Source organism: Prevotella sp. P5-92 (assembly GCF_002251245.1).
Classification (GTDB): Bacteria; Bacteroidota; Bacteroidia; order Bacteroidales; family Bacteroidaceae; genus Prevotella.
Map to the genome: position 1 here is coordinate 1 of NZ_NPJG01000054.1, position 57,671 is coordinate 57,671.

Here is a 57,671-nt window from a genome sequence, read left to right on the forward strand (position 1 = left end):
ATTGCTTGAGAAAATTGCGAGTCTCTTTGATTCCACACTGGATGACCTGCTTGAGAGGGCTATGGCAGATGAAGAAACAAGGCAAGACTTGGAACGCATTCTCAGATGTGATCAAGATTTCAAAAAGCAACCTATGGATTAACGCTTTTTAAGCAGAAAGAGCGAAATACCTAAAGGCTAATTGTTTAATATCTATTTTTAAAAGAGTCAATCCCCACTACAGCTGCTTCTGTGGGTGTGGGAAACTTTAGTTATTGAATTTCAACTCTATGACAAGGGCAGGCTTGCTGACATTGCGACCATTGGTAAACTGTCCACAAAAGAGGACGTTCATGCCTGCGGGACAATGATCTGTCACCTGTCCTTGCCTGTAATATATAACTTTGCATCACCCCAAAAAATGGTAAAGTTGGAATATGGCATAGTTGATGTGCTACTAATATTTTAATAACAATTAATACTTCTATTGGCAAAAAGTTGCTAAAAGTACTTGGATTTATTGGAAAAAAGTTGTAACTTTGCAGTCGAAACGATGGAAAAAAGTTGCAAACATGCTTAAAAGAAAGATAATAGACAGACTCGAAAAGTGGTATCTGTCAGGACATTACAAAGCTCCACTGGTGTTCGGCGCAAGACAAGTAGGCAAAACAACCGCCAGGCATAATCTACCTCCCATTGTATATGGCATCATTGATATATTATATACCTTTGCACCCACATAATCCAAACATATAAAGATATGACTGACTTGAGGATGGAGTTCACCTCATACTCGATGCCGTTAATCTCTTCTCGCTTCCATCCACGCAGTTGCCTCCGCAGAAATAGACACTTGCCAGCGAACCAGTAATCTCGCGCTTTGATAGCCGTATGACGTACACCTCAGACCCAGCACTTTGTCGATAACTGGACCCACAAAACAGAAAAGAAGCTCTCTCACATGAAATATTCCTCCAAAAGGAGTGATTTTCTCAGATTTTATTTGTACCTTTGACACGTCATTTATGATTGTGCTTGTTGTTAAACTAAAATACTGTGGAATTTAGGTCTATGAAGAAAATTGCGTGTTTATTTTTGGTATGTGTGTCTGCTGTTATGGCAGTTGCACAGGGGTATCGGAATGATTTTATTTCGCCGACTGACGGGCAGCGTTCATTGATAATATGGCAATGGATGGATGGGCTTGTCAGTAAGGAGGCTATCACGAAAGATCTGGAGGCTTTCAAGGCTGCTGGACTATCTGGCGTACAAAATTTTCAGATTGGCGGTGACCAGCAAAGCAGGGTTGGTGACCCCACCTGCGCTATCGGTTCAGAGAAATGGAAGTCTATGATGCGTTGGACGATGGATGAGTGCCAGCGTCTCGGGCTCACCTTCGGTACCCACAACTGCCCCGGATGGTCATCAAGTGCCTACGGAACAGTGACACCGGAATATAGCATGCAGAAACTTGTGTTCTCAGAAACAAAGATGCCCGACACAGCTGTTGGCAAAGGCAAGAAAAAACCTATCTTTATTAGTGTCGCACTCCCTCGTCCAAAGGTTGACGAAAAATACAACTATTACGAAGACATCTGCCTCTTGGCACTTCCTGACGACAGCATTGTCATGAAGGAAAACATAATAGACCTGACACAGTATTTTGACAAGTCATCTCAGATAGCAAACATTCCTTCTGCCCTTGCCAAAGACATTTCCGGGTATAGCCTTCTGCGCTTCGGACACACGACAAACGGAAAGACCAACGAAGCACAAGCCCCTCTGTCGGGACAAGGGCTGGAGTGTGACAAGATGAACAGGGTGGCTGTAAAAGCCTTTTGGGATGCATATCCACAGATGCTCATAGACATTGCAGGACCTCATGCCGGCAAAACGTTTAATATAATAGAGATAGACAGCTATGAGGCTGGCGGTCAGGATTGGAGTGTGGTTTTGCCAGATGAGTTCTTGAAACGGAAGAAATATGACATACTGCCATACCTGCCTTACATCGTAGGGCGCAACATCATCGGCAGTAAGGAAGAGTCGGCACGATTCAAGAAAGACCTTGTAGATGTTGTCACCTCACTCTTTGCAGAAAACTATTATGGCTATATGAATCAGCTGGCACGCAAGACATCCGGTATGCAGCTGATGATAGAGCCGTATGGTACAGGCGGGCAGAAGCCATTCCAAGTGCTCGATATCAACAAGATACTCAAGGAGGCAAACAGCGCAGTCATAGCGACAGAATTCTGGGTAAAGCCCGAGACATGGGGTTGGAAAGACATGAAGCGTCATGAGCAGGTGATGAGAAATCTACAACGCCCGTTACTTGCCGCAGAAGCCTTTACGTGCTGGCCTCTTCACGCATGGAAAGACGACCCGCAATCCTTAAAGCCGATATGCGACAAAGCCTACTGCAATGGTGTTAACAGGATGATGCTCCATGCAGGCGCCTGCAACCCTTGGACAAATGTAGAGCCGGGAATGTCATTCGGCATCTGGGGCACACATTTCGTACCCAATCAGACATGGTGGAAAGCTGGTGGAGCACGCGCACTATTCGACTACATGGCACGCTGTCAGTCGCTACTGCAACGTGGTGTGCCGACGAAACAGCAATGGAAGGGAACGGATAAGTTCATGACCTATCAGCGCACTGACGGAGATAATGACATACTGTTCCTCTGTAATCCTACAAACAAAAGCGTATCAGACACCATCCGGCTTGCCTCCGTTGCCAAAGGCAGGAAACTGGAGATATGGGATGCATACAATCTTACTATGCAGAAGATAGACGACAGACCTATGATACTCTCCATAGAGCCGTACGGTTCAAGATTTATCATTATCTCAGATACAGAGACATCTTCTGAAACGCCACGTCCTGAAAACCAACTGCTAACCTCACTCCCGACCAGCGACGGCAGGACAGAGATAGATAAAGGGTGGAAGGTGGCTTTTCACTATAAAGACGCTGATGACATCATTGTTGATAATGACACTCTGTTCGACTGGACGACATCCTCTGACAGCAACGTAAGATATTTCTCAGGGACAGCGACTTACAGCAATTCGTTTACCATTAAGAAACTGAAGAAAGACGCACGCTATATCATCAGCTTAGGTCAAGTAAAAAACCTTGCCTCTGTAACCGTCAATGGCAAGCCCTTCCCCACTCTATGGAAGGCACCATTCCTATTGGATATCACCTCTGCCATACATAAAGGCATCAACACCATAAGCATTGACGTTACCAACCTGTGGCCTAACCGCATGATAGGCGATGAGCAGGAGCCAGACGACATAGAATGGTCAGCCCCCCTGACATACACCTATGCCCCAGGCAGTCCTACGGCAGGTCGTTATATGGCAAAGATTCCCGAGTGGCTGAGCAATGGCACCCCACGCCCCTCCAAAGGAAGAAAGACCGTCGGATGCTTCAAGTTCTTCACAAAAGAATCCCCCCTGCTTCCATCAGGATTGTTGGGTTCTATAGAACTATTGACTACGAAAATAAGATAAACTTCAAGAGCATATCTGTGGTGCAGAGCAACAACTGTGCCCTCTCCACCTTTTTCTTATTGATATATTGTAATGGAGATGTACCGATTTTTTTCTGAAAAGACGAATCAGATAAGTTTTGGTAATACAAACCACTTCCGACAGATCATCAATATCAATCTCCTCACGATATGTGAATGTATATACTCCTGCACACGTCTCATACGCTCATCCGATGTCCACAAATGTGGCGATGCATAACGTAAGAATCGGGAGAAACGCATCAGCATTGACCCACGGAGTTCCATTTTCTGCCATAGCGACAAATCATTATAACTCCGTGTCAGGAGGTTTCAGCCTATTAATCTTATTTTCTCTCCAACTCATTCTTCATAATCTCCATCTTAGTGTCTTCAAAATACTTTCTTGCCAGGAAGAACCATTGAAGATATTGTGCAAGATAGTGTTTCAACTAAAAACAAATCCATATCTTCTATTATTTATAAGTTTCACTATAGACCCTATTCTACCGCCCCCCCTGTTGTGAGCTATTGGCTTCGGGGATGGCAATAGAGGTAAGAACATTGCAAAGATAAAGAAAATAAACGGAAGTTATATATGCTTGAAATAGTTTTAACACGAATTTAACGTAAGCCATCAGTACCCCCGTCGGGACAGGGGACAGGTCATGAAGTGAACCCACAAAGTTGGACGGGTAAATAACTGTGAGCCTGTTCGAATGCCTTTCTGTATAAAACAGGAGACATACCGTTGAGTCTCAATTTTATTCTTTCATTATTGTAGTATTCCATATACTCTTTTAAATCAGTTATAAATGAATCCATCGATGTGTATTCCTTTGCATACAGCAGCTCAGACTTCATTATTCCAAAGAAGTTCTCCATTACGGAATTGTCAAGACAATTTCCCTTTCTCGACATACTCTGAATAATATGGTGGTTCTTCAGACTCCTCTGGTATGCGGCATGCTGGTAGTGCCATCCCTGGTCAGAGTGCATCAGCATGCCTTCTGTAGAGCCAACTTCGTCATAAAGTTGGTTAAGCATGTCCATCACCATCTTAAGGTTTGGTGAATCCGAGATCGCATAGGAGAGAATCTCTCCATTAAACATGTCAAGCACTGGTGAGAGATAAATTTTGGAACCGCCTATGTTTATTTGGGTTACGTCGGTAGCTACCTTTTGCAAAGGCCTGTCTGCCGTGAAATCCCTATTAATCACATTGGGCGCAGTCTTGCCGACATCACCCTTGTATGACCTGTATCTCACTTTACGCACCTCACATTTAAGCCCCAACTCATCCATGAGTCTTTTGACTGTCTTATGGTTGATGCCTTGGACATCTTTTCGCAACTCCTCAGTCACTCTCAGATACCCGTACCGGCCTTTGTGCCTATGGAAGATTGTTGCTATTTTGTCCTTCACATCCTTGTATTTGTCATCATTGCCAATATTTTTCATGTGATAGTAAAAAGTGCTGCGTGCCATCTTCTTCAACTCCAGCAGGAGATTGAGATCCACATGCTCCTCGCGCCTTAGTTCGTCAATGGCCCGCGCCCAATCCTTCTGTTTCGGGACTCTCTTTCCTCGACTAAGGCTTTCACTTTTTTTAGCAGCAGGTTCTCTGCCCTGAGGCGTTCGTTCTCCTTGCGGAGCCTCTCGTTTTCCTTCTCCCACTCTTCCTTTGCTAATCGTCTCATAATGCTCTTGGATTGTTCTCTTGGCGATGGTTGCTTTCTTGCAAGCGCATCCTTTCCACCCTTGTTGAACTTGGATAGCCAACTGACTAAGGTACTGGATGAGATACCATGCTTAGAACTAATCTCCGGCAAAGTTAGCTCAGATTCTTGATATTCACGAATTATTTCGCATTTTTTTTCAAATGAATACTGATTTTTCTTACATATACGCTTGTTTTCAAGCCCAGAGACGCCTTTTTCTTTATAAATGTATAACCACTCATAAATTTGATGGTGTCCAATGTGTAAACGGTCAGACACTGAACGAGGAGAGTTGCCCGCCTCTACTAATCTAATAGCTTCTAACTTTTCTTCTAATGTTCTTCTTCGCATATGAACAGTAAGGGTTGTGTCCAACTTTATGGGTTCACTTCAGTCAGTGTCCTACTTGTCTATACCATGATAACATGAAAAGTTACCGTCAATTCTTCCTTTTCCACGTCCCAATTCAATGATACCAGCCCAGCATCGTGAAAACTGTAGTCTTTCGGAAGATACTTAAAGAGTTCGTCTAACCCTTTAATCTTATGTCTAAGTGTAGAAACAATCATTTGTCTGAGATTCTTTTAATTACTATTGGTTTATCTACTCGAAGTATTGCATTCGTTACTTTTTTCGGATGGCCTTTAAAGCGACATTCAATCATTTTATGGCTTTTCAAGATCTCTATCTCGTATCGTTTGTGCCCCGATTTTAGCGCGATACTCATGAAATCAGTCATAAGTACATCATTATTTTTTACCACTCTTCCTTTTAACCGACATTCCGGTTTCAGTTTCACTGCTACATTTACAGTCTGATAGCATAACAATGGTGTCATTTAAATCAGAGTATTCTTCCTTAAGCTTATTAAATTTCTTCTTTGAACTGTTAGGCTTCTTTACATCAAAAATCCAAAAAACAGATAGACAGGCATTTGTTGCATTTGTGTATTGAACAAACTTCTTCTTATACTTATTCCGCTCGTCATCTTTTTGAATTTCCTTGTTATTAAGCAGTTTAAGTTCTATCATAATAGGTCGACACATGCCATAACTCATAAGAATATCAGTTCGTTTGTTGTCTTGTAATGCAACTTCTCGATCAATCCTAATCTCTGTAAGCCCCATTTGACTGCATTTATTTATAATCGTATTTTTGAGTTCTCTTTGTATGAAGTCTTCACTTAGATTATCTTGTCTGACGACGGAGTATATACCTTCATCCTGAATAGTTTTTTGGACTTCTTGACAAACAACCAGAAAATATTTTCTCAAATCATATTCATTCTTAATTGGCAGATATTTTTTCTCCAAACATCTATTATATAATCTAACGGCATTACTTATTTTGTCGGTTGTGTTTTGCATTATCAGGATTTCATATCTTGACAAGATGCTAAATAGCATATAAATAGGCTTGGTGAAATTATATTCATCCACCATGCTTCTTAAACGACAGAAATGTGAGGCTTCTCCCGTCAGAGTAAAATACAAACAAGTTTGCTTTAATAGATATTCTGCATATTCTCGATAGCTATGGTCTTCAACAAATGATAAGGTAAAACAAAACAACTCATACATCTGTTCATCAAGATACATATTACCAGCTATTGGCATAAAACACCTGAACATACTGGGGCTTTGGCTTGTCATCTCTGACTCCGCAAGTGATATGGCGCGTGCATGTCCAGATTCAAAATCCAATGATTTAATCTTATGAGTCTTTAGATAATTCATTCGCCAAAATATGGACTCTTGGTCTTGGAACTTTTCTATCATTATACCATTGCACATCATTTTTAGACTATCAATATCCTCGTTTGAGAGCCTGTCAAATAAAGATTTGTACTTATCTAATGTCCATTGACAATATTTATCAGTAGCAATCAGTTCCAAAGATTTTGAAGCTGCTGATACATGATTGATGTCTTGGCATTTTACATATTCTTCTACGAACTCCTCTAGTTTATACGAAAGCACATCAATTCCGTATTCGGTAATACATGTTATAATGTTTTCGTAATAGAAGTTCATATAATCGTCAGCCCTTGAAGCCCACCATTTTACTAATTCTTCTTTCTCTTTTGGTTCGATGTCACCAATGATATGCCTGTATATTTCTCTTATTTCATCATTGTTATACTCATAAGTACACAATAACGTCGGAATTGATTTTGCAATCAATAGGCGATGTTTAAATAGAATATCACGATTCCCCAATTTAAATAGTGTTCTAACTAATATTGGCAAATTATATAATACAGTTGAAATAGTAAATGTATTATTATCTTTAATCTTTACTTCTGTAACATCTAAATTGATTTTCGATAAATAGCTTACGACAAAATCAACAAATGATGTAGTATCCAGACTTGAAAGGTATTCAAAGTTTTTACATAATATTAAGGCAACCTCTATCTTTTCATATTCAGACTTATTTTTGTCACTTAAGATCTTGTACTTTTCTTCCAATATTTGTCGTTGTGTAGTTATTTCATTTTCTTGTTTGGGAGAATTATCCCATCGACTGAAAGTATCTGCGTATTTAGATAAGTATTCGGATATATCATCCTTCTTACTTTCATCCTTGCGTATTTTATTTACTAATGTAATGATGCAATTATCTTTAACCCATTCGTCTGCACCAATTGAAGATAATACATTTTCTACAGCTTTAATTATCGTAACGTCAATTAGAGAAGAGTCTAGTTTAGTCAAAACATGTTCAAAATCCCAATAATATTCAAAGTTTTTATAAAATTCAAGAGCTGTTACATTGTTTAGCAAAATAGTTCTGACAATCCTATCAAAATCTTCATTATTGAAATGATAATGATGCTGTACTCGCATACATACTATTTTGACCATTACTAACCTAGTCTTCGAATCCTTATCCCAAACAATTTCAAACTGTTTTGGGAGATACAAATCATAGCTGACTGAGAGTGCTCCTTTTTTGTTTAGGAACTTATCAATTTTATTATCTTCAACTATCTTCTGGTATATATAGGCAATCGTTTCAGCATCCGTCTGATACAATATTGCATTTATCGCATATGGGTTTTGATTATAACACTCTTCTATCCATATTTTTGTTATTTGCTTTTCTATAATCTTACCATAACCAGTCACTTCAATATACTTATTTCGTATATCCTGTTCCCAACTGCAGTATGAAGAAGACAATTCTATGAGCTCTGTTTTATCCTTTAATGCGTCAAAAATACATATGGCATTTCTCTGCTTATCAACATCGGTTGATCTAACAAGCTCTTTAGCTGCGTTAGTCCAGTATTCTTCCACAAGGGCATCAAGACTTTGCATATCTTTGCAAAGTGCCTCCAATATAGTATATATGTTATATAGCTGTATCTTATTTAGATTCTCGTAAGAAACTAATAGTGTGCTATTGCATTTGGTTGAATAACACTCAGCCAAAAGCCTTAACACGTCCCCTCTCCAACTAATATATACGTTGTTGTGCTGAAAGTTCTCAAATAACAATTTGAATAATTCCTCTTTTTGAGAAGTCTGCAAATAATCAGGCTCTACGTATTTCGTAAGACGAGCAAACACCTCGCTGTCTAAATTGCGTTCGTATGAGAGCAGTAATTTTATTGTATTTATAAAGGTCTCTGTATCAGACAAGTAAGAAATATGAGGTATTATGTCGAACCAATTCGGGTATATATGCCTCAACTCCTTCTGTACTGCCAGATCATAGATTACGCTCTCTATATAGCTTTGACGACATAATTCTTTTGCTGCAAGATATTCCTGCAATTCTGTGTTTCCTAATTTTAGTTTATTTCCCTTGTCAATCAGAATTCTGTTTTGGAAATACAATAAATCAACATTTGCAATAAGCAATTGAGACATATTGCCAGTCAAACCATCAAGAATCGTGTAAAGTTCGTCCTTAGTAATATAATCTTTGCGACCAATCTCTATTACAAGCGCGATTTTCTCTAAAACACGTTGAACAAGAAACTTTGTGTTTCTATTATTCAATGGCTTGTAGTTTTCCAATGCTTGTTCAATACTTTTATCAACGATGTATTCAAACAAATCGCCAATAGTATTGCATTCTATACTATGTTCTTCAAGTTCAATGAGGAAATTCAAATACCGTGGAGTCCTCAATAACTCAAATAACTTTGGGGATTTTGCAATACAATCTTGTGTATTCTGTGAAAAATTTCTTATAACATTCTTGATGTCTTCTTGTTTGAGTTTCTGAATCTCAAGATAGTGCAGTCCTTCGCATGATGCGAAATACTGCCTGTATGTACTTACATAGTGACTCCTACATGAAAAGAAAACATTAGTTGAAGGATGAGTCTTCTTAAAATGATTGATATCACGCAGTATATTAAAAAACTTATTATGATCAACTTCATCAAGAGCATCTATAATGCAGTACTTGAAATGTTGAGGAATATTTTCCTTATTAAATTTGTTAGCATCCCACTTTGTATAATCCTCTGTATTTATTGATGATTGCACTTCCTCTAACAAACGACTCTTGCCCATACCAGGCTCACCGACAATGCAAAGAAAAGACTCATTTAACACATCTTTTATTGACAATTCAGGCTGAATGTCAAATATTGATCTCGTGACATTCTCATTGGCAATGAGAGTGTCTACGCTGTCATATTTTTCTATGTTAGGAGTTATATATTGTATCATATAAGAAAAGGCTATAAGACAAAAATTGTTTCATCTCCGCAGATGTTGCGGATTTTGAGACGTAGAGGTTGCTTTGGTGCATAGATTTTTGCATCCCAGAAGTTCTTTGTCTTCTGGCCGTTGAGAATGACGTAGCCGAGTTTGTCTATCTTCACTTCTGAGTCACTGTGCCATTCGCCTTCTGTGGCAGTACAGTCAACCGAAAGGTATTCAATTGTCTCAAGACCTTCTTTGCTGATTGAGATTGGATTGAACTTTTTCTTCTTGTCGGCACCCATGTTCTTTGCGTTGAAGTCATAGATCTTCTGCAATACTCGGTCACTGACGAACTTGGTTATCTCTATGTCGAAACCTTCCTTTTCTATCTTCTTACCGCAGAGTTCCTCGGTAGCACGTTCCACCTTATACTCGGCATAGTCCTCTGCCACTACATCATCAAGCACCACTTTCAGGTCACGTAGTTCCACAAAATCCTTTGGCACAGATTTGTCCTCGTTGATGAACTTGTATATTTCCTCTTCGCTGGTGATGTCAACGTAATAGACGATGACCTTCTTGATGTCGCTTGGCAGTTCGGGAATTGCCTCGTGCAGTATGCGGTTCATCATCACTTCATCGAGCAGTTTTGATGAGCTGTCCATGAGGTTAGGCACATAGACAGGCACCTTGCCCAACTTTGAATCGCTGATGTAACCCTCCCAGAACTCATCCACGCTATCATCGTTCTTCATGCCCGGCATGAGTCGGCAGATGTTATCCATCGTCTGCTGAGGGTTGCGATAGAGCCGTACGCCGTCTTTTACTTCTTTAACCTCAAAGCTAGCGCCAGCACTTACCAATCGGTCGCGTGCTGTCTGTATGCTGTTAATGCCGATGTCGTTATGGATGAATCTTCTACCAAGACGGTTTGCCACAGCAGCAGTCACACCGCTGCCTCCGAAGAAGTCGGCCACAAGCATTCCTTCGTTAGACGAGGCTTTTATGATGCGCTCCAAAAGGGCTTCGGGCTTCTGGGTGGCGTAATCAACCAATTCGTTCCCTGTCTTAGATGGCAAGATATCGTCCCAAATACTTTGAACTCTTCTGCCTTGCTCTACATATTCGTCTTCATATTCTTTTAAATAAGGAGTACCTGTAGAACTATAATATATTCTGTTCTGCCGTTCAAGTTCATCGATGTTCTCTTGTGAATAACTCCAATGGCGACCTGCTGGTGGTAACAATTCTTTCCCTCTAAATATTCTTGATGGCCCTGATCCAGGAGCTGTAATAGGACCAGGATAGAATTTTCTACCTGTACCTTCTTCTATATTTTTAAAACGTGTAGATTTATGTTCCTCTGTTAAATCAATGAATATTTCGTGAAAGAAGTATTCTTGGTTTTTTGAGTACCAGAATATCGTATCATGAACAATACCATATTTTCCAGCATCGTTATGTGCTCCAGTTCTTTTCCAAACAATTTCATTTCTGAAATTATCCTCTCCAAATATCTCATCCATCAGTATCTTCACATAATGTCCAATATGGTAATCCAAGTGCACATAGATACTTGCCGTATCGCTCATCACACTCTTTATAGCTACAAGATTCTCGTACATCCAGTTGAGGTATTTCTCCTTGTCCCACACATCGCCATACATCGTTTCCTCAAAGGCTTTGAGTTCATCAATATCAAGCTCTGTCTCTGCCTGTGAAATAGCCTCAGCCACCTTCGGATTGCGACGCACATACACTTTCTTTGCATAGTCGGCACCGCTGGCAAATGGTGGGTCGATATACACGAGGTCAACCTTTATGCCTTGTTCTTTGAGGTAGGCACAGGCCGAGAGACACTCGCCGCGGATAATCATATTATCTGTGTCAGCATCGCCCACTTTCTCGGTTGTCTCCACCTCATAGTAAGGCATACCACGACGCAAGCGACCACTAAGGTCTTCCACCCCACGATAGCGGAGTGTGCGGTTGAAATTGTTCAGGAGGGCTTGTCCCTCAATAGGTTCTGGAAAGAACGGAATATATTTTACTGCCATAGTGTTTTATGCAAAGAATTTGTTGATGATATCGTTTGTCTTATTGATGCGCTCGTTGTCGGTGAGGGAGTCTTCGAGGTAGAGATAGTCAAAGCGTTTATAACCGAACTTCTCTTCGTTCTGCTTAAGGAACTGTCCCTCGACGAATGCCCTACGGTCTTTGAAAGCTTCGTCCTGAGCATAGAGTGCGCCTTTTGTCTCTACGATAAGCGCCTTGTGGATTTTGTCATCCTTGCGCTTCACAATGAGGAAGTCAGGCGTGTAGCGACCGATAAATTTCCATTGGTTGTGAGCATTCTTCTTGAAGCAGTCGATGCGGAACTCCGTGAATTGTCCGTCACCATTGTAATACACTTCCAGATCATGCTCATGGATGCATTGCTGCGTCAGAACCTCATTAAGGAAGACAGATTCAAAATCACTATCCACATGGTAAGGAAGATAATGGTATGAGCGGTCTTTGTTAGGCTCGCTGGTGAACTTCGCTCGGAGTTGCTCTGCCATCTCTGTCTGTCCCATAGCAATCAATCCGTCAATGATGGTTTGTGTCTTTTCGTCCACAAGCACCTCGCCTCGGTCTTCCTTCACGATATTCTCCACCTTATCCTTTTCTGGGATGTAATCGCTCACCTTTGATTTCAACACTTCAATAGGCGAGAATATGGTATCGGCATTGATGTGCAGCAGCGAGGCATCGGTGTCGATGAGGTCCTGCTGAATGCTGAGTATGCGCTTCTCGTAGAAGGCTTTGCGTATGTTGGCATTTACCTTCGCTATGCTGTAATGTGAACTGAATCTTGTCACACCCTCTGCGTCGGTATAGGTTATCGAATCAAATATTGTCTGTAAAGCATCTGACTGACGGTTGAGCTGCGGGATGGAGAGCTGGCCGAAACTATCCTTTGCAATGCGATACAGCCACTGGTTGTAGTTGGCTTCCTCGCTGCCATGCTCTCCGCTGTCGGCAATGGTGCTTGTGCGTTGAAGACCTCGGTTTGTAATTTGCCATTCGGTCACTACAGGGTTATCTATATGAGCAGAATCGGTGGCATGGTTTATCTCTTCACGAGTTCTTTCGTAGGTAACTGGTTCTGCAACCATACCCGTACTTGTCACACGCATCTGGTAGAACTCCACTTTGGGCAGATGCAGATGATCCGTACGGTCGTAGCGGTTGAGCAGAACGGTTTCCTCATGCTTCTTGCCCTGTTGGAACTCTTGAATGGAGATATGCTGCTGTTTCTGCAGTTGCTCGTCAAGATACTTGTAGTTCTCGCTGTTCATGTAGATGAGGGCAGTTTCCTGACTGGCATCCGTCACCTCACGCAGACAGCGGCAAGAAGTTTGTAGCACCATGTTCTTCGGACAATCCTTCTCTTGCGAGAGGATGATGCCCGTAAGGCTCTTGCAATCCCAGCCCTCCTTACCAATCTGTACAAGAAGCACAATACGCTTGCGTGACTGTGGACGATCAAGCATGGCAAACTCAGCGCGAGCCGTCTGGGGGGCAGGATATTGTTTGTTGCCCTCGTGGAACTTCAGCACCGCCTCTGCCGGGTCAATGCCTTCTTCTGCACATAGCTGGTTTACGAGCGGATAGATGACGGTCTCGAGCGTCTCGATGGTTCCGCAATAGATTCCCAATTTGGCGCATGTGCCATTGGTATAGACGGTATCTTTGTACAGACGCAGAAATTCACGCACTCCTTTCTCTACAATCTCCGTACGCTCGTTGCTATCGCTCTTAATGACCTTTGGTACTTTGAGGAAATTGCCTATACCTTCTGCCAATGGATAGTAGTTGGTGATGTTCGACATTTCGGTGGTGGCAACGCTCTGTGCTTCGGTCACAGCAATCTTGTCCTTCTTGTCCAGATAAGGTGTGCCAGAGAAACCCATTACGGTAGTGATGGTGCCCTGGCTTGCCCAGCGGTTGACCACTGTACGCAGTTTTGCCTCGTCATCTGTAGCAGATGATGCCACATGATGCACTTCGTCAAGCAGAATGGAGAGGTGTGGCAGTTTGCCAATCTTGTTACGCAGCTCATTGGCAACTCGATCCTTCTCGTCGACAGATTTGTCATGGAAGTCAAACAATCCATCCGAACCTTTGTCGATGCGGTCAAGTATCACCTTCTCGGCATTGGTCACAGCAACAAGACCGAAGAGTTCGGCAAGAGGCTCGTGTATGGCAATCTTCTGTACGTTCGGGTTCTTGGTGCGGTTTGACTTGTTGGCACTCTTATTCTCGTCCAACATCTCAAACTTCAACTCGCGCTTCAACTGTGAAGCAGCCGGCTCGGGAATTACCCACGATGGATCAAAATCCTGTATGGTGCGAAGACTAGGAATTACAGAAGTCTTCAATCCCGATGGAACCATGACCATGAAGTTATGTGCAAAGGCAGGATTGTCCGGTTCCTGCTGTGCAAAATACAGATCGAGGTAGATGAATGCCGCCATAAGATAGGTTTTGCCTGCACCCATTGGAAGGCTGAACACATAGTCGGGATAATTCACGCCATAGAAAATGCGATTGAAGATGCCGTTAAAATCTATGTTTTGCGGCTCTTCCATCACCGCCTTTCGCAAAGCATCGGCAATCGGTTTTCCTTTCTCGTCCTTCAGTGAGGCAAATTCATAGAGTGCCACAGCGGCAGGTGATTCCTTGAATACCATGCGTGCAGCTGCAGAGAGTGGCATATTATCAATGTCATCGAGGGAGAGTGTATTGAACCTGCCTTGCTTAAAAAGAACAGCAAGCGGTTGGTTCTGGCATTCTATCTTAAGATACAAGTACGTCTTGATAGCATCCACCTGTGCATCACGCATCTTGCCTCGCTGCTCAATGTAGGTTATGAGCAGCGATGCGGGGCTGTCGGGACGTGAAAGCCACTGGTCGCGTTTTGTTGTTATTATATTGTAGAACATTTGGTCTGTTTGTTAATTTCTTTTGTCGATAAGGTTCTATTGACTTATCTCCCAATGACCTTCTTTACGTCCTCCGACACGAACCACTATTCCTTTTTCCTTGAGATCGTCAAGATCGCGTCTGATGGTCTTCTCGTTTACTCCTAATTTTGTGGACATTTCAATACGCCCTATATCAGGATTGTCTTGAATCATTGAAATAATAATAGATTGACGCTCTGATATTTCTTTGTGGACATCTTTGTGGACATCTTTGTGGACATTGTTGTCCGTGTTCGTTGCCGAGGTGTCTTTTTCTGTCCACTCAGCTTTCAGAGTAGCCTTTAAGATGAATGCATTGATGTGGAAAGAAGGAATTGCTGAGCCTCTTGTCTCTAACTCGTTACAGATGCGGTCAATGCCTTCACCAAACTCCTTGACATACTTGTATGCCTTTAGGTATTGGGCTATCTTTGGGTTGCGTGAGAAGTGGGTGTGACGGATATTGTCGGGACGTACAAGTCCGGGGAGGTCACCTGGTGTTTCAAAGACAAGGCGATCATCGAACATCTTTATTTGTATCTCAGTTCCCTTGATGTTGTATGCTCTATGGCAACAACTGTTTACCACCATCTCTTGGATAGCAAATTTTGGATAGTTGCGGTTAGTAACAAAACGTCCGTCTTGTCCCAAGAAGGTGTGTTCGCGAACCTGTGTTTCAAGATAGTCGATAGTACGACGAACCTGATTGAGGATGGCTCCCTCGAAAGTCACGTCCTTTACCACGTTCATTTCCGTGCCGACCTTTTCCTCTGTTCCTTCATAACGGATGAAACGGGTACGAGCACGAGGGAAGAAACGTTGTGGATTCTTGCCAAAGAGAAGAATGCAAGCGGTGCTTATCTTTTGCTGATCATCTACTTCTGTTACGAAATCGTTATTCTCTCGCAGGTACTCCATGGCAGATTTGCTATAGCCAATAACTTGAATGTAGTCGTTCACAAGGTTCATGTCAACATCATTGATGGTTGCACCATATACATCCTTGTCCTCATAGTAGCGTTCGCCCTTGTCATAAAGAAGTTGCATTCGCTCATCAAAGTTGAGTTTCTTACTCTTATCACCAACGCGCATGAAGCATTCGTCCGCCTGATTGGTGTGGAGTTGACCGCTGGCAGGGATATGAATGAGGAGAATGCGGTTTTCTTTACCTTCGGAATCTTTGCATGGAAGGTATTCGCATCGAACTTTTACAGAAGGATTGCAGAAGTCGAATGGTACACGGAGCAAATTGTTAAGACGTTCTTCATTGCCATCAACGCCCTCTATTCTTCGCGTCTTGTCAGATACACCGATAGCAAGCACACCACCATCTGCATTAGCCATTGCCACTATTGGAATCGCTAATGCCTTGGGCTCTATCTGAATGCTCTTGCGATCAAAGGTCTGTCCTTCTTTGCGAGCTATTATTTCTTCTAACGTCATTATTTCTCAGTGTCGTTAAGCAGATCTTTTACACTTACATCTAACGCAATGGCAATCTTGTCTAAGGTTTGCAGGTCTGGCTGAGCTGTATTGCTGCACCATTTAGATACGGTACAATTGCTTTTGCCAACTTGCGCTGCCAGCCATTTGCCAGTTCTGTCTTTTTCTGCCAAAACAACCTTGATTCTATTAAACTTCTTTATTTCTGCCATGATAAAACGTTTTAATTTAAACGCAAAAATATAAAAAATATTCGAGAAGGAAGAATTATTTAACGAAAAATAGTGTTTCGTGTGTCATTTTCTTTGAAATTTGCCTTTTCTGAAGGATTCTTCTGGCAAAACGCACCAAGTTGTTCCTGCTGTATTTGTACATAGTGCCCCCATTCTTATATTACAAAAACACAGGATTGTCCATGTTTGTCTGGGAATTTTTGTGTATTACAAAAATTATTTATAACTTTGCACGAAACGCAAAGAAATAGAAATATGAGTAATATTAGTAATACGGATAATACGAGTAACACCAGTAACGTCCCAAAGGGCGACATTAACCGTTTGAAGGAGGTGTTGGTGGAACAGAAAAAGACCGCGAAGTGGTTAGCAGAAAAGGTTGGTAGAGACCCTGCAACGGTCAGCAAGTGGTGCACTAACATTGTACAACCTAATCTCGAAACTCTTCGTCAAGTGGCAGCTATTCTGGACGTTGACATCAGGGATTTACTTTGCCCGACTAAATAATCGGGGAAAGAGGTGGATGAAGGGGCCAAGAAAGCTGATGTTTCGGAAAAGATTTCGGAAAAGGAATCCATTATTCAAAGGATGATTTTAAAAGGCATTCCTATACTCATAAAATGGGTGTCCTCGCTCGTGAAGGTGGTCGCAAAGACGGTCACTGGGTAATAATGAAGTAATGATATGATTAAGTTCTTCAAGATATTAGAAAAGATAGTGTGGGTATTGACTATTATCGCAATAGTCATTGTACTCGGTTTTATTGTAATAGCTTTTGTCAGTCACAAAGAAACTATATGGAGCTATGCAGAACCTATTATACCATACATCTACATTGTTGCAGGAACATTTGTGATATTCAGAATGATTGTTGTCGGAATCCAAATGTATCTGGAAATTCAGATTGCCGACAAGACTAAAGATTTACAATCGATAATAGAAAGCTAACAAAAACAACTGCAGACCCATGACAAAAAGATGTCGGTTAAGATTGATAGAATCATCAAAGATATTGCTACAATACCAACCGTGGACACCGAGGCAATAACCGAATCCCTTCGGAACAACTTACCTACTATCGTCAAGGATTTGGTTGATCAACAGGTAGCATTCATCAAACAGCAACTGGAAACAGAATACCAAGCAAAAGTTGATGAGGTTAACAAGCGAGCATTCACGGTAGATGCAGTTATCCAGAACCACGAAAAGCTCAATAAACTAAAGGAACAGTTAGCCATTAAAAAACAGAAGGAACGTGAGGCGCGGATGGAAAAAACAATAGAATATGCATCACTCTTTTACCTTACTGCTTTACAACAGCAAGTATAGCCTTGTATTTGGAATTACCATTTTTCATGGCAGTCTCAGCAATTGAGTGTATCTTTGCAAAGTCATCAGCCCCCTTGTCCGTTCGGAAACACCCGCTGATTTTCTGTTTTCCAAGAAAAGACAAATAAGCAGGGCAGAAGTGAAACAAAAGTTTCTTCTTACTATCCTTATCTACACTTCTCTTACGTGAAAATTTTTGTTTTTATCTGTCATCTGTCACCATAGGCCTATAAGTGCTTAATATATAGCATCTTAGGGCTGGTGACAGATAGGTGACAGACGATTTTGTCTGTCACCGTCGTCGTGGTCAACCTTCAGAGTAAACAATGACAAGTAGAGTCAACGAGAATTATCATTAAGTACATTAACTTGGCAACCTGTTTTATCAACAAGACGATAAGTAGTCAACATAAATAGTTTAACTTCAGGCGGCTACTGACAAGCCGTGTGAAAAGGGAAATGGATAGCTTGTAACACGACTGTACCACAGTTAGTGACACAAGTGTTCCATAGTTATGGTACGGTCGTGTCACTAACTGTGGTACGACCGTGACACACGAGTATTCAGTTGTCATCTAAGAGGGATGGTAAATGACTCTCACCTTTGCTCTCTTACTTTATCAAAAGAAGCTATTCGTGGAAAGTTGAACATGTAGGAATTTTGTGATTTATTTGTATCAAAGGGGCAATATACGAGAACATTGTGTGCGACAAGTTGGTGAAGCGAGGCTATGACCTGCATCTCTTCAGCACGAGAAGTCAACTATGGAAATGGTGAGTTTATACATTGATTTCGCAAAAAAACAGACTTTCGGTATAAATCTCAAAATAGTAAGATTTAGACCGAAAGTCTGCAATTAAGTATGGATGTAGCGTTAAATATTTGATTATTTAACGACTACCTTTTTGCCTCCTACGATGTAGATACCGCAAGGCAGCTGGTCGAGTGATGTGGCTGACATGCGCACACCTTGCATGTTGTATATGCCCTTGGAGATGTCGATGGTGTCGTCGGCCTCAATGCCACGAATACCGCTCGGTTCGCCGCCGTTCAGTCCACGTACGAAACCGGCATAGACGTGCTTGCGGTAGTTGTTGATGTCCCAGATGCCGACAGGTTCGCCGCCACGCCATCCGCTGTTGGCAGGAGCGTCGGTGGTACACCACTGGCAGATGCCCCACTGCTGTTCGGGAGGTATGATACGGAAGTACTCCTTGATGATCCACTCGTAGAAGTCGGCCATCTTCTTGTGTTCGGCTTCGGTCAGATCAGCCGTCTTCGACGATGCTCCCCAACGGTCGGTACCGTGCACGTAACCCATATCCAACTCACTTACTCTCACGAGTTTGCCAGAATTAGCCATGAGCTGGAACATCTGAGTGATATGTTTCTTGACGTTGTTAAGGTGAGTGTCGCTCTGAAAACAGCTGATGTGCATCTGTGTGCCTATACCGTCAATCTTTGTAACCCCGTCAGCCTCCCACTTCTCTATCCAGTTGATGAGCGACTTCAGTTTCTTGTTGTTATCCCAATCAGACTCTAAGTTATAGTCGTTGATGAAAAGGACGATATCCTCGGGACCATATTGGCGTGCCAGGCGGCAAGCCTGACGGATGTATTCAAGGTCGCCCATGTGGTCTTGCCAGTAGAACGCGTCGCCGCCTACATCCCATGTGCCTTGGGCGTAGCCCTCAGAGTGCTGCAGGTCGTAGTAGCCGTCGCGGTCTTTGTCGGCGCCAGCTACGGCTTCGTTCACGAGGTCCCATGCCTTCACCTTGCCGTCACAGGCTTCCATCATTCCCTTTATCCACTTGTCCATGGCCCATACGAGCGTGTCGTGGCGTTCCTCTTGTGTGAGAGGGCGTGTCTGGCCTTCGTAGCCTTCAAACTTGATGTTCTTAATATACACGTCGCCCACATAGTTGACAACGTGGAGAAGGATGAAGTTGTTGTCCATAGTAGGCTTCACCTCCACTTTCACATCGTTCCATTCGGTGTTGAAGTTTACGCTGAAGTTTGCACCGCCACTCCAGTTGCCCACGCGGCCGTCGAGCTTGCCTGAGCCAGTACCCTTGACAGTCATGGTCATGGTGTAAGTCTTGCCCGAGGTGAGGGCGATGTCAGACATTGGCACAAACTGCGCCTGCCATGGATATGACTTGGTGGTGGTCACCTTGAGGCCGTCGGTAGAGCTAAAGCTGATGGAATAACCCAATTTGTCGATTTCATCGGGCTTCCAGCTTACGGTTTTGTCGCTACGGAAATCCTTGTTGGCAGCTGTCTTCCACACTTCCTCTCCGCCATCGACCTTCTTGTCGGCGAGCAGCTTCAGCAGCCATGCCTTAGGCTGTTGCGAGTGCCAAGCGAGGGTGTGACCATAGACGTTGATTCCGCTTTTGTCCGCGGCATTGACGTATTTCTTCACATTGGTGAAATTCATGTTGCCGTTGCCGTCCACACAACTTGCCATCTTCATGGCATTGCCAGCCACGGTCTCGGTGAAGTTGTTGTTGATCATGCTCTTGTATGTGCTGTTGCTGAGATACGTGTTAACGGTGGTGCCGGCACCGAGCTTGAAATTGGGATACTTCGAATAGTCGATGTATTCCTTGAGGGCCTTATAGCCATCGAGGTATCGGTAGTTGTCGTCGTTGGGTTTGCCCAACTCGAATGATTTCTGTGCCATCGTCGGGACACACATTCCTGCCGTAAGCAGTAGTAAATAGATATTCTTCTTCATGCGTTATTGTTTGTTATTGTCGTATTTTGGTGTGCAAAGGTAATAATAAATCTTGTAATAAACATATAGATTTATAACAAATTCTTTTTGATTTGTTGCATCACATACTTTTATCCAATATTAATTATTAAAAAATGTGTCTATGTTGTTGCAGTTTCACTTTTTTTATGTACTTTTGCGGCACTATTGCAAAATTAACTAATTAAGAACCAATAAAATGATGAAAAAAAGTATTCACAGATTTGCAGCCGCAGCCATGGCACTGCTTATGACTGGTGCTGCAACGGCTAACAATTGGAAGGACGTCGATTATGTAGGCGACGGACTGACAGGTCACAAACTCGACATCTACACTCCCGACGACGGTCAGCCGACTCACAAGGTCGTAGTGCTCATATACGGCAGTGCATGGTTTAGCAACAATTCCAAGGTTGATGCCTTTAAGTCATACGGACAACAATTGCTCGACGCGGGTTTTGCCGTGGTGAGCATCAACCATCGCGCCAGCACCGAAGCCAAGTTCCCGGCACAGATACAGGATGTAAAGGCTGCCATCCGCTATGTTCGCGGCAATGCCTCAAAGTATGGTCTCGACACCTCTTTTATAGGTATCACAGGTTATTCTTCAGGCGGTCATCTATCTTCATTGGCTGGAACGACCAATGGTGTGAAGACCCGCAAGTTTGGCAAGGTGAAGGTGGATATCGAGGGACAGCTCGGACAATACACCAAGGAGAGCAGCGCAGTAGATGCCGTGGTGGACTGGTTTGGACCTATCGACATGAGCCGCATGGAGCGTTGCGAGACATATAAGGACGCAAGCTCGCCAGAGGCTGTCATCATCGGCGGTCCGTCAGCTGAGAACCCCGACATGGTGCGCGCCATGAACCCAATGTCGTATATCGACAAGAAAGACCCGATGTTCCTCGTCATTCATGGCGACACCGACCCAGTGGTGCCTTATTGCCAGAGCGAGTTTTTCTCAAAGGCACTGAAGGACGCAGGCCGTCTTGACAACTTCATCACCGTGCCCAACGGCAACCATGGTCCTGTGACCTTCAACAACGAGACCTTCCAGAGCATGGTGAACTTCTTCCAGCGCCAGGCTGGCATGGAGGAGACCAAGCTGCCTCAGCCCTCGGCTCTGAACATTCGCAACCAGGAATATCCACGGGTGCTGCAAGACGGCAGAGTGGAGTTTCGCGTGAAAGCTCCAACGGCACAGAAGGTGCAGATAGACCTTGGCAAGCTCTACGACATGAAGAAAGGGGCCGACGGCTTGTGGACCTGCACTACCGAACCGCAGTCTGAAGGCTTCCACTATTACTTCCTCGTGGTTGACGGCGTGAAGGTGGCTGACCCCGCAAGCGAGTCGTTCTATGGTTGTAGTATGATGACGAGTGGAATAGAGATTCCCTACCCCGCAGATAAGGCCGACCGCTACCAGCTGAAGGCCGACGTGAAACACGGCGAGGTGAGCCGCGTGCGCTATCAGTCGAAGGTGAACGGCAAGTGGAAGAACATCTACGTTTATACTCCTGCCGGTTATGCCACCAGCGGCAAGCATTATCCTGTGCTCTACCTGCAACATGGCGGTGGCGAAGACGAGCGCGGATGGAGCAACCAGGGCTTGACCGACGTCATCCTCGACAACCTTATCGCCGAGGGCAAGGCTGAGCCGATGATCGTGGCAATGATGGACGGCAACTCGCAGGACTTCGCCGCCGAGTTGCTCACCGACGGCATCCCTCTCGTGGAAAGCCGTTACCGCACGCTCAACACTGCCGACAGCCGTGCGTTGGCAGGACTGTCGATGGGCGGCATACAGACGCTGAACACCTCGATCATGCATCCCGAGTTGTTCCGTTATATAGGTGTGTTCAGCAGCGGATGGTTTAAGAATCCACAACCATTTATGGCAAACAGCTCAGGCGAACCGTATTACGCCAAGCTCAAGGAGCGTGCCGACTACTACAACAAGCAGTTCCGCGTGTTTTATCTCACCATGGGCGGACAGGAAGACATAGCCTACGAGAACTGCAAGGCCATGCGCGAGCGTTTCGACCAGATGGGCATCAAGCACAGCTACTACGAGACTCCAGGCGGACACACATGGCCCGTATGGCGCGAGAGCCTCTACTTCTTTGCGCAGAAGTTATTTAAATAAAGTTGACGAGTAAACGAGTTGACGAGTAAACTCGTTTACTCGTCAACTTACATAACAAATCTTATTATCGCCCCTTCTATTAGCATGGCGCGGGTGCGATGGTGTTTGCGGTTTTTCTTGTTATCTACATTCACCGCAACCACTTTGCCTCCATGAAGGGATGTGACCTCGGGGAAGATGGTGTGGCCAACGACGATGCGGTCAACATCATGACGACGGAGAACCATGGCGAGGGTATCAGGAGCTATGGGACTGTATTTCGGATCGTCGCGCACCATGCCACGATACCACAACGGACCTTTGGATGAAAGGAGAAACCACGTGAGAGGCGAGTCGGCACGGCGCTGCTGTCGGGATTGGCACGGCTGACGATGGCATTGAGATATTTTGCAGCCGACACGTTGTCGCCAGTCTTCACGGCAGCCTCAGCGGCGTTGAGATAAGCCTCGGAGAGACGTATAAGCGGTATATTGGCATCCATGATATCCTCGCCGTCTTGTGGCTGATACTTCTTGACGAAGGCACGCTTGCTGCTGTATTCGAGCAGTTGCAGGCGCACGTCGGCAGGATCCTCGTTAAGCAGGGCATAGAAGCTGGATGTGAGACAGATGTCCTTGTAGCCACTTGGCGAATGAAGACGGCCGAGCGACTCCTTGCCAGGACTGTCGTCGGTGGTGTTCACGATTTCGAAGAGCACCTCGCCCTTATTTATGTTATCTTGTCAAACACCACGACCGACTTGTCTGATACCACCCGATAGGCAAGGTTACGTTTCACGAATGCCTTGTCGACGTGCGGCAAGGTTGAACACCGTTCCGAGCACGGTCACATCAAGATATATGGGAGGAGCGTGTTTCTGTAATTCTGACGTGAATAAGCGGGGATTGAGGCAAATAGTCAAGTCAAAAGGACAAATAAATAGTGTAAAGTTTTCTTTCATGCCGGGAGCTAATGACAAAACATTAAGCATTTTTGCCAAATATGCAAGGTCAGATAAAAAACTATTGAGTAATTTTGCAAGCGCATTTAAAATACAACTTATTAAAACAATGGTAAAGAAAAGGACTATATTATCTATAGCAATAGCTGCTATGCTCCTGCAATCGCCTGTGTATGCACAGTCTGACAGGAAAGTGACCAACATCAACCGAGGATGGCTTTTCCGGCTGGGCGAATCCTCTTCGGCCATAACGACTGCAAAGGCTAAGGCTGAGGGATGGAAAGAGGTGAACCTGCCTCACGACTTCCAGATAGAACAGCCATGGGTGGCTCCTGCTGCCGACGAGAAAGCCAACACCAGCGACGCCGGGGCTAACATCAAAAGCCGTCTCTCTGCAAGAGGATTCAAGGAGATGGGCTCAGGATGGTACGTAAAGGCTTTCACACCATCTATTGAAGATAAAGGAAAACGTGTGTTGATTGACTTCCAGGGCATCATGTATCTCGGCGACGTGTATCTCAACGGAAACAAGATAGGCGGCACCGACTACGGATATGTGGGCTTTGAAATTGACATCACCGACAAACTGCGCTACGGCGAGGAAAACACAATAGCAGTGTATTCTAACACCGCAAACCCAAGAGACTCGCGCTGGTACACGGGAGGCGGACTGTTTCGCGATGTCAACATCGTATATACCGACCCTCAGCTCTACTTCAACCGCCATCCGCTAAATATCTCCACACGTGAAAACAAATTTGTCGATATGACTGTCGATGTGCAGTGCAAGACAAAGCAAAACACCATTGCCATACAGGTGACAATAACATCGCCCGACGGAACCGTGGTAAGCGACCGCAAATACGAACTGAAACGCGTGCGTAACTACAAGTTCGGACAGGAATTCGCCCTGCCCGCCGTTGAAATAGCAAACCCGCAACTATGGGACTGCGAGCATCCTAACCTCTACACCGCCACCGTCAAGCTCATACGCGAAGACGGCACAGTGAGCGACGAGACTTCGAAGCGGTTCGGCATACGCGACGTGGCTCTCGTGCCAGGCAAGGGACTGCTGCTCAACGGCAAGAAGGTGCTGCTCAAAGGCTATGCCAACCACCACACTCTCGGAGCACTCGGTGCAGCAGCCTACCCACGCGCCATGGAGAAACGCATAAAGCTGATGAAGGATTACGGCATGAACCACATACGCACATCTCACAACCCCTACTCTGAGTCCTTCCTTGACCTCTGCGACGAAAACGGAATACTCGTTGTAGATGAACTCTACGACAAATGGAACGACCAGTATGTGGGCGGCGGAAGAGCACATTTCACAAACCTGTGGATGGACCATGTGGCAGAGTTCATCAAGCGCGACCGCTGCCATCCATGCGTGGTGCTATGGTCGATGGGCAACGAACTGCAGTCGTATAACGACACTCCGTTCAACGACTGGGGAGTGACGCAATACAAACTCATGAAGACCCTCATACAGAGATACGACACCACACGCAAGGTGACCGTAGCCATGCATCCACGCTATCGCAATTGGGAGACCGACTCTCTGCCTTGCGACCTTGCTAAGGTGACAGACATTCAGGCATATAATTATAGGTACATGTATTTCCCCGGCGACGGCAAGCGTTTTCCATGGATGAACTTCTACCAGAGCGAGGCCTCTGTGGCTGCCATGGGAGAAAACTTCTTTGCCATGGAACTCGACAAAGTCATCGGACTCGCCTACTGGGGAGCCATCGACTATCTCGGAGAAAGCCAGGGATGGCCTGCCAAGGGATGGGCACAGGGCGTGTTCGACATTGCTCTCGAGCCCAAGCCAAAGGCATACTACATGCGTTCGTTCTTCAAGCCCGAAGAGCCTGTGGTGCATATTGCAGTCACCGAATCAACAGAGAGCGTAATGTGGAACGGAGTGCAGACCGGCAACGACGGACAGAGCGACCACTGGAACCGCACTCCCGGCACAAAGCTCTCACTCACCACATACACCAATGCCGACGAGGTGGAACTGCTCGTGAACGGAAAGAGCTACGGCACCAAGAAGAACGACAAGGGCAACGCCAAGATGCGCAACCAGATACGCTGGGAGAACGTCGTATATCAGAACGGATACTGCGAAGCCATAGCACGCACCAACGGCAAGATAGTGGCTCGCCACAAGATTGAGACCACGGGCAAGGCAGTGGCCTTGAAGTTGTCTGCCGACAACGACGCATGGCTCGCCGACGGCATGGACCTCCAGCACATACGCGTGACAGCCGTGGACAGCAAGGGCAGACGCGTAAGCAATGCCGTAGCTGATGTCACAGTGAAGGTAGATGGAGAGGCAAGCGTTGTGGCCATGAGCAACGGCAACATCAAGTCAGACGAACTCAGCGTCACCAACCGCCAGAAGCTCTTCAACGGCTCGTGTCTCGCCATACTCCGTTCGGGTCAGTCGCCGTCTCCTGTCACAGTCACCGTTTCCGCCCCGGGCTTCAAGACGGCAAAGCTAAAGCTATCAACAAAATAAAGCGTTTCCTGTAAGGGAAGTTAAAGAAGAAGTTTCCTTGAGCGAAGCGAAAAAAAGGAAGTTAAGGAATTTAAATAAGAAGTTCCTTAACTTCCTTTTTCTGCGAAAATATTGCAACATATTCGGAAAATGTGATATCTGAGGGTAAAAATGCGCGGAAAATGTGATAAATGCTCGGTCTGGCAACTGCCAAGACCGAGCATGGTGACACCGCCGAACTATCCGGCGGCAAAGCAGGAGAACTCGACCGGGTGGCTAATGCCAAAGGATCGGTAAACCTGCGTATTGTGGAAATCGACGTGCTATAGTGATGATCAAAGTTCTATGGTCAGTCGTTGCAAGTCGCCAGTGCGTGAGCTGTTGCCCACAAAGATCTCATACTTACCAGGAACAACACGCATGGTGTTGGTCTGTGGATCAAAGAGGGTGAACGACTCTTCGTCGAGCGAAATGCTGACTGCCTTACTCTCGCCTGCTTTCAGTGTCACCCTCTCAAATGCCTTGAGACTCTTCAATGGACCGTCGGTATCATCACACCGGCGGACATAAACCTGTATGACCTCGGTGCCTTCGCGTCGGCCCGTATTCCTAAGCGAAAGACTCACCTTGCACTTCTCGCCATTCACCACTGCGGCATCGCCTTTCGAGCACTTCACACCGCTCATCTCAAATGTGGTGTAGCTCAATCCGTAACCGAAGGCGTAGAGAGGATCAGAGAAATAACGATAGGTGCGGCCCTTCATTGAGTAGTCCTCATAGGCAGGCAGCTGGCTGCTGTTCTTATAGAATGTGACGGGGAGCTTGCCCTGTGGGTTGTAATCGCCATAAAGCACGTCGGCTACAGCCGTACCGCCTTCCATACCGGGATACCATGCTTGGACGATGGCTGCGCAACGCTCTGCCTCAGGGGCAAGGGCGATGGCAGAACCGGAACAGTTGACATAGACAATCGTCTTGCCAGCCTCGGCGAGATGGCGTATGAACTCACGCTGCACTGCGGGCAGTTCGATGTGTGTGCGGTCGCCGCCTCTGAAGCCGTCGATTCTCACTGGCATCTCCTCGCCTTCGAGCTGCGACGATATGCCGCCGACAAACACTACGGTCTCTATGCCCTTAAGGCGATTGATGGTCTCTGCATAGTCGATGGGGTGTTCCTCGCCGATATTAAACTTCATGTTGGCTCCCCATGTCTTCACGGTGTGATAGGTGAGTTCAACGGCATACTCCTCTCCCTTCTTCACGTCGAGTTCAAAACGCATGGGCTGGTCGCGCCATGTACTGTCGGAGGCGAGCACACGGTCGTTTACCTTAAGTGTAAAAGCGCCCGTATATTGCATGCGAATCACTGCCTTTCCGTTCTGCAGCGGAGCAAAGACGGTCTCGTACTTGGCAGAGAAGTCTTCCATACGCACGCCCTGTGCGAAGGTGTGCTGACCGCTTGTGGTGACGGCGATGGGATTGGTGTAATACTCTGTCACGACCGGTTTTCCCGAGCGAGACGTATTGTTCCAGAATGTACCCTTCACGCCTTTCTTTCCGTTAGAAGAGCACTGTGGCAAAAGGCTCTTTACCACCACCTCTTCGGTGAGGTCGCAACCCTTGAGATATACCACATTTTTCTTTCCTGCCTTTGCTTTTATTCCGTCAAGAATGGTGACGGTGGAGTTTGGCGTTCCATTATAGTTTCCCCACATCATAGGGATATTGTCGGCATTGGGACCGATGACGGCAATCTTCTGTTTCTTGGAAAGTGGCAAAACCGGTGCTGGTGATGTCTCGTTCTTCAAAAGCACGATAGTCTGACGAGCCATGTCGAGTGCCAACTGCCTGTGTTCCTTACAACTCAATACAGAGGCAGGAATCTTTGACCATTCGCAAAGGTTATGGTCGTCCATCTCACCAAGTTCGAAACGGCCTTCGAGAAGACGGATGACGTGCTTGTCTATCTCCTTCTCGGTGATGAGTCCCTTCTCTACAGCCTGTGGCAACTTGGCATAGGCATAGCCATAGCCGCACTCCACGTCGGTACCGGCGATGGTTCCCTTTGCGGCGGCATGGAGCTGTGTGGAAGACGACTTATGGGTGGTCCAGAAGTCGGCAATGGCACCACAATCGCTGACAACCATATACTTAAAACCCCATTCATCGCGTAGTATCTGCTGTAACAGACGGGTGCTGCCGCAGCAAGGCTCATCGTCCCAACGCTGGTAGGCGCACATCACCTCGCGCACCTTGGCTTTCTGCACAAGGTCCTTGAATGCCGGCATGTATGTCTCCCAGAGGTCGCGTGGCGATACATCGTTGATATTGGCATGATGACGTGTATATTCCGGTCCACTATGGATGGCATAGTGTTTGGCGCAGGCAAGGAGTTTGCGGTATTTAGCCTCCTCAGGACCTTGCAGGCCACGTACCACGGCCTGTCCCATGAGCGAGGTGAGATAAGGGTCCTCGCCGTATGTCTCCTGTCCACGTCCCCAGCGCGGGTCGCGGAAGATGTTCACGTTAGGGGTCCACACCGACAGACAATGGAAACGCGAGGAGCCTACACCGTTCTGATACTGCTCATTCCACTTTGCGCGAGTCTCGTCGCTCGTGACCGAAAACACTTGTTCTACGAGTGGCACATTGAACGACGAGGCCATGGCAATGGGTTCGGGAAAGACGGTGACATTGCCTTGGTTTGCCAAGCCGTGAAGAGCTTCGCTCCACCAGCTGAACGCCTTAATACCCAGACGAGGAATGGCTGGCGACTCGTCACACATCAGGAGAGCCTTCTCCTGAAGCGTGAGACGTGACGTGAGGTCAACTGCACGTTCATGAGCCGACAGGTTAGGATTCTGATATGGCAGCATCTGTGCCATCGCGCTACCACAAAAAGCCATTGCAGCAGCAAAAAGGATAAGTTTTTTCATATTGTTGGATTATGTATTAATTCCAAATAAAGCAGAGCCTTGTCATCACGACAAGGCTCTGAGGTAATAATAACTAACAAAAGTCTAAATTCTGCCTATAAGCATTATTACCAGCCTGGATTCTGCTCCAGGTTAGGATTCTTGTCCATTACCGTCTGTGGGAATGGGAACAATTCATGCTTGCCCTTCTTGAAACCTACATCGAAGCCTTTGTCCTTAGCTTCGCTTGAAGAAACGGTGTAGAAGCGGCTGTTAGCCTCTGATCCATTCTCCCATTTCACACTGCGGTCAGAGCTTGAAGGAGTGCGGAACAACTTGTCGAAGAGGTGAGGAACGTCAGTACCTACCTTCTCTAAGCGAGCCAGAGCAGTCTGGTCGTTCCAGCGCATGATGTCGAACCAGCGGCAGCTCTCAAGCCACAACTCGTAAGACTTCTCTCTCTTCAGCACTTCCATATCCACTGATGCGCTGATGGTCTTTGAACCTGCACGCTGCTGGATCTGGTTGATGACAGTCTTTGCCGTTGCAGCGTCACCTGTCTGGATACATGCCTCTGCATAGTTCAGCAGAACCTCTGCATAGCGCATGATGATATAGTTGTTGAGACGGATGTTGTCGCCATATACCTTGCCTCCGGTGTCAGCTGCGCGGATAACCTGCTTGAATGCCAGCCAGAAGGAGTTGCCATAGAGTCCCTGTGTCGGGTCGCTGATACCGATTTTCTTGCTTGCCTTCTTCTCTTCAAGAGACATGTTATTGATACTTTCGTCGATGTATTCCATGTTATATACAGCATCGTCGATGTGCTTCAGAGTAGCGTCGAAACGATAAGAGTGACCGTCGTTGGCGAAGAACTCGTCGCCGAACCACTGTGGTACACCAAGACCGCCCCATCCGTCGAGACCGCCGCAATAAACCTTGTTAGGAGAGGTCACGAAGTTACCGGCACGCCAGTTCCATGCGTTAGCCTCCATCCAAGAAGAACGCTGGATCATACCGCCCCATCCGCTCTTGCCTGCGTTGTACTCGAAGTTGATCTCAAACACTTTCTCCTCGTTACCGTCACCCTCGATGTGGAAGTTGTCCATGTAGCGGTCGCCAGGAACGAGAGCGTATTTGCCAGAGTCGATGACCTTCTTCAGGTTAGCCTTTGCCTGGTCGTACTTGCCAGCGAAGAGGTAAGCCTTACCAGCGAGAGCCCATGCGAAGCCCTTGGTCACGCGAACGGCACCGTCAACGTCGGCTGTGCTCTTGCGCTCGTCGAGGTCGGCAGCAGCCTCCTCACATTCTTTTGCCACCCAAAGGATGAGGTCTTCGTGAGAGATTGGGTTCTCAGGATCCTTGTCGCAGTTGTAGGGCAGTGCGTCACCTGCGAGAACTGAGGTCACGAAAGGAGGTGTGCCCCAAAGGTTAGCGAGCAGGAAGTAGTCGAGGGCGCGGAGTACGCGAGCCTCTGCCACCACGCGCTTCTTCACTGGAGTGTCTGGGTCCTTGAAGTTGTCGGTGATGAGGTTACATGTATATACCGAGAGGTAGATACCAGAATACTGGAAGCGTGGCACCTCAGCTTCGGTGTCGTAACGGAACTCGTTAAGCATACCGCTGAACTCGTGGTCGCCATAGTTACCGCTGGCGTAGAGCACGTCGTCGCCACACATATTGGTGATAATCTTATAAGGAGTATAGATACCAGGACCGCCCATGTCAGGCTGGCGTCCTACCACGTTGCACATGAAACCTTCGTAAGCGGCTGCCAAAGCTGCCTCAGCATCAACATCGGTCTTATAGAATTTATCGGTGGTTGTAACACCCTTCTGTTCAATGTCGAGCTGGTCCTCGCACGATGTCAGCGCCATTGAGCCTACCGCAACAGCGAGGATTGTTGAATATAATGTTCTTTTCATTGTCATATTGTTTGAAATAATAATTAGAATGTTACGTTAATACCGAAGACTACCTTCTTAGATGTTGGATATGTACCATTGTCGAATCCGCGAGATGCACCAGCGTTCATAGAAGCGGTCTCTGGGTCAGCTCCAGGATAGTTGGTTATGGTGAAGAAGTCGTCGAGAGAAACATAGAGACGGAGGTCGTTTACGAGGAACGACTTGGTCAGCTTCGACGGGAGAGTGTAACCCAACTGGATCTGCTTGAACTTGAAGTAAGAACCGCTGAATACGGCTGCGTCTGAGCTGAAGAATGTCCAGTCTGTTGCCACACGCTTCATGTCAGGATACTTAGCAGAAGCGTTGTTTACGCTTGGATTGCCCCAAGAGTCCTTCCAATATGTGTCGATACCGTTGATTCTTGGACGGTCGGCTGATACCATGAGATTGTAGATCTTGTTGCCTGCTGCACCTGTACCGAATACGGTGAAGTCGAAGCCCTTCCACTCGAGGTTGAGGGTGATACCGTATGTGAAGCTTGGGATACCGGCACCGATGTCCTGCTTGTCATCCTCTGTAGGAGCAGAGGTGATCTTGCCGTCCTTGTCAAGATACTGAGCTGAACCGTCCTCGGCTACACCTGCATACTTGTAACCACGGAAGTACCATACTTTGTGACCTGCCTCGAAGGTTGGCTTGAGCTGGTTGTTGAATCCGTCGATACCTATTTCTGTAATGCGGTTAACCATGGCAGACACTTCCTTAACCTCGTTCTTCAATGTAGAGAAGTTGGTGCTTACGCTATACTTAAGGTCGCCGATGTGGTCTTTCCATCCGATTTCTACGTCGAAACCAGTGTTGAGCACCTTACCAGAGTTGATGACCGACTTGCTGACACCGATTTCAGGCAGAGGAGCAATCTCGATGAGAAGGTCCTTGGTGGTCTTGCGGTACCAGTCGAGAGCGAAGGTCAGACGGTCGTTGAGGAAACGAGCATCGATACCGAGGTCAATCTGCTCTGATGTCTCCCAAGTAAGGTCAGGGTTAGCAAGACCTGTTGGCTTAGAACCGAGCGCGAGCTTACCGTCACCAGCTGATGGGGTGAACTGATAGAAGCTCTGGTTGATGGCGATAGAAGAGGTATAACGATAGTTGTTGAGGATGTTAACGTTACCGTTCTTACCCCATGAACCACGGAGTTTCAAGAATGAAACGGCGTCGCGGCTTACAGCGTCCTTGAAGAACTTCTCGTTGCTGATTGCCCAACCTGCAGAGATTGATGGGAAGTTACCCCAGCGTGCGTCCTTAGAGAGCTTCGAAGAGTCGAAAGCGTCGCGACGGAAGTTGAACTGCAGATAGTAGCGGTTGTCGTAGTTGTAAGACAGACGACCGAAATAAGAGAGCTCTGTATTGTCGTTTGGAGCGTTGCTTACGCTCTTGGTAGCGTCAGAGAGCAGATAGTTGATATAACGATAGTTGTAATCGTAGTTTGACAGAATGTCAGTACCAGTTGAAGAGATAGAGCTGTTGTCTGTGTGATACTTCGTGAACGACATACCGACCATGGCGCCAACATTGTGCTTGCCAAAGTCCTTGTTGAAGTTAGCGAAGTTTTCCCACTGATAGTACAGACTGTTGTTGGTCTGTGCCTCGATGGTGTAGTTGTCGCTCTTTGCCATTGAGCTTAGGAAGAACGGAGTCTCATAGTTGTGATAGTTGCTCTGGCTGATGCGATAGCCAAGGCGAGATGTGATAACGAGACAGTCAACTGGCTTGAGGTTGGCTGCGATGGTTCCGCGAACGTTAATACCATTACGATACTGGTCGCGGCGGTCGCGCTGATAGAGCGGGTTACCTGTTGCATCTTCAATATACTTTGATGTTCCATACCAGTCGTTGTTGTGGTCTGGGTCGGTAGGAACTGGCTGACCTGCATTGAGAGCGTCCTTCACGCCGATACCGAGGTCATCAACGTTGTTGACATAAGCTGGAGTCAGTGGGTCGATAGAAACAACAGAGTTGAGCAGTGAGCCGTAACCCTTTGTCACACCCTTTGTCTTCCACTTCTCGAAAGAGGTGTTAGAGCTGACGTTCAACCATGGAGTGATGTTGTAGTCGGCGTTGATCTGGCCGGTGAAACGCTTGTAAACGTCCTTGTTGCCCTTAACGATACCATTGTTGTCGAGGATGTTGAGGCTGGCAAGGAAGTGTCCGTGCTGGTTGCCACCCTGGACAGTGAGGTTGTGCTGATGAGCGAGTGAGTTCTCGAATACCTCGTCGTACCAGTTGGTGTTCTGTCCCTTGTAGTTGTTAGCCTGAAGGAGAGCATCGTCGATGTCGCCGAGATACTTGTGGTAAGCGATGTACTCAGGAGCGTCGAAGATTTCGGCTCTCTTGCCAAGCGACTGGATGGTGAACTTACTGCTGTAAGAAATCTGCGCCTTGTTCCCGCCCTTAGCACCAGTCTTGGTGGTGATGAGAACAACACCATTACCAGCCTGAGCACCGTAGATGGCTGCAGATGCAGCGTCCTTCAGCACTTCCATAGACTCGATCATTGATGGGTCGAGATACTGGATGTTGTCAACCTTCAGACCGTCAACGATGAGCAACGGGCCGATGTTACCGCTGTTTGACGAATAACCGCGGATACGGATGTCGGCCGCTTCACCAGGACCACCAGGGTTGATGATCTGCACACCGGCTGCTTTACCCTGGAGGGCTGCACCGGCATCGGTGGTTGACAGACCCTTGATGTCGTCGGACTTGATTGAAGCCACGGCACCTGTAAGGTCGCTCTTCTTCTGGACACCGTAACCAACGACAACAACCTCGTCGATTACCTTTGAGTCGTCTTTAAGTGTGATGGTGATTTGCTTGCGTCCCTCGACATTCACGGTCTGTGTCTCATATCCTATATAAGATATGGTGAGCGACGCATTTGGAGCAGCAGAGATACTGAACTGACCATTGAGGTCGGTTATGGCACCACGCTGGGTTCCATTCACTTTTACCGTAGCGCCGATGATTGGTTCTCCGGCACTGTCGTTTACTGTTCCCTTTACGATGTTCTGAGCCCAAGCTCCCAATGGAAGCAAACAGAACAGGAACAATAGCACTAATGGCTTTTGTAAAGTTTTCACAATTCTCATAGATTGTAGCAAGTTTATTATTAAAATAGGTTACAATTAAATCCCACTAATTCGGTTTAAATCGCTGCAAAGGTACGATAAAATGTTAATACCATGGTCATAAATTTGTATCATAAACTTTATTTCATGTTACAAAGATTACATTTTGTACACATAAGATATAAAACAACGGTGTGTATGAGACAAAAAGAGGGTTTGGTTTTTATCTACCAAACCCTCTTCATTAAGATTTATTATTTAATTTCTATTTAAACAGATGAGGGACGAACTGGCGGAAGCAACGGCGCCATGTGAGCCACTCGTGATGTGTGCCTGGTGAGACGTAGAACTCCACGTTTATTCCCATCTGCTTCAGGTCAGAGGTCATCTTCTCTGTGCCGAAGTTCTCCTCGCTGCCGCAACCCATGAAGAAATACTTCACGTCGGAGTTGAATTTCTTCGCATCGGTAAACACGCCGTCGAAGCAAGTCTTCACATCGATGCCGAAGAGGGCTCCGCTGAAGGTGCCGAGATAGGCGAACTTGTCGAGATGAGGCAGGACGACATTGAACGTCTGGAATCCTCCCCACGACAGTCCTGCCATGGCACGGTTCTCACGACCGGTCTTGCAACGGAAGGTCTTCTCAACCATCGGTATCAGGTCGTTGAACATCACCTCGTAGAAAGAGGCACCATATTGCATGCGCTGCTGCTCTACATCCTTGCCGCGACGTGGGGCAAAGCCTACCTCTACGTCGCCACTCTCCATCACCACAATCATCGGCTCACACTCGCCAGAGGCAATAAGGTTGTCCATGATATGGTTCATGCGGCCTTGCGTGCTCCATCCTGTCTCGTCTTCAGCCATGCCATGCTGCAGATAGAGAACCGGATATTTCTTCTTCGACTTGTCGTAGTCGGCGGGCGTATAGACCATAGCCCTGCGCCACTGCTTCTGCGACTCGGCATAATACTCCACTGAACGCACCTGACCCTTTGCCACTCCCTGCTGTGGACGGTAGTAGTCGCCCTCAGCACCTTCAGCCACCTCTATCTGGCTTGCCATACGGCTGCATCCGAAGATGGTGTAGGTGTTTGGGTCAGACACACGGTAGCCGTCAACCTCAAGGAAGTAGTAGTGGTTGCCCACCACCAACGGATCAGTGACACATGTCCACAGTCCGTGGGCATCCTTCTCCATAGGGTATTTTTTCCCGCACACGTCAACGACGATGCGGCTGGTCTTGGGCGCATAGATGGAGAAGTGTGCACGATTCTCCATATCGAGAGATGGTGACTGGCTACCGGGGAGATTGGTTTCCGAGGGTATTAATCCTGCCTTGTTGGCTTTCATCTCAGAACCATCGGTAAACTGCCACCAGTTGAAGTTCATCAGTTTCACACCTTTATCGCCCACGAAGACAAAATAGAGGTCGCGGGTGCCGCTGACAGTCTTCTCTACATTGGCCACGACAGTGGTCCAGTTGGTCCAACCGCCGGTATTGCCGATCTTCACTTCGGCAATCTTCTCTCCCTTGATACTATCGAGACGCACTTCCATCACACCGCCACGCATACCGCTGGCAACGCTTGCCTTGAAGAATCGGGGCTGCTTGTTGAAGTCCACCTCGCGTACTTTTATATAATCGCCATTGTGTGTCTCGGTAATAAACACGCCGTCGTCAACGTTCTGTTCAGATTTAACGCCACGAGAGAACGCCATGGTCTCAGCCTCCACACGCTGGAATGGACAGAGCTTGCCTATCGGGTCAACACCCTTGTCGGTGTGATGGATGATAGGGAACGAGCCGTCGGCATTGTACTTAAACTCCTCCACAGCACAGCTGCGGCCAAAGCCTCCGCCTCCAGGCAGCTTGCCTGTATGGTAGAAGAAGTAGCTGTGTCCCTTAAAGTCTTCCACGCCACAGTGGTTGGTAAACGACTTGGTGTCTTCGAGTGGCATTATCGGTCCAACATATTTCCAAGGACCTTCGGGTTTGTCGCTGACAGAATAAGCGATGTGCTCAGGCACTCCACCAGCCGCATACAGCAGCCAGTATTTTCCGTTGCGCTTGGTAATCCAAGGTCCTTCGGTATAGCAGTCCTTGTATTTCTTGCCCTTCACGCGTTCTCTCATCGTCGGTGCGCCAAAGCCTTCCTCTGTCATTTCCAGTTTCTTAACCTCGCCGTCGATAGACACCATGTCGTTGTTCAGACGTGCGAAGTAAATCTGAGGATTGCCCCAATAGATGTATGCCTGTCCGTCGTCGTCTATCATCACTGTCGGGTCGATATTATCCCACGAGCCATTGTCGAAGAGCGGTTTTCCCAAGGCATCCTTGAAAGGACCAGTAGGCGAGTCGGCCACTGCGACGCCTATTGCCATGCCGTTTGTGATTTTCGAATGGGCGCAGATGTACCAATAATATTTTCCGTTGCGCTTAATGGTTTGTGCCGCCCAAGCGCGGTCGTCAGCCCATGAGAAGGTGTCTAACGACATCAGTCCGCCGTGGTCAGTCCAGTTCACCATGTCTGCCGTAGAGTAGCAACGCCATTCGTACATCCAGAAGAAGTCGGCATTGTCCTCATCGTGTCCAGTGTACATATAAAGTCTGTCACCGTCAGCCAGAGGTGCAGGGTCAGAAGTAAACCACGTCTGCACTACCGGATTCTGTGCCTGAACAGTGGCAGCGGCTGATACAAGGCCAGCCAAAAGCATGTTTTTAATCCTCATAATTTTTATATGTTTTTCGTTTAGTTACTTAAACAACAGCGGAGCCATCTCGCGCAGAGAGCGACGCCATGTGAGGAACTCATGGGCGGTGCCTTCAGAGACGTAGCTATGAGCGTTGATGCCGGCGGCCTTCAGAGCTTCTACGGCTTTCGTCACGCCCTCTGGATTCTCCTTGCTTCCGCAGCTGATAAAGATGCCGCGCACTTGATCCTTGCTCTTTATGTCCTCAGGAGCGTAAGTGCCACCTGAGAGAAGGCCGTAATAGCCAAACACTTCGGGATATGCCAGTGTACACATCTTTGTCTCCATGCCGCCCATCGACAGACCGGCCATGGCACGATAGCGTTTCTCGGCCTTAGTCTTGAAGTTGGCGTCGATATATGGAACGAGGTCTTCAACGAGCACACGCTGGAACACAGTCCAGTCAAATTCATGCATGCGGCCCCACTTGCACTCGTTGGTCATGCCGTATGTGCAGACAACGATAAACGGCTCGCACTTGCCCTCGGCTATCATGTTGTCCATGATGAGGTTAGCGCGTCCCTGGTTCATCCACGCGGTGTCGTCCTCTCCCCAGCCATGCTGCAGATAGAGCACTGGGAACTTCTTCTTGCCATCGTAAGTAGGTGGCAGATAGACAAATGCGCGAGGGCCAAACTCTGTCCAGTGGGCGAGGTCCTTGGGTGTGTTCTTTGACGGGAACAGTACCTGTACCACCTGTCCGTGTGGCACATCCTTCTGTGCGAAGAAGTCCTGATCGGCACATGGTATCTCTATTCCGCTCTCCCAACGCACCGAACCGTAATAGTTCTTTGCGCCCGGATCGTTAACCACGCCACCGTCGATGGTGAGATGATAATAGTGGAAGCCGGGATCCATCGGGCCTTCAGTGGTACCTGTCCATACCCCACCCTTGTCCTTGTGGAGCACAGTGCCGCCAGTACCGCCAAGACCGAGGCTTACGATAACCGACTTGGCATCGGGAGCCACCACGCGGAAGCGTGCATAACCCTGAGAGTTGACCATCGGATATTCCTGTCCGGGCTGGTTCAATGGCGACGGACGGAAGTCTTCCTTCACGACGGCATTGTCGAGAGCCGGATTGAAGTTCTTCAGAGCATAATATACCTTCTTGTACTTAAGGTTTGCGTCGATAGGCAGAGGATAGTTGTTTGCACCAATCCAAGAGTCGGCATCTGAGAGATTCCAGAAGGTGACGTTGGTAATCACATCCTTATGACGGCGCATCACACGGAAGAGGTTCTCATACTGAGCTTGATGCAATGTCTTTATGTATTCAGGCACTGCTCCCTCCTTACCACGGCTGAACTGCAACTGACCGCCCATCTCCTCGTTGGTACGGATGTCGAGCTCGGTGATGTGAATCTCACCGACAATCTCCGAATACTTCTTTATGGCAGCCTCGAAGTCTTCCATCGAAGGACCGTAGATGTTGTAGTGACCCTGCATACCGATACCGTCGATAGGCGCACCCATCTCCTTCATCTTCTTCACCATATTATATATACGGTCGCGCTTGGCTGGCTGGGCAGCGTTATAGTCGTTGTAGAACAGCTTTACGTTGGGGTCGGCCTCGCGGGCAAACTGGAACACCTTGACGATAAACTCCTCGCCGCAGAGGTCAATCATCTTCGTCTTACGATAGGGGCTGGGTGCCTCTTTCATCCAAGGCGCACGACGTCCGTCGCCGTCGGCAATGGCTTCATTGAGCACGTCCCATGCATATACGATATCCTTGTAGCGGTTCACTACGGTATGTATATGCGAGCGCAGACGCTCGTAGAACACTTCCTTAGTCACTTCCTTGCCTTTCTTGTCGGTAAACATCCAGTTGGCAAACTGAGAGTGCCAAGCCAGACAGTGTCCGCGCATCTTCACACCGTTGGCACGGCACCAGTTAGCGATGCTGTCGGCTCCGGCGAAGTTCCACACGTCTTCCTTCGGATGAATCTCTCCCGGCTTCATGGCGTTTTCAGCCGTGACACTATTGAAGTTTTTCTTCACGATAGCCATCTGTTCTGGCGAGGCAACATTACGGAAGTTGAGTGCCACACCCACGGTGAAATAATCTTTGTAGGTGTCTTTGTAGCCTGTTGGCTCTTCTACTGGAAGCTGTCTTGGTCCCTGTGCCATGACAGTGCTTGCTCCCACCGACAACATCAGCGCGAGGCAAGTTTTTACAATAAATTGGTTACTTTTTAGCATAATGCAGATTGTTGAGTTAATTATGATTTTATTGTGGGTGCAAAGTTACGGAAAAAAGTTCAAGATGGCATTTGAAAATGTAACTAATACTCTTCTTTTTGTTTCATTTGCACGAAAAAAGAGCCTCTTCCAGGGTTTTTTATCCCAAGACGAAGCTCTCTGTCACATTTTCTTGTCGGTAATCGCGCCGACGATGTCTATAATGCCTTTGCCGACTTCACGGTTCCATTCTTATATGTCACTCGTTTTATCTTAAGCCCTTGGCAGTCGCCTTTCACCTTGCGGCCCATAGCGTCGAAATAGTCTATTGACAGCACTTCGGACTCATTAGCCGCCACGCCATTCATGCCTGTGCTCTTCAGCAGTTCGAGCATGCACTCGGCATAACGCTTTCCTATGGTGCGGTAGCCCTCGGCAGTGAAGTGCAGTCCGTCGCCCTTCTGCGGACATCCTTTCGACGAGATGACATGGGCTGTAGGTATCACATTAGGCAGAGTGGCGATTACATTGTTAAAGCCACCGCAATAGCCACCTTGATCAGTCTGCACGGTCTCGCCGGCAAGCAGTGGCACATTGTCGGCAGAGAGATCCAGCTCGTCAAGCAGTCGCTCATAAACCTTCTTCACGTTCTGTGCCCAGTTGCCCATGCCGCCGTCGGTCTCGCCCTGATGCATGAGGATGCCGCGGATGATGCCATATTTCTGAGCCTGCTTTGCAGTCTCTACGAGGCGGCGGAAAGGATTATTGTCGTAGCACGCCATGTAATTCTTAAACCAGTCGGCCTCGCCTGCCACATAGTCGGCCACATATTCTTCCATGAAACCCTTGATGCTTGTGCCACCAACAGCCACGTTGATCACTCCCACCTTTACGTTGTCGGGCAGCTTCTCCACCATTGTACGTCCGAAATAGTCGGCTGGTGTAAGTCCTGTGCCTTGACGGCAAAGAGGCGGGATTGCGATATACCACTCGCCACGCTTTCTCACTGGATTGCTGAAGTCCACGGCAGCCATCATCTTAAAGCGTTCGGACACATTTTCGTAGTCTTGAGCCTCAGGAGTGGCGTTGCCCTCCATGTTTGACTGTCCGAAGCATAGATATATTTGGAAATTAGGGTCGGCGGATTCTGGTACACCAATCCATTGGGAGAGATTGGCTGTCGCTTTTTTCAGTTTCTCGGTCTCTGCAATATAGTCTTCATCGTTCTCTGCCACAAAAGCCTCAGCCTCGGCAATGGCATTCTCGAGTTCTGCGCGAGCGGCAACGGCCTCTTCACGTTTCAAATCGGTACATTCCTCAAGAGTTGCCTTGGCGTCCTTGATGGCCTGCAGGAGGTCGCCCTTATACGATGTGCTCACTACCTTAAAGCTCACTCCACCTTGCCATGAGATTTTTTCCCAGTTGGCGGTAAGTGTGCTCTCGAAGTCACCATTTACAATAAGCTCCTTGTCACTTCCCACTTCTTTCAATGTCACGTCGTCAAAGAAGATGCTTCCGCCATACTGTCCGAATACAAAGTCAAGTTCGTTGAGCGGAAAGCGTGCAGAGAAATTCCACGTAAAGGTCTTCCACGATGTGGTGAAGTCGTATGACGCCTCATACTGCACGTCGTTGCTTCCACCCCACTGGTTAGTGTTGGAAGAAGCTGTGTCGATAGGCCATAGAGCCAGAGTACCGTTACCAGACCCCTTGATACGTGCCTTGAGTTCATACTTCTTGCCAACTGTCAACGGGGCATCGAGCTTATAGTGCATCTGCCAGTCCCATATATTTTGCTTGGCGTCGGCTGTAGTCACCTCGAGGGCATGGTTGATACCTTCTGACATACTTCTTGTTGTGCCATAATTGCCAATATCCTCCGACTTGGCATTGTCCTGTGAATGTATGCCCATCACGGCACAGAACAGGCTGATTGTTACTAATAATAGTTTTCGATTCATTGCATTTTTTTTAGCTAGATATTATATTCAGAGTTTTCGGGTGCAAAGTTACAAACATATCTCTTATCTCAACAAAACATTTGTAACATAAACATTTGGAAATGTTTCGTATTTAATAAATACACTGCACCTTATTTGCGCGAGAGTGTTAATAGGGTTTAAAATATATAGATACATTACATTAAAAAACAAAAAAAGTGTGGTATATATATTATCGGTAATCCAAAAAAATTGATTATATTTGCAAAACAATTAAGTAACTTAAATATCAAGAATTATGTCAAAAACAATTGAATTACAAATTGAAAGAAGTCGTGTGCTCATCGAGGGATTGAGCAAGAACATTGGTGCATTGACAAGCAAAGGTATCACTGATTCCAGTTTGGAGTCGATGACCAAAGACCTTGAAAAGTTAGCATTGGCAAATGAAGAGTGCTCTCGTGTGCGCGAGGAATTGTCAATCAAAGTTAAACACATGAATTCTATCCTGACAACTGTCAAGGAGGCTTTTGCTGACAAGAAGCGCATCATCAAGACAAACTACCCTCAAGAGCATTGGATAAGATATGGTGTTCAAGACAAACGTTAACGAATTGTCCTTTCATACATACTTTTTCGGCCCGACGATAACAATTAGTTACGTCGGGCTTTGAACATCAATCTGGCGGAATTTAATATGTATATTCCGCCAAATCAATTCTTTTTTGTATCTTTGTGGCTAATCTTTTGGAATTTTTACATATTATCAATCTCCCAATCCAACAGGTCAGAATCGGAGGTTGAAGGATAACCATATTTTTCTGTTAACTCTGGAATTGAGAAGCATTGTTTAAAACGTTGACCTAATAAATCGACCAGTATGTCATCAATAATTTCATTTGCCTCTATAAGTTTAATTCACTTACGAAAGTTAAGACCACTTAACTTTTAAATATAGAATCATTGTTATTGAAACCGAGGATTGGCGGCAATCACATCTTTTGCCGCAACGTGATATATCCTTCCGTTGTCGTCTTGATACACACACGTCTCTCCCCTCGCCGCCTTTTCATGCAGCATGTTGCGCTCGGCCTCAAGAAGGCCTGCCCTCACTTTATTACGTAATATCTCAAGTTCTTTTTCTGACATAGCTTTTAATCGTTTCAAATTTTGCAAAGTTTGTAATATTTGATATTTCTTTTGAACCAACAGCAATTTCCACTCTGTCATTATCACTATTGTCGTATATCATCCAACTGTCAACCTCATTCATAAACAGATTGAATAGGTTGGAGATACCGGCGGAATATCTTCTGATAATGACATCCTGAGGAATGTTGTGGCCACCATGGGCAACACGCTCAGCCACTCGCTGCATAGCCAGTTCTGGGGATTTCAACCAGAAGTAAATAAGATGCACTTGGTATCCTTCGGAATGGGCACGTCTTACAAGATTGATATATGAGCGTGTGGCAAGTGTAGTCTCGATGGAAAAAGACTCTCCTCTTCTAATCAGACGATCTATTCTTTCGAGCATAAGTCTTCCAGCCTCTATTGCAACTCCTTCAGGGTTGAATGGCGACAGACCTTTGGCGATTTCATCAGCATTCACGAATTCCCTTACCAAAAGAGCTTTTGGTAATATCGTCATGGAAGCAGTGGTCTTTCCTGCCCCATTACATCCTGCTATTATATACAACAATCGAGCCATAATGCCGCAAAATTACTATAAAAAAAAATAATCTCCAAATAATTATAAGAAAATCGATAAAAAAATACGGTTTTATTGGGTGGAATGGAAAATTATACTTACCTTTACAGCGATTTCTGAAAAGCTTAGCTATCGGCTTGCGACAAATGGAATATTATCTAATAATATACACAATAATTATGAAAATAAAAAAACTTTTAATTTCTTCATTAATCTGTTTGACAACATCTTTGGCAAATGCGCAGAACGGATCTTGGTCGGGCGAACTGAATATTCAGGGCATGAAACTGCCTTTAGTGTTTAACTTCACTGACGATGGTTGCACCATCGACTCGCCATCGCAAGGCGCGAAGGGTATAAAGGCTGAAAAAAGCATCACGCCCGAGGGTAAGCTGAAAGTGACAGTGGGGATGATTGGAGCAACCTTTGAGGGCACAATGAAAGAACAAACCATCACTGGCACATTCACTCAAAACGGTATGTCATTTCCGCTAACTCTCAAACCGGGAGAGCAGAAAAACAACCGTCCGCAAACTCCAATGCCGCCATTTCCATATACTACCGAAGAAGTCACATTCTCAAATGGAGACATAACGCTCAATGGTACACTTACTCTGCCCGAAGGATGGGATAAAAACACAAAAGCTGTAGTTATGGTCACAGGCAGCGGACAGCAAAACCGCGACGAGGAAATATTCGACCATAAGCCGTTTGCAGTGATAGCCGATGCGTTGGCACGCAAAGGTATAGCCTCATTGAGATACGACGACCGAGGTTGGGGAAACAAGGCAATAAGATTCACCGACTTCACCACTGATGACTTCAAGCAGGACGCCGCAGCGGGAATCGACTTCCTACGCAGGAAATTCAATTCGGTTGGAGTAATCGGACACAGCGAGGGCGGCACCATTGCACTTATGCTCGCCAGTGAAGGCAAGGCCGACTTTATTGTGTCGTTGGCAGGAATGGCCATTTCGGGAAAACAGACATCATTGAATCAGAGCATAGCATCCCTACGCTCTATTGGCATGCAGGAAGAAATGGTGAAAAAATACAGCGACGCGATAAGCGACATATTCGACAAAGTGGCGGCAGGACAAGACATTGACGAATATCTCAAAGGCGCTGAAAACATGGAGAACTTCAAGCCCATAATTGAGCAGGCAAAAAAACTGCTCACATCGCCATATATACGTCATTTCATAACAATAGACATCCAGAGCTCACTCCCAAACATCAAATGCCCCGTACTCGCGCTCAACGGAAAGAAGGACACACAGGTGGAATACAAACAGAATCTCGAAACATTGGAAAAAGGACTTGTAAATTGCAGTCACGAGACTATAGCATACGATGATCTCAACCACCTGTTCCAGCACTGCACTACCGGCTCGATAGTGGAATATCACCAGATAGATGAGACCATATCCCAAGAAGTGCTCGACAAAATTATTTCGTGGATAAAATATGGATTACCCAAATAATTCAGGTATCTTCTAATCAAAGTTTCCATCTTTTCCAAAATATATTATAGTCTCTCGTCTGCAAAATTACAAAATAAAGTTCAATGAACAATACACTTTATAGTTAAAAATGTTCAACGGATTGAACACTTTTGGCACAAAACTGTTCAACGGACTGAACACTTAGGGGTGTAGAATTCTTTTTCTGACATAGCTTTTAATCGTTTCATCTGGAACATGGTGGCAAGTATTCCGGTCTTGACAAATGCGAGCAGAAATCTCTTAACAAAGAGGTGAACAAGCTCTGCTCTGTCGTCCTGACCAAGGAATATCTTTCAAAACGATAATCTCTCATCCTCTATTTATATCCCCGTTGAACCGTTTTGATTTGACGGGGATAATATAAAACCGGAAATCCCCAAATCTTTTTCCTAAAAATGTAGGAAAATCCCCAAATCTTTGCTGTAATACACTAATAACTATTCAGGGCTTCCTTCGCTTGCAGTCTTTCCAAGCCTTCAGGTCGATAAATATATCTCTCGTTATTTCCATTTCTATAAATTTGTGGCAGAATTACTCATTTTTCCTATGAAAAACGTGATATTTCGCACATTTTTAATATTTATTACTCAACTTTCGGAAGTTATTTTAAACCACAGAGTTTAAGAGATATAGAGTATTTATACTAATGAAAGAGAGTGAATGCCAAGGCATTTAGAGTTCATAGAGAGCTGCGCATCATGTTTGCCGCATGGAAACTCTGTGTCCTCTGTCGCTTGCGACCTACTCTATAAAACCACAAATCTCTTTTTCTCTTTGACTCTGTGGTTTAAATAAAACCCTTATACATAGAGAATTATCACATGCGAAACTTAAGATTATTATCCTATAAGGGGAAAGATTGACCAGCTTATTAACAACCATTACATCTCCTCCCAGAAATCATCTGGCAGGGAGATGTTCTCCACTTCTGCCGCCTCAGCGAAGAGTGGAGCTATCTCGTCGGGAGAGAAGCCGGCTATGCCACAGCCGATGCGGGTGACGAGGAAATGCTGGTCGGGATGCTGCTTGGCGTAGGCTATGAACTTATCGACATAGGGGCGGATGGTGTCAACGCCTCCCTGCATTGTGGGGATGGCATAGCTCTGACCCTGAATGCCATCGCCATTGCCCATTACAGCACCGAAATATAGATGGGCGATGCGGGCGGCACCGCCTCCGTGCATACCGGCAAGGTTGCTGCCGAAGACAAACACCTCGTTGGGTTTGAGACTCTTGATAAAATCGGGAGTCACGCGACCTTCTTTGTTGATTGCTTTCATATTGTATTTTATAACGGTTAATCCTTTATACATCCTATCGGCAATACAAGCACACCATCCTTTCTTTGGTATGCATATTGCCCTACTGCGGTAATTACTGCCATGAATGACGGCGAAGGCATCTTGTTGCGGTCTATAATATTTGCAAGTGCCAGCAAATTGGCAGCCCCCTCGTTGATACGATCCTCACCGCCAAGCTTCACCTCAAGCAAAGCATAGCTCCCATTGCGGCGATGCAGCACCGTGTCACACTCCAAACCGCTACTGTCCCTATAGTGATATATCTCACCATCCAAAGCCTCAGCATACACTCGAAGGTCACGCACTACAAGGTCTTCAAAAAACAGGCCAAATGTTTGCAGGTCATTTATCAGGTCCTTCGGTCCCAAACCCAATGCCGCAGTACCAATACTTGGGTCAACAAAATGTCTCGTGTCGCTTGTCCTGATGGCCGACTTGCTTCTGATGTTCGGATTCCACGCCACAAGGTCTTCTATGACAAACAGTTTTTTCAATGCCTTGATATAGTCAGCCACTGTGTCTTCGTCAAGTGTACTAGCATCATTGGCAAGCATGTCCTTGCGGATTGTGGCGTATGAAATCTGTTGAGAGATATTTCGTGCATACGACCGTAAAAGAAGTTTCGTGCGTTCAGGACTTCGTCTGACTTTATCCACACGCAATATATCACTGTTTACGACAGAATCCACATAGTCAAATGCTTGGTCAAGCGCCAATTCCTTGGATATCAACGTTGCCCATGGCCAGCCGCCACGACAAGTGAGAAAAGCTATGTCGTTTACATCAAGGTTATTACGTTGAAGTTCTAAAGGTCTGTTTTCAAACAAGTCCAACAGGCTTACTTCTCCAGATGACTCTCCTGACTCAAAAAGACTCATCGGACGCATCCTTATGTGCCCGAAGCGTCCTGTACCGCTATGAATCAGAGTGTTTGCCTCTGGTAACACAGATGATCCTGTCAATATAAATTGTGACGGTTCACCTCTGCTGTCCACCTCACTTCTGATGGAATCCCAAATTGGTGGCAAGGCTTGCCATTCGTCAATCAGGCGTGGAGTGTCACCGTCAAGCAAAACCTTATGGCTTATCTCTATCATTTGCCTGCTTTGCATAAGCACAGTGGAATTTCCCAAGTCAAGAACACTATTAGCCAATTGTTTGGCTGTTGTGGTCTTACCGCACCATTTGGGACCTTCAATCAACACTGCTCCTTTTCCTTGCACCTTACGTTTTAATATCCTGTCAGATATTCTTTTCTTATATTCTGCCATATTATCGTAATTTTTGGGTGCAAAGTTAATATATATATTCCTAACTACCAAAACTTTTTTGCAATTTTCGGTGATTTGTGGAAGATTTGTTCGGTGATTTGTAGAAGATTTGTTCGGTGATTTGTGGAATATTTGTTCGGTGATTTGCGGAATATTTGTTCGGTGATTTGTGGAATATTTGTTCGGTGATTTGTATATTTCAAGAGTTTTTTGCCGATATCCTTTGTCATTTCGTATATAATGAGACACTAGTGGTAAGACACTATTGAAATACTGATGTCATACCATATATCTCCGATATCCTGTCGGCAAGATACAGGGGCAGGTTTAGAAGGTCGTCATTCTTGCGGATATTTCTTGTGGAAATACGCAAAGACAATGAAGGAGAATAGGTCTTGCGGTAAATGGACAGACTCTTGGCCTTGACATTATTTTCTGACTTCACCTCCACGGGCACTATCTCATTATTCATTTGCAAGACAAATTCCAATTCAGCCGTATTACCCGATGTCCAGTAAAAAATACTGTCACCAAATTGCCGCCTCAATGACTGCAAGACATAATTTTCAGACAATATACCTTTGAACTCTGTGAATAGCCTGTTGCCTGATATTGCTGATTGTGCAGACAATGAAAACTTACTGCACAACAAACCTACGTCATTCAGATACAACTTAAAGGCATTACTTTTGCTGTATGCAGACAATGGCAAGCGAGGCGTTTCAATCATATTTACCCTCTGCACTATTCCTGCAAGGCACAGCCACTCGATAGCAGACTCATATTCCCTTGCCCTCGCTCCCTTTTGTATGTCGGCATAACGGAATTTGCGGTCTTCCTTGGCAAGCTGGTCTTGCAAACTGTTCCACACTTGAAACACCCTTGGTATGTCTTTGTTGTTGATATGTTTCGAAAAGTCAAGCGAATAGGATTTCAATATATTCTGCTGAATTGTTTGCACAGCCTGCCATTCACGATTGTCGGCAAAATCACTTACTGCCTCCGGCATGCCACCTAACGCAAGATATGCCTTATATGCCTCAATCAATCGACCATGAAGCACTTCTGGAACAGGCATACTGCCGTCTATCATCATATAAGATGAATGTAACCGGGAATCAATGGCTCGCAAATACTCACTGAACGACAATGGATAGAGAGTCATTAAATCGACCTTGCCTACAGGAAACGAAGCTCCTTGACGATTAAGAGCAACGCCAAGCAGTGAACCTGCACAGGCTATTGCATAATCACGGGCATCTTCGCAGAAATATTTCAAACTGTTTAGCGCTTCATTACACTCCTGCACCTCATCGAACACTATCAGTGTGGTGTCTGGCTGTATGCTCATACCTGATGTCATCTCCAACACCTTAATAATATCCGCCGGACGCTTGCTGCGCTTGAAGTCTTCCTTAAGTTCAGGCATTGTGTCGAAATTAAAATATGCCAACTTCTCAAAACAGTCCTCACCGAATTTCCTTAATACCCACGACTTGCCCACTTGGCGTGCTCCCTGCATCACCAATGGCTTCCTTCTCTTGCTCTCTTTCCAAGCCTTCAGGTTGTTAAATATATCTCTCGTTATTTCCATTCCTATGATTTTGTGGCAAAATTACACATTTTTCCTATGAAAAACGTGAAATATCACACATTTTTAATATTTATTATCCAGAAGGAAGAATAACAACAAGCTATTTAACATCCGTTATTTTGCTATAACTCTCCGCATTTCCTCTGGCAGATATTCCATCGCCTTCTGACGAATGTCATCGGGAATGCCCCATCTGGCTTCGGCTATGCCGCCTACAATGGCTCCAAGCGTGTCGGCATCAGCCCCGAGTGAAACGGCTCGGCGCAAGGCATCCTCAAACGATGTGCTCTGATTTATTATCCAGAATGCTACTGGTACAGTGCCCAGACATGTCTCGTCGAAGCGGTTCTCCACTTCCTCCTTATTTATATTAATGTCATAGCCAGAATATTCAACTGCGGCTGATATGTCGCGCCCTTGGCGACACTCGAATATGGCGAGAGCGGTAGCCTCAGCACCTCGAATACCTTCAGGATGATTATGCGTACATTCCGCCGTCAACCGTGCTTCACGAAGCACATCCTCCACGGTGTTGAAACTCCATGCCACAGGACTCACCCTCATTGCCGACCCATTGCCGAAACTGCCGTATGGCTTAGGCTCATCGCTCATCACCCACTGTCGGAATCTCCCTCCATATCCTCCCATAGGCGAGGGATAACGGCGGCACCATTCGTGTATGCTCTCGCCATAATCACGGCCCTTGGCAATAGCATCCGCCACAGCCACAGTACACACGGTATCATCCGTAAAACTATTCTCCTGCGAGAACATCTCAAAGTCATAATCATTAGTAGGGTTAAACTCCCATCGACTTCCCACTATATCACCTATTATTGCTCCTAACATAATCGTTATTCTTTATTTATCCTTCCTATGAAAACATTTTCTGCTTTTTTCATGTCTTCGCAGAATATTCTGTAATCATTTGTGTTGTTACCTATTTCTATACCATACATATACATCCACCCACCATATCCATTCAATTCCAACGGAGACTGATTGTTAGAGCCATTTGTATAAGGGAAAATGAAACCGCTCTTCTTACTTTTCAACATATACATATAAGTAACCAACTGATGTATATCATCACGCCCTACACCTGCTGCATCTGAATAATCTTCAAATCTTTTGTATTTGGCATCCAACACGATGTTCTTATCATAGAAGTCAGGATAACGGATGCCCTTATTGTTTGTGAAGATACATTTACCTCCTTCACGTTTCTTATTATTGGGATGCTTAAACCCTTGTTCTTTCAATAAGGTATATACATATTCTTCCCACAGCCATGCTCCGTCAAAAAGCAATCCGCAAATCTCATTATCGTTGTCGGCATACATTACACTATCATGACGAAGAATCTGTAGGCAAAGTTGTTGAAGTGGACGATAATCGGTGTAGTACGGATGGATGACTGGACGCAGATTTTTCAGGATCACTCTCTGTCGTTCGTTTCTGTTATAGGAAGAGGTCAGAGAGTAAACAAGTTTCACGTCATCAGCCACCTCTTTACAGTCAGTTAATAATGAACTTCCAAATTGTCGTCTTTTGATGTGTTCTATCGTATGCCTTATGAGTTGCATCACATTGTTGTTCGTCGTATGCTCTCGTGTGTTATATGCCACTTTACCTTGAAAAGGTATGTTCTGTCTGATGTGTCGTGAAACAGCAATAACTCCTCGAATGTTTGCATCATTGTGTTCATATCTTTTGTATTCCCTGTAAATGCCCTGTTCCAATGCCTTATGCAAAAACGAGGGGAACAGCAACTCCAGCAGATCAAGCACATCATCTTGCGAACTGCCATGATTGAGGTCAAACAGGTTGATTGACAACACCTTTTGAAGCATATAGTGAAGAAAGAAATCGTTATCTCCGTTCCGGTCAAACCTTGAGCGGATTCTCATTCTCTTGCCGTTAGAGCCAATAAACCCCATTATGTTTCCAGTTTTAACCTTGAGATATTCTTTCTTATAATCATCGACTACAAACAATGGGTTATACTCTATCTTGTCGTTGGACATATCCAAGCTATGCGGGAAAACAAGCAGTCTCTTGTTTTCCTCGCACAACTTTCTTATATCTTTGTTCGCAAGAGGAAGAAAATCTTCTATTTCGCTCTTTGACAATTCTTCGCTTCGTTGATTATCCACCAAATCAATCATTGTTTACCCTCATTATTCATTAAGTCATATGCGTTCTTACAATTTTCAATAATATCCTTACCATTTCTATATCCCCTGAGATATTCTCTCAGAAGAGGCTCGATATTCATTTCCCAAAGACTGTCAAAGTCAAAGTTACAGTTCTTAAGTTTTAAGAAATACGCTGGTCCTATTTCGTATGCTTTGCCAAGTTCAGGCGTTTCTTCTATTACCTTGTTTAGAGCAGTCATGCTGTCTTTTGCTTCTTGTGCATATTCGCCTAAACTATCGAGCATATTCTTCTGGCTTTCCGCACTTATCTCCTTCCAAGTAAATCGGCGACGCATAGCAAAGTCCATACTCTCTACGCTGCGGTCTATATCATTCATTGTTCCAATGATATACACATTGTCGGGAACATAAAAGCCATCGGCAAAGACATCCCCCTCAGAAATCATATTTTGATATTGTGTACAGACCTTTCCTTTTTCACCCCTATATCCAGGGTCAATTGAAAAGAAGAGTTCGCCAAATATCTTGGAAATCTCACCTCGGTTTATTTCATCGATGATGAATACAAATTTTTTATCAATGCTTGTATCATTATTTGGTTGTAAATGACTATTTGCCAATTTAAGTATTGCTTCTGGAGTTATACATGTCCGATAAATAGTTGACAAAGTAAATTTCCTATCCCCATTTAACTTCACAATATTCTCTCTCAATCCTTTTGCAATCCAATTGACGTTTCTGTATCTTGGAAATTCTCCACCGTCTTCGTGGTATTCATACTCTCCTGTTACAATTCCAATGGCATCAATTTCTGATTCAGAATAACATGACACTACAATATCACCAATTTCCATTGAATATTGGAATGCGCGCAAGATAGCCTTACCACCATATTTGAAATTATCAAAATCATAAAAATCATCAACATCACCATAATCTGCCCATCCAATTCTTATATGGCCATTTTCCATACATTCTGTCCTGATTGGATTGTCACCAGTTCCTGCCAATGAAACTTTCCATACTACAGGATCCGCATTCAATTCGTTCGTAACTACCTCAGATGAAGAACTGTTCAATATAGCTCTCTTGCAGAATTCCTTAAATATGCCATCCTTCCTTTCAAACCCTACGTTACCATTGTCGTCAGATATTGGTCTCAAACCTTCAACAAAGTCTGTATAGTCGTAGGAAGGATGGAATTGGACAAAACCTACACGTTCCTTTATTATTGCCTTTTCTGTATCTGACAAAGTCTCTATGTCAGTTTTATCCAAGACCTTAAAATTTGCAATCTGTCTGGCCAAATAAGTCTTTCCAGTACCTGGAGCGCCTGTAAATACTATATTGTGGTTTTTCTCTAATAGAGTGACATATTTCTCGAAATCTTTCATCGTATCATTGTTTTCGTTATTTGATTTTTCCCATGCCAACAAAGATAGTTCCGCAAAATTCTTACATAGTGCAGTATTCTTTGACATATAGTCATTTACTTGAGAGAGTATTTGACTATACTCCTTATAGTTTGGTTCTTTCTTTATTTTCAATCCAAGTTCTTTCTCGATAAATGCTCTATTTTGGGAATCCAAGGCGAGGAAACGATCGGGGCAAATCCAGAACAAACCCATAGAGAGATTATTATTCACTCCTTTTATTTTTAATGCCTCATCATACTCTTGTCCGAAATCTTCATTATTGACTGCCTTTTCAAACAAGTTCCATAGTAATAAGTTGTCTTGTTCAACAGTTTTACCATTCTGATAAACAAATATAGATTTTTGGGCATTCAATACAGGAATCCCGTCAAAATCAGAAGGAACAGTAGCAGATATATGAAAACATTCCTTCAATATCGTGACGCATTCTCTCCTGACTTTAACGTTACTTGTTCGATTGAAAATAGCGAAAACAGAAAACGGATCTGTATCTGTCAATCTTTCATCTTTGTCTTTTTTGAAATAATTGACTACCGAGGTTCCGCTATCATTTTGCGTATTGTCAAGGGCTGAATAGATTGTCTCTACCAACTCCTGACGTCTGTTTTTATATTCAAGGAGTTTATGTGCAAACTCCTTGTAAAAAGGAATCCAAGTAAAACTCATTTATCTTTTGATATTATTACGATTATTCCATAAAGTTAAATTCTTCCAATTTCTTCTTTGCCAAGGGATGCCCCTCTTGGTAAGCCAGACGGTAATATCGCTTGGCTTCTGCAATATTTACCTCTGTTCCCCAGCCTTTTTCATAGAACTCACCAACACGATAATGTGCATAGGGAAACCCACAAGACTTATACAGTTCAAAGGCTCGTTTCATGTCAATAGTATATCCACCTGTACCTTTACGAAAGATATCAGCAAGATTACTTTTCGCGTAGTCATTTCCCTGAGCTACCGACTTTTCGTACCATTTAACAGCTTCTGAAATGTTTTTGGGTCCAAACAATCCATTTTCGAACATGCAACCGATGTCATTCTGTAAGCCTTCATCCTCAAGGTATTCAGAATCCGGGTCTCCTGTAATAAGATTATATACATCTTCTATATATTCTTTTGTCCATCCCCAGTCCTCTGCCTTGTCTGAATAGCATAGGATTATTCTGGAATTGTTGCGAGGGATTCCCTCAAATTCGTCTTTCTTTTCCATATTATAAAATTTTTATTATTATCAATATCTGTTTCTCTAATTTCTGCTTATATTCTATTAAAAGAAAAAAGACACTGAAATATTTAGTTCATAATAAAATTTTAACTTAAATTGGCAAAAGTAAAGAAAGGTGTCAAAGTGGATAATGTCAACATTTTCTTGTATAAGGCATGATTACTGAAACCGCGGATTGGCGGCTATAACATCTTTTGCCGCAACGTGATATATCCTTCCGTTGTCATCTTGATACACACACGTCTCTCCCCTCGCCGCTTTTTCATGCAGCATATTGCGCTCAGCCTCAAGAAGGCCTTTGTCAAGAGCCTCAACATATAAATTAAATTCTTTTCCTGACATAACTCTGTATTATTTTATATTTTAATTCATTTAAGACCACACACTCATCACAAATACTACCCCATGCAATTTTTTCTCTGGCATTATCACTATTGTCGTATATCATCCAACTGTCAACCTCATTCATAAACAGATTGAATAGGTTGGAGATACCAGCGGAATATCTTCTGATAATGACATCCTGAGGAATGTTGTGTCCACCATGCGCAACTCGCTCAGCCACTCGCTGCATAGCCAGTTCTGGGGATTTCAACCAAAAGTAAATAAGATGCACTTGGTATCCTTCGGTATGAGCACGTCTTACAAGATTGATATATGAGCGTGTGGCAAGTGTAGTCTCGATAGAAAAAGACTCTCCTCTTCTAATCAGACAATCTATCCTTTCAAGCATAAGTCTTCCAGCCTCTATTGCAACTCCTTCAGGGTTGAATGGCGACAGACCTTTGGCGATTTCATCAGCATTTACGAATTCCCTTACCAAAAGAGCTTTTGGTAATATCGTCATGGAAGCTGTGGTCTTTCCTGCCCCATTACATCCCGCTATGATATATAACAATCGAGCCATAATGCCGCAAAATTACTATAAAAAAAAATAATCTCCAAATAATTATAAGAAAAATCGACAAATAAATAAAGTTATATTTGTTGGAATGGAAAATATTGCTTACCTTTGCGGCGATTTTTGAAAAACTTAGGTATAATATATAATTAAGGTAATGCTAAGAATTGTAATGAACATAACGCAGATTATGGCTGTCCGGAGCATGGAATGCATCGGAGAGGGACGGTATGTTCATACAGCGGACATTGCCACGACATTAATAGACATCCGGAAATAACAATTTCCCTTTTGCCCTTAATCGACTGTTTTCTTCTCCCTGTCGCCACAGGGCAAATATTTCGTTTGTTTAACTGCGCATATATGCGCCAAAAATCAATTTTTCACACAATTATGATTAGATTCAAGAAGTACAGTTCCATCGAGAACTCCTTCAACATGAAGTTCATGGACAAGGTCAGGGCAGAGATGCCTTCCGACCTCAAGTATGTAGTGCAGGAGAAGGTTCATGGTGCCAACACCAGCTTCCTCTGCGACGGTAATGACGTCAGCTTTGCAAAGAGAACATCTGTTCTGACTGACGATGAGAAATTCTATGACTACGAGCAGATACTTGCAGATTATCGGGAGCGGGTGATAGCATTGTATAATGACATCAAGACAATCAATGAAGATATTGAGTCGATAAGCGTTTTTGGCGAACTCTTCGGCGGACGTTATCCCCACAAGGAAGTGAAGAGCGACAAGCCTTTAACTCTGATTCAGAAGGGCGTATATTATACTCCCGCACATGAGTTCTATGGCTTTGACATCTATCTCGACAAGGCGGAAGGCGGAAGGTATCTGTCTGTAGAAGAAACCAATGCATTGTTCGATAAACACGGATTCTTCTATGCCAAGACCTTGTTCTCAGGCACATTGGAAGAATGCCTTAGCTATCCCAATGCCTTCCAGAGCAAGATTTCGGGATGGCTCGGTCTGCCTGTGATTGAGGATAACATCTGCGAGGGTGTAGTCATCAGACCCGTTGTGCCGATGTATCTCAGCAATAGGGACAGAGTGCTGATTAAAAACAAGAATGCTCGTTTTGCTGAAATGAAACAGATGAAAAAGCGCAACAAACTCTTCAAAGAACCCGTTCCTTTCAGTGAGGAACTGAAAGCACTTGTTGCCATGGTTGAGGCATACGTAAATGAGAATCGCCTTGCCAATGTAATAAGCCACATTGGAGAAGTTTCGTTCCCCAAGGACACCGGCAAGGTGTTGGGAATGTTCTGCAAGGATGTGCTCAATGATTTCCTAAAGGAATATGGCGGCAAGTATTCTGGTCTTGACAAATGCGAACAGAAATCTCTTAACAAAGAGGTGAACAAACTCTGCTCTGTCGTCCTGACCAAGGAGTATCTGTCAAAACGATAATCTCTCATCCTATATTTATATCCCCGTTGAACCGTTATGATTCGACGGGGATAATAAAAAACCGAAAATTCCCAAATCTTTTTCACGATATTGTAGGAAAATCCCCAAATCTTTGCTGAATGACACAAATGAAATACAGGTATTAATTATTATTGTAACAACAAAAAAAACGAATGAAAATCTGAAGTAGCACTCCAAAAAATCACTCGATTTTTACTATATAGAATTATGATTACTGTATCTCCTCCCAGAAATCCTCTGGCAGGGAGATGTTTTCCACTGCTGCCGCCTCGGCGAAGAGTGGAGCTATCTCGTCGGGAGAGAAGCCGGCTATGCCACAGCCGATGCGGGTGACGAGGAAATGCTGGTCGGGATGCTGCTTAGCGTAGGCTATGAACTTATCGACATAGGGGCGGATAGTGTCAACGCCTCCCTGCATGGTGGGAATGGCATAGCTCTGCCCCTGAATGCCATCGCCATTGCCCATTACGGCACCAAAATATAGATGGGCGATGCGGGCGGCACCGCCTCCGTGCATACCTGCTAGGTTGCTGCCGAAGACAAACACCTCGTTGGGTTTGAGACTCGTGATGAAGTCGGGAGTCACGCGACCCTCTCTGTTTGTTGCTTTCATACTGTTTCGCATAAATAGTGAATACATGACACCTACAGAATTATTGGCGCCGACTGTATAGTCGTAATCCATGGACATGGCCGCACCATCGCATGGCACACCGCCTCTGGATTCGTAGTTGCGACGGAAATAAGGAATGATGACTTCGTCGAGTATCTTATGGTATCGCTGCGATACTGCCGAGGGAGTCATCCCCAACTCTGCCGCCACATCTTTCGTCTTAAATCCATCTACGAGTATCATCTTCATGATGATCGACGCACGACTGTCGCGACCGAGAAAGCAATTGCATGCCTCCTCCACCATCTTTCGAACTTCATATTTGTAGTTGTCGTCGGGAATATCAAACTCTAATTGCGACTTCCCCACCCTCTCCTCCATCGAGCATATCTCAAACTCGGTCTTATATGCCTTCAATCGGTCGAGCAGCACGAAGCGGAAACCGTTCACCATCCAAGTCTTCAGCTTCACCCACTGACTGCGGTCGTCGAGCTGGCGGAAGTCATGGCGGTCGAGCGAGAGGTAATACTCATGGGCTATGCTGTAGAAGTCAAGACCAGGCTTGCCTTCGAGTCCATACCTATTATTATATATGGCGTAGGCTATGCGGCAGTATTTATAGAAATACTCCCTCGTGATGCGTTCGTCCTTGCGTTTCAGCCCATCCACAATCTCCTTGTCCGACAGTGAGTCAATGTCCTTTTTCGTCATCTTCATTTGCCTTTTATCTGTATCTGAGGGCAAATTTACAAGTTTTTTTTCATTTTTCTTCATGTTCCACTTAATTTTTTATCGTTTTTATTCTTTTAAAAGATAAACGACGTCGAAATATTAAGTTCACAACAATAGTTTAACACATTTAATGTAAAAGGAGAAATGAATTATGAAACGAGTATTCAACATGATTATCGTGGATGAGAGCGGATCGATGTGTGTGATAGAGCGTCAGGCTCTCGCTGGCATAAACGAGACGATAGACACGGTGAAGAAGATGCAGAGACTACACCCCGACATGGAACAGCGCATATCGCTGCTCACCTTCGACAGTGGTCACAGGACATTCAAATACGACAACGTGAAGGCGGAGTCGGTACACCGTCTCAGTCCCAACGACTATAATCCCTGCGGAGGCACACCGCTCTACGACGCCATCGGCATAGCCATCTCGAAGCTCAACGCACAGACCACCGAGCACGACAACGTCCTGGTGACCATCATCACCGACGGCGAGGAAAACAGTTCTCTGGAATATTCCCTGCGCATGATAAAGACGCTCATAGACAAGATGAAGAAGCAGGGATGGACCTTCACCCTCATCGGCACCGACAACCTCGACGTGGAGGGCATGGCAGGACAGATGAACATCGACAACCACCTCGCGTTCAAAGAAGATGCAGAGGGCACGCGCATGATGTTCA

At 45.3% G+C, this 57,671-nt stretch carries 37 protein-coding genes and 3 pseudogenes (1 of these 40 running past the window's edge); 11 read left to right on the forward strand and 29 right to left on the reverse strand.

Annotation, left to right across the window (positions count from 1 at the left end):
* Window positions 1-800 precede the first annotated feature (800 nt).
* Window positions 801-997, reverse strand: a pseudogene (locus tag CIK99_RS15725) (IS1380 family transposase); the annotation flags it as partial.
* 98 nt (window positions 998-1,095) lie between these two features.
* On the opposite strand from CIK99_RS15725, the gene CIK99_RS06060 reads away from it, so the two are divergent.
* Window positions 1,096-3,507, forward strand: coding sequence for a glycosyl hydrolase (locus CIK99_RS06060; RefSeq protein WP_256387390.1), 2,412 nt, complete (start codon window positions 1,096-1,098; stop codon window positions 3,505-3,507).
* 665 nt (window positions 3,508-4,172) lie between these two features.
* Here CIK99_RS06060 and CIK99_RS06065 read toward each other — a convergent pair.
* The 7 genes and pseudogenes from CIK99_RS06065 to CIK99_RS06095 all read right to left on the reverse strand — a co-directional run bounded on the left by CIK99_RS06065 (window position 4,173) and on the right by CIK99_RS06095 (window position 16,558).
* Complete coding sequence (locus CIK99_RS06065; RefSeq protein WP_158215917.1) at window positions 4,173-5,183, reverse strand: IS3 family transposase; 1,011 nt, start codon at window positions 5,181-5,183, stop codon at window positions 4,173-4,175.
* A pseudogene (locus CIK99_RS06070) lies at window positions 5,159-5,578 on the reverse strand (helix-turn-helix domain-containing protein); the annotation flags it as partial. The pseudogene CIK99_RS06070 and the gene CIK99_RS06065, both read right to left, overlap by 25 nt.
* Window positions 5,579-5,976: 398 nt before the next feature.
* Complete coding sequence (locus CIK99_RS06075) at window positions 5,977-9,918, reverse strand: NACHT domain-containing NTPase (RefSeq protein ID WP_094380667.1); 3,942 nt, start codon at window positions 9,916-9,918, stop codon at window positions 5,977-5,979.
* An 11-nt stretch (window positions 9,919-9,929) separates the two neighbouring features.
* Window positions 9,930-11,951: a site-specific DNA-methyltransferase gene (locus tag CIK99_RS06080; protein WP_094380668.1), complete on the reverse strand. Its 2,022-nt coding sequence runs from the start codon at window positions 11,949-11,951 to the stop codon at window positions 9,930-9,932.
* Between the two features lie 6 nt (window positions 11,952-11,957).
* On the reverse strand, window positions 11,958-14,882 hold the full coding sequence (locus tag CIK99_RS06085) for a DEAD/DEAH box helicase family protein (protein WP_094380669.1): 2,925 nt from the start codon (window positions 14,880-14,882) through the stop codon (window positions 11,958-11,960).
* A gap of 36 nt (window positions 14,883-14,918) precedes the next feature.
* Window positions 14,919-16,346, reverse strand: coding sequence for an RNA-binding domain-containing protein (locus CIK99_RS06090; protein ID WP_094380670.1), 1,428 nt, complete (start codon window positions 16,344-16,346; stop codon window positions 14,919-14,921).
* A complete protein-coding gene (locus CIK99_RS06095) occupies window positions 16,346-16,558 on the reverse strand; it encodes a helix-turn-helix domain-containing protein (protein WP_371590985.1) in 213 nt (70 codons plus the stop codon). Before CIK99_RS06095 ends, CIK99_RS06090 begins: the two co-directional genes overlap by 1 nt.
* A gap of 276 nt (window positions 16,559-16,834) precedes the next feature.
* Between CIK99_RS06095 and CIK99_RS06100 the strand changes: the two genes are divergently transcribed.
* From CIK99_RS06100 to CIK99_RS06110, 3 genes are all read left to right on the forward strand, one after another.
* Entirely contained in the window at window positions 16,835-17,086 is a 252-nt protein-coding gene (locus CIK99_RS06100) for a helix-turn-helix transcriptional regulator (protein ID WP_094380671.1), read from the forward strand.
* Between the two features lie 177 nt (window positions 17,087-17,263).
* Window positions 17,264-17,527 carry a hypothetical protein gene (locus tag CIK99_RS06105; protein WP_094380672.1) on the forward strand — a complete coding sequence of 88 codons (264 nt, stop codon included), beginning with the start codon at window positions 17,264-17,266 and terminating at the stop codon, window positions 17,525-17,527.
* 30 nt (window positions 17,528-17,557) lie between these two features.
* A complete protein-coding gene (locus CIK99_RS06110; protein ID WP_094380673.1) occupies window positions 17,558-17,908 on the forward strand; it encodes a hypothetical protein in 351 nt (116 codons plus the stop codon).
* A gap of 887 nt (window positions 17,909-18,795) precedes the next feature.
* Here the strand turns inward: CIK99_RS06110 and CIK99_RS06120 are convergent.
* Window positions 18,796-20,649, reverse strand: coding sequence for an endo-1,4-beta-xylanase (locus tag CIK99_RS06120; protein WP_094380674.1), 1,854 nt, complete (start codon window positions 20,647-20,649; stop codon window positions 18,796-18,798).
* A 217-nt stretch (window positions 20,650-20,866) separates the two neighbouring features.
* Between CIK99_RS06120 and CIK99_RS06125 the strand changes: the two genes are divergently transcribed.
* Window positions 20,867-22,816: an alpha/beta hydrolase-fold protein gene (locus CIK99_RS06125; protein ID WP_094380675.1), complete on the forward strand. Its 1,950-nt coding sequence runs from the start codon at window positions 20,867-20,869 to the stop codon at window positions 22,814-22,816.
* A 47-nt stretch (window positions 22,817-22,863) separates the two neighbouring features.
* Here CIK99_RS06125 and CIK99_RS14865 read toward each other — a convergent pair whose 3' ends face one another.
* Window positions 22,864-23,109 carry a hypothetical protein gene (locus CIK99_RS14865; protein WP_144007914.1) on the reverse strand — a complete coding sequence of 82 codons (246 nt, stop codon included), beginning with the start codon at window positions 23,107-23,109 and terminating at the stop codon, window positions 22,864-22,866.
* A 50-nt stretch (window positions 23,110-23,159) separates the two neighbouring features.
* Window positions 23,160-23,525: pseudogene (locus tag CIK99_RS06130) on the reverse strand (RagB/SusD family nutrient uptake outer membrane protein); the annotation flags it as partial.
* Between the two features lie 340 nt (window positions 23,526-23,865).
* On the opposite strand from CIK99_RS06130, the gene CIK99_RS06135 reads away from it, so the two are divergent.
* Together CIK99_RS06135 and CIK99_RS15250 are read left to right on the forward strand one after the other, a co-directional pair.
* Window positions 23,866-26,286: a glycoside hydrolase family 2 TIM barrel-domain containing protein gene (locus tag CIK99_RS06135; protein ID WP_094380677.1), complete on the forward strand. Its 2,421-nt coding sequence runs from the start codon at window positions 23,866-23,868 to the stop codon at window positions 26,284-26,286.
* Between the two features lie 170 nt (window positions 26,287-26,456).
* Window positions 26,457-26,594 (forward strand): hypothetical protein, encoded by a 138-nt coding sequence (locus CIK99_RS15250; protein ID WP_158215919.1) that lies wholly within the window; start codon window positions 26,457-26,459, stop codon window positions 26,592-26,594.
* A 6-nt stretch (window positions 26,595-26,600) separates the two neighbouring features.
* On the opposite strand, the gene xyl3A is transcribed toward CIK99_RS15250, so the two are convergent.
* From xyl3A to CIK99_RS06165, 6 genes are all read right to left on the reverse strand, one after another.
* On the reverse strand, window positions 26,601-29,201 hold the full coding sequence (xyl3A, locus tag CIK99_RS06140) for a xylan 1,4-beta-xylosidase (protein ID WP_094380678.1): 2,601 nt from the start codon (window positions 29,199-29,201) through the stop codon (window positions 26,601-26,603).
* A gap of 107 nt (window positions 29,202-29,308) precedes the next feature.
* Window positions 29,309-31,105 (reverse strand): RagB/SusD family nutrient uptake outer membrane protein, encoded by a 1,797-nt coding sequence (locus CIK99_RS06145; RefSeq protein ID WP_158215920.1) that lies wholly within the window; start codon window positions 31,103-31,105, stop codon window positions 29,309-29,311.
* A 23-nt stretch (window positions 31,106-31,128) separates the two neighbouring features.
* Window positions 31,129-34,239 (reverse strand): TonB-dependent receptor, encoded by a 3,111-nt coding sequence (locus tag CIK99_RS06150; RefSeq protein ID WP_094380680.1) that lies wholly within the window; start codon window positions 34,237-34,239, stop codon window positions 31,129-31,131.
* Between the two features lie 244 nt (window positions 34,240-34,483).
* On the reverse strand, window positions 34,484-36,952 hold the full coding sequence (locus CIK99_RS06155) for a family 43 glycosylhydrolase (protein ID WP_094380681.1): 2,469 nt from the start codon (window positions 36,950-36,952) through the stop codon (window positions 34,484-34,486).
* A gap of 24 nt (window positions 36,953-36,976) precedes the next feature.
* Complete coding sequence (gene xyn10D/fae1, locus CIK99_RS06160; RefSeq protein ID WP_094380682.1) at window positions 36,977-39,178, reverse strand: bifunctional endo-1,4-beta-xylanase/feruloyl esterase; 2,202 nt, start codon at window positions 39,176-39,178, stop codon at window positions 36,977-36,979.
* Window positions 39,179-39,375: 197 nt separating this feature from the next.
* Window positions 39,376-41,118, reverse strand: a complete 1,743-nt coding sequence (locus CIK99_RS06165) for a sialate O-acetylesterase (protein WP_254047739.1) — start codon at window positions 41,116-41,118, stop codon at window positions 39,376-39,378.
* Window positions 41,119-41,395: 277 nt separating this feature from the next.
* Here CIK99_RS06165 and CIK99_RS06170 point away from each other — a divergent pair, with 277 nt between their 5' ends.
* Window positions 41,396-41,707, forward strand: a complete 312-nt coding sequence (locus CIK99_RS06170; RefSeq protein WP_094380683.1) for a hypothetical protein — start codon at window positions 41,396-41,398, stop codon at window positions 41,705-41,707.
* A 356-nt stretch (window positions 41,708-42,063) separates the two neighbouring features.
* Here CIK99_RS06170 and CIK99_RS06175 read toward each other — a convergent pair whose 3' ends face one another.
* Both CIK99_RS06175 and CIK99_RS06180 read right to left on the reverse strand, forming a co-directional pair.
* The gene (locus CIK99_RS06175) at window positions 42,064-42,246 is read right to left on the reverse strand and encodes a hypothetical protein (protein ID WP_094380684.1); all 183 of its coding nucleotides are present in this window, start codon (window positions 42,244-42,246) and stop codon (window positions 42,064-42,066) included.
* Complete coding sequence (locus CIK99_RS06180) at window positions 42,227-42,808, reverse strand: zeta toxin family protein (protein WP_094380685.1); 582 nt, start codon at window positions 42,806-42,808, stop codon at window positions 42,227-42,229. The genes CIK99_RS06175 and CIK99_RS06180 overlap by 20 nt, the downstream gene beginning before the upstream one ends.
* A 230-nt stretch (window positions 42,809-43,038) precedes the next feature.
* Here CIK99_RS06180 and CIK99_RS06185 point away from each other — a divergent pair, with 230 nt between their 5' ends.
* Window positions 43,039-44,292, forward strand: coding sequence for a S9 family peptidase (locus CIK99_RS06185; RefSeq protein ID WP_254047740.1), 1,254 nt, complete (start codon window positions 43,039-43,041; stop codon window positions 44,290-44,292).
* Between the two features lie 902 nt (window positions 44,293-45,194).
* Here the strand turns inward: CIK99_RS06185 and CIK99_RS06190 are convergent.
* From CIK99_RS06190 to CIK99_RS06225, 9 genes are all read right to left on the reverse strand, one after another.
* The gene (locus CIK99_RS06190) at window positions 45,195-45,593 is read right to left on the reverse strand and encodes a hypothetical protein (protein ID WP_094380720.1); all 399 of its coding nucleotides are present in this window, start codon (window positions 45,591-45,593) and stop codon (window positions 45,195-45,197) included.
* A 17-nt stretch (window positions 45,594-45,610) separates the two neighbouring features.
* A complete protein-coding gene (locus CIK99_RS06195) occupies window positions 45,611-46,885 on the reverse strand; it encodes an ATP-binding protein (RefSeq protein ID WP_094380686.1) in 1,275 nt (424 codons plus the stop codon).
* A 262-nt stretch (window positions 46,886-47,147) separates the two neighbouring features.
* Window positions 47,148-48,479 carry an ATP-binding protein gene (locus tag CIK99_RS06200; protein ID WP_094380687.1) on the reverse strand — a complete coding sequence of 444 codons (1,332 nt, stop codon included), beginning with the start codon at window positions 48,477-48,479 and terminating at the stop codon, window positions 47,148-47,150.
* Window positions 48,480-48,593: 114 nt separating this feature from the next.
* On the reverse strand, window positions 48,594-49,328 hold the full coding sequence (locus CIK99_RS06205) for an ADP-ribosylglycohydrolase family protein (protein ID WP_094380688.1): 735 nt from the start codon (window positions 49,326-49,328) through the stop codon (window positions 48,594-48,596).
* A 5-nt stretch (window positions 49,329-49,333) separates the two neighbouring features.
* A complete protein-coding gene (locus CIK99_RS06210; protein WP_094380689.1) occupies window positions 49,334-50,647 on the reverse strand; it encodes an McrC family protein in 1,314 nt (437 codons plus the stop codon).
* Window positions 50,644-52,665 carry an AAA family ATPase gene (locus tag CIK99_RS15730; protein ID WP_254047741.1) on the reverse strand — a complete coding sequence of 674 codons (2,022 nt, stop codon included), beginning with the start codon at window positions 52,663-52,665 and terminating at the stop codon, window positions 50,644-50,646. Before CIK99_RS15730 ends, CIK99_RS06210 begins: the two co-directional genes overlap by 4 nt.
* Before the next feature lie 97 nt (window positions 52,666-52,762).
* On the reverse strand, window positions 52,763-53,284 hold the full coding sequence (locus CIK99_RS06220; RefSeq protein ID WP_094380690.1) for a tetratricopeptide repeat protein: 522 nt from the start codon (window positions 53,282-53,284) through the stop codon (window positions 52,763-52,765).
* A 174-nt stretch (window positions 53,285-53,458) separates the two neighbouring features.
* Complete coding sequence (locus CIK99_RS14870; protein WP_144007915.1) at window positions 53,459-53,641, reverse strand: ribosome recycling factor; 183 nt, start codon at window positions 53,639-53,641, stop codon at window positions 53,459-53,461.
* Window positions 53,622-54,206, reverse strand: coding sequence for a zeta toxin family protein (locus CIK99_RS06225; RefSeq protein ID WP_094380691.1), 585 nt, complete (start codon window positions 54,204-54,206; stop codon window positions 53,622-53,624). The genes CIK99_RS14870 and CIK99_RS06225 overlap by 20 nt, the downstream gene beginning before the upstream one ends.
* A 387-nt stretch (window positions 54,207-54,593) precedes the next feature.
* Here CIK99_RS06225 and CIK99_RS06230 point away from each other — a divergent pair, with 387 nt between their 5' ends.
* Window positions 54,594-55,619 carry an RNA ligase, Rnl2 family gene (locus tag CIK99_RS06230; protein WP_158215921.1) on the forward strand — a complete coding sequence of 342 codons (1,026 nt, stop codon included), beginning with the start codon at window positions 54,594-54,596 and terminating at the stop codon, window positions 55,617-55,619.
* A 232-nt stretch (window positions 55,620-55,851) separates the two neighbouring features.
* Here CIK99_RS06230 and CIK99_RS06235 read toward each other — a convergent pair whose 3' ends face one another.
* Complete coding sequence (locus tag CIK99_RS06235) at window positions 55,852-56,253, reverse strand: hypothetical protein (RefSeq protein ID WP_094380722.1); 402 nt, start codon at window positions 56,251-56,253, stop codon at window positions 55,852-55,854.
* A gap of 883 nt (window positions 56,254-57,136) precedes the next feature.
* Between CIK99_RS06235 and CIK99_RS06240 the strand changes: the two genes are divergently transcribed.
* Window positions 57,137-57,671 carry the 5' portion of a VWA domain-containing protein gene (locus CIK99_RS06240; protein ID WP_094380693.1) on the forward strand. Its footprint extends 104 nt past the window's final position, so 535 of the gene's 639 nt are visible here — the first part of the coding sequence; its start codon is at window positions 57,137-57,139; its stop codon lies off the right edge, out of view.

Excerpts from the sequence above, each read along its gene's own strand:
- CIK99_RS06060 (WP_256387390.1), top strand. The coding sequence starts at position 1,096 with ATGGCAGTTGCACAGGGGTATCGGAATGATTTTATTTCGCCGACTGAC.
- CIK99_RS06075 (WP_094380667.1), bottom strand. The coding sequence starts at position 9,918 with ATGATACAATATATAACTCCTAACATAGAAAAATATGACAGCGTAGAC.
- CIK99_RS06080 (WP_094380668.1), bottom strand. The coding sequence starts at position 11,951 with ATGGCAGTAAAATATATTCCGTTCTTTCCAGAACCTATTGAGGGACAA.
- CIK99_RS06085 (WP_094380669.1), bottom strand. The coding sequence starts at position 14,882 with ATGTTCTACAATATAATAACAACAAAACGCGACCAGTGGCTTTCACGT.
- CIK99_RS06090 (WP_094380670.1), bottom strand. The coding sequence starts at position 16,346 with ATGACGTTAGAAGAAATAATAGCTCGCAAAGAAGGACAGACCTTTGAT.
- CIK99_RS06095 (WP_371590985.1), bottom strand. The coding sequence starts at position 16,558 with ATGGCAGAAATAAAGAAGTTTAATAGAATCAAGGTTGTTTTGGCAGAA.
- CIK99_RS06100 (WP_094380671.1), top strand. The coding sequence starts at position 16,835 with ATGAGTAATATTAGTAATACGGATAATACGAGTAACACCAGTAACGTC.
- CIK99_RS06105 (WP_094380672.1), top strand. The coding sequence starts at position 17,264 with ATGATTAAGTTCTTCAAGATATTAGAAAAGATAGTGTGGGTATTGACT.
- CIK99_RS06110 (WP_094380673.1), top strand. The coding sequence starts at position 17,558 with ATGTCGGTTAAGATTGATAGAATCATCAAAGATATTGCTACAATACCA.
- CIK99_RS06120 (WP_094380674.1), bottom strand. The coding sequence starts at position 20,649 with ATGAAGAAGAATATCTATTTACTACTGCTTACGGCAGGAATGTGTGTC.
- CIK99_RS06125 (WP_094380675.1), top strand. The coding sequence starts at position 20,867 with ATGATGAAAAAAAGTATTCACAGATTTGCAGCCGCAGCCATGGCACTG.
- CIK99_RS06135 (WP_094380677.1), top strand. The coding sequence starts at position 23,866 with ATGGTAAAGAAAAGGACTATATTATCTATAGCAATAGCTGCTATGCTC.
- CIK99_RS15250 (WP_158215919.1), top strand. The coding sequence starts at position 26,457 with ATGCTCGGTCTGGCAACTGCCAAGACCGAGCATGGTGACACCGCCGAA.
- xyl3A (WP_094380678.1), bottom strand. The coding sequence starts at position 29,201 with ATGAAAAAACTTATCCTTTTTGCTGCTGCAATGGCTTTTTGTGGTAGC.
- CIK99_RS06145 (WP_158215920.1), bottom strand. The coding sequence starts at position 31,105 with ATGAAAAGAACATTATATTCAACAATCCTCGCTGTTGCGGTAGGCTCA.
- CIK99_RS06150 (WP_094380680.1), bottom strand. The coding sequence starts at position 34,239 with ATGAGAATTGTGAAAACTTTACAAAAGCCATTAGTGCTATTGTTCCTG.
- CIK99_RS06155 (WP_094380681.1), bottom strand. The coding sequence starts at position 36,952 with ATGAGGATTAAAAACATGCTTTTGGCTGGCCTTGTATCAGCCGCTGCC.
- xyn10D/fae1 (WP_094380682.1), bottom strand. The coding sequence starts at position 39,178 with ATGCTAAAAAGTAACCAATTTATTGTAAAAACTTGCCTCGCGCTGATG.
- CIK99_RS06165 (WP_254047739.1), bottom strand. The coding sequence starts at position 41,118 with ATGAATCGAAAACTATTATTAGTAACAATCAGCCTGTTCTGTGCCGTG.
- CIK99_RS06170 (WP_094380683.1), top strand. The coding sequence starts at position 41,396 with ATGTCAAAAACAATTGAATTACAAATTGAAAGAAGTCGTGTGCTCATC.
- CIK99_RS06175 (WP_094380684.1), bottom strand. The coding sequence starts at position 42,246 with ATGTCAGAAAAAGAACTTGAGATATTACGTAATAAAGTGAGGGCAGGC.
- CIK99_RS06180 (WP_094380685.1), bottom strand. The coding sequence starts at position 42,808 with ATGGCTCGATTGTTGTATATAATAGCAGGATGTAATGGGGCAGGAAAG.
- CIK99_RS06190 (WP_094380720.1), bottom strand. The coding sequence starts at position 45,593 with ATGAAAGCAATCAACAAAGAAGGTCGCGTGACTCCCGATTTTATCAAG.
- CIK99_RS06195 (WP_094380686.1), bottom strand. The coding sequence starts at position 46,885 with ATGGCAGAATATAAGAAAAGAATATCTGACAGGATATTAAAACGTAAG.
- CIK99_RS06200 (WP_094380687.1), bottom strand. The coding sequence starts at position 48,479 with ATGGAAATAACGAGAGATATATTTAACAACCTGAAGGCTTGGAAAGAG.
- CIK99_RS06205 (WP_094380688.1), bottom strand. The coding sequence starts at position 49,328 with ATGTTAGGAGCAATAATAGGTGATATAGTGGGAAGTCGATGGGAGTTT.
- CIK99_RS06210 (WP_094380689.1), bottom strand. The coding sequence starts at position 50,647 with ATGATTGATTTGGTGGATAATCAACGAAGCGAAGAATTGTCAAAGAGC.
- CIK99_RS06220 (WP_094380690.1), bottom strand. The coding sequence starts at position 53,284 with ATGGAAAAGAAAGACGAATTTGAGGGAATCCCTCGCAACAATTCCAGA.
- CIK99_RS14870 (WP_144007915.1), bottom strand. The coding sequence starts at position 53,641 with ATGTCAGGAAAAGAATTTAATTTATATGTTGAGGCTCTTGACAAAGGC.
- CIK99_RS06225 (WP_094380691.1), bottom strand. The coding sequence starts at position 54,206 with ATGGCTCGATTGTTATATATCATAGCGGGATGTAATGGGGCAGGAAAG.
- CIK99_RS06230 (WP_158215921.1), top strand. The coding sequence starts at position 54,594 with ATGATTAGATTCAAGAAGTACAGTTCCATCGAGAACTCCTTCAACATG.
- CIK99_RS06235 (WP_094380722.1), bottom strand. The coding sequence starts at position 56,253 with ATGAAAGCAACAAACAGAGAGGGTCGCGTGACTCCCGACTTCATCACG.